This is a genomic window from Streptomyces sp. NPDC093109 (genome assembly GCF_040701725.1).
GTDB lineage: Bacteria > Actinomycetota > Actinomycetes > Streptomycetales > Streptomycetaceae > Streptomyces.
The window spans coordinates 1-57,671 of record NZ_JBFBEZ010000001.1 but is presented as its reverse complement, the minus strand read 5'-3'; the positions used below and the strand labels follow the sequence as shown (position 1 = coordinate 57,671).

General features: G+C 68.5%; 48 protein-coding genes and 6 pseudogenes (1 of these 54 running past the window's edge). 23 read left to right on the top strand and 31 right to left on the bottom strand.

The features are described from left to right. Positions 1 to 1,625, top strand: the 3' portion of a protein-coding gene (locus tag AB0389_RS00270; RefSeq protein ID WP_366393036.1) for an NAD(P)/FAD-dependent oxidoreductase. Its footprint begins 187 nt before the window's first position; the window shows 1,625 of its 1,812 coding nt (coding positions 188–1,812); the start codon falls outside the window, past its left edge; it ends in the stop codon at positions 1,623 to 1,625. Positions 1,626 to 1,704: 79 nt separating this feature from the next. Here the strand turns inward: AB0389_RS00270 and AB0389_RS00265 are convergent, their stop codons facing one another. The 3 genes from AB0389_RS00265 to AB0389_RS00255 all read right to left on the bottom strand — a co-directional run bounded on the left by AB0389_RS00265 (position 1,705) and on the right by AB0389_RS00255 (position 7,790). Next, positions 1,705 to 3,198, bottom strand: coding sequence for a family 43 glycosylhydrolase (locus AB0389_RS00265; protein ID WP_366393035.1), 1,494 nt, complete (start codon positions 3,196 to 3,198; stop codon positions 1,705 to 1,707). A gap of 26 nt (positions 3,199 to 3,224) precedes the next feature. Further along, complete coding sequence (locus AB0389_RS00260; RefSeq protein WP_366393034.1) at positions 3,225 to 6,515, bottom strand: discoidin domain-containing protein; 3,291 nt, start codon at positions 6,513 to 6,515, stop codon at positions 3,225 to 3,227. A 246-nt stretch (positions 6,516 to 6,761) separates the two neighbouring features. After that, entirely contained in the window at positions 6,762 to 7,790 is a 1,029-nt protein-coding gene (locus AB0389_RS00255; RefSeq protein ID WP_366393033.1) for a LacI family DNA-binding transcriptional regulator, read from the bottom strand. A gap of 261 nt (positions 7,791 to 8,051) precedes the next feature. On the opposite strand from AB0389_RS00255, the gene AB0389_RS00250 reads away from it, so the two are divergent. The 6 genes from AB0389_RS00250 to AB0389_RS00225 all read left to right on the top strand — a co-directional run bounded on the left by AB0389_RS00250 (position 8,052) and on the right by AB0389_RS00225 (position 16,054). Next, entirely contained in the window at positions 8,052 to 9,386 is a 1,335-nt protein-coding gene (locus AB0389_RS00250; protein WP_366393032.1) for a sugar ABC transporter substrate-binding protein, read from the top strand. Positions 9,387 to 9,464: 78 nt separating this feature from the next. Beyond that, positions 9,465 to 10,379: a sugar ABC transporter permease gene (locus AB0389_RS00245; protein ID WP_366393031.1), complete on the top strand. Its 915-nt coding sequence runs from the start codon at positions 9,465 to 9,467 to the stop codon at positions 10,377 to 10,379. Positions 10,380 to 10,420: 41 nt separating this feature from the next. Continuing rightward, positions 10,421 to 11,242 carry a carbohydrate ABC transporter permease gene (locus AB0389_RS00240; RefSeq protein WP_366393030.1) on the top strand — a complete coding sequence of 274 codons (822 nt, stop codon included), beginning with the start codon at positions 10,421 to 10,423 and terminating at the stop codon, positions 11,240 to 11,242. A gap of 56 nt (positions 11,243 to 11,298) precedes the next feature. Beyond that, complete coding sequence (locus AB0389_RS00235; RefSeq protein WP_366393029.1) at positions 11,299 to 13,233, top strand: beta-L-arabinofuranosidase domain-containing protein; 1,935 nt, start codon at positions 11,299 to 11,301, stop codon at positions 13,231 to 13,233. A 106-nt stretch (positions 13,234 to 13,339) separates the two neighbouring features. Beyond that, positions 13,340 to 15,490, top strand: a complete 2,151-nt coding sequence (locus AB0389_RS00230; protein ID WP_366393028.1) for a helix-turn-helix transcriptional regulator — start codon at positions 13,340 to 13,342, stop codon at positions 15,488 to 15,490. Positions 15,491 to 15,496: 6 nt separating this feature from the next. Next, entirely contained in the window at positions 15,497 to 16,054 is a 558-nt protein-coding gene (locus AB0389_RS00225; RefSeq protein WP_366393027.1) for an XRE family transcriptional regulator, read from the top strand. Positions 16,055 to 16,372: 318 nt separating this feature from the next. Here the strand turns inward: AB0389_RS00225 and AB0389_RS00220 are convergent, their stop codons facing one another. Then, positions 16,373 to 16,840, bottom strand: a complete 468-nt coding sequence (locus AB0389_RS00220; RefSeq protein ID WP_366393026.1) for a MarR family winged helix-turn-helix transcriptional regulator — start codon at positions 16,838 to 16,840, stop codon at positions 16,373 to 16,375. 104 nt (positions 16,841 to 16,944) lie between these two features. On the opposite strand from AB0389_RS00220, the gene AB0389_RS00215 reads away from it, so the two are divergent. After that, positions 16,945 to 18,159 (top strand): amidohydrolase family protein, encoded by a 1,215-nt coding sequence (locus AB0389_RS00215; RefSeq protein ID WP_366393025.1) that lies wholly within the window; start codon positions 16,945 to 16,947, stop codon positions 18,157 to 18,159. Between the two features lie 183 nt (positions 18,160 to 18,342). Here the strand turns inward: AB0389_RS00215 and AB0389_RS00210 are convergent, their stop codons facing one another. Then, on the bottom strand, positions 18,343 to 19,593 hold the full coding sequence (locus tag AB0389_RS00210) for an MFS transporter (RefSeq protein WP_366393024.1): 1,251 nt from the start codon (positions 19,591 to 19,593) through the stop codon (positions 18,343 to 18,345). 84 nt (positions 19,594 to 19,677) lie between these two features. On the opposite strand from AB0389_RS00210, the gene AB0389_RS00205 reads away from it, so the two are divergent. Next, positions 19,678 to 20,004, top strand: a complete 327-nt coding sequence (locus AB0389_RS00205) for a helix-turn-helix transcriptional regulator (RefSeq protein WP_366393023.1) — start codon at positions 19,678 to 19,680, stop codon at positions 20,002 to 20,004. A gap of 67 nt (positions 20,005 to 20,071) precedes the next feature. Here AB0389_RS00205 and AB0389_RS00200 read toward each other — a convergent pair whose 3' ends face one another. The 7 genes and pseudogenes from AB0389_RS00200 to AB0389_RS00170 all read right to left on the bottom strand — a co-directional run bounded on the left by AB0389_RS00200 (position 20,072) and on the right by AB0389_RS00170 (position 28,558). After that, positions 20,072 to 20,494, bottom strand: coding sequence for a UDP-N-acetylglucosamine 2-epimerase (locus AB0389_RS00200; protein WP_366393022.1), 423 nt, complete (start codon positions 20,492 to 20,494; stop codon positions 20,072 to 20,074). Between the two features lie 150 nt (positions 20,495 to 20,644). After that, on the bottom strand, positions 20,645 to 21,127 hold the full coding sequence (locus AB0389_RS00195) for a hypothetical protein (protein ID WP_366393021.1): 483 nt from the start codon (positions 21,125 to 21,127) through the stop codon (positions 20,645 to 20,647). Positions 21,128 to 21,665: 538 nt separating this feature from the next. After that, positions 21,666 to 22,307 carry a class I SAM-dependent methyltransferase gene (locus tag AB0389_RS00190; protein WP_366393020.1) on the bottom strand — a complete coding sequence of 214 codons (642 nt, stop codon included), beginning with the start codon at positions 22,305 to 22,307 and terminating at the stop codon, positions 21,666 to 21,668. Positions 22,308 to 22,356: 49 nt separating this feature from the next. After that, on the bottom strand, positions 22,357 to 24,900 hold the full coding sequence (locus AB0389_RS00185) for a RiPP maturation radical SAM C-methyltransferase (protein ID WP_366393019.1): 2,544 nt from the start codon (positions 24,898 to 24,900) through the stop codon (positions 22,357 to 22,359). Between the two features lie 36 nt (positions 24,901 to 24,936). Next, complete coding sequence (locus AB0389_RS00180) at positions 24,937 to 26,859, bottom strand: radical SAM protein (RefSeq protein ID WP_366393018.1); 1,923 nt, start codon at positions 26,857 to 26,859, stop codon at positions 24,937 to 24,939. A gap of 351 nt (positions 26,860 to 27,210) precedes the next feature. Then, on the bottom strand, positions 27,211 to 27,360 hold the full coding sequence (locus tag AB0389_RS00175) for a hypothetical protein (RefSeq protein ID WP_366393017.1): 150 nt from the start codon (positions 27,358 to 27,360) through the stop codon (positions 27,211 to 27,213). Between the two features lie 630 nt (positions 27,361 to 27,990). Then, positions 27,991 to 28,558, bottom strand: a pseudogene (locus tag AB0389_RS00170) (lipase family protein). Positions 28,559 to 28,795: 237 nt separating this feature from the next. Here AB0389_RS00170 and AB0389_RS00165 point away from each other — a divergent pair. The 3 genes and pseudogenes from AB0389_RS00165 (at position 28,796) to AB0389_RS00155 (ending at position 30,528) form a co-directional block, all read left to right on the top strand. Beyond that, positions 28,796 to 29,440, top strand: coding sequence for an LLM class F420-dependent oxidoreductase (locus AB0389_RS00165; RefSeq protein WP_366393016.1), 645 nt, complete (start codon positions 28,796 to 28,798; stop codon positions 29,438 to 29,440). Further along, positions 29,428 to 29,890, top strand: a pseudogene (locus AB0389_RS00160) (IS5 family transposase); the annotation flags it as partial. The gene AB0389_RS00165 and the pseudogene AB0389_RS00160, both read left to right, overlap by 13 nt. Before the next feature lie 182 nt (positions 29,891 to 30,072). Next, on the top strand, positions 30,073 to 30,528 hold the full coding sequence (locus AB0389_RS00155; RefSeq protein ID WP_366393015.1) for a hypothetical protein: 456 nt from the start codon (positions 30,073 to 30,075) through the stop codon (positions 30,526 to 30,528). A 565-nt stretch (positions 30,529 to 31,093) separates the two neighbouring features. On the opposite strand, the gene AB0389_RS00150 is transcribed toward AB0389_RS00155, so the two are convergent. The 4 genes from AB0389_RS00150 to AB0389_RS00135 all read right to left on the bottom strand — a co-directional run bounded on the left by AB0389_RS00150 (position 31,094) and on the right by AB0389_RS00135 (position 34,359). Beyond that, positions 31,094 to 31,240 (bottom strand): hypothetical protein, encoded by a 147-nt coding sequence (locus tag AB0389_RS00150; protein ID WP_366393014.1) that lies wholly within the window; start codon positions 31,238 to 31,240, stop codon positions 31,094 to 31,096. 117 nt (positions 31,241 to 31,357) lie between these two features. After that, positions 31,358 to 31,999: an AAA family ATPase gene (locus AB0389_RS00145; protein WP_366393013.1), complete on the bottom strand. Its 642-nt coding sequence runs from the start codon at positions 31,997 to 31,999 to the stop codon at positions 31,358 to 31,360. A gap of 424 nt (positions 32,000 to 32,423) precedes the next feature. Continuing rightward, a complete protein-coding gene (locus AB0389_RS00140) occupies positions 32,424 to 32,888 on the bottom strand; it encodes a hypothetical protein (protein ID WP_366393012.1) in 465 nt (154 codons plus the stop codon). A gap of 652 nt (positions 32,889 to 33,540) precedes the next feature. After that, on the bottom strand, positions 33,541 to 34,359 hold the full coding sequence (locus tag AB0389_RS00135; protein ID WP_366393011.1) for an AAC(3) family N-acetyltransferase: 819 nt from the start codon (positions 34,357 to 34,359) through the stop codon (positions 33,541 to 33,543). A gap of 35 nt (positions 34,360 to 34,394) precedes the next feature. On the opposite strand from AB0389_RS00135, the pseudogene AB0389_RS00130 reads away from it, so the two are divergent. The 4 genes and pseudogenes from AB0389_RS00130 to AB0389_RS00115 all read left to right on the top strand — a co-directional run. Then, a pseudogene (locus tag AB0389_RS00130) lies at positions 34,395 to 34,610 on the top strand (RHS repeat domain-containing protein); the annotation flags it as partial. 72 nt (positions 34,611 to 34,682) lie between these two features. Continuing rightward, a complete protein-coding gene (locus AB0389_RS00125; RefSeq protein WP_366393010.1) occupies positions 34,683 to 36,599 on the top strand; it encodes a hypothetical protein in 1,917 nt (638 codons plus the stop codon). Between the two features lie 193 nt (positions 36,600 to 36,792). Further along, entirely contained in the window at positions 36,793 to 37,008 is a 216-nt protein-coding gene (locus AB0389_RS00120; protein WP_366393009.1) for a hypothetical protein, read from the top strand. Positions 37,009 to 37,542: 534 nt separating this feature from the next. After that, positions 37,543 to 37,971 carry an SMI1/KNR4 family protein gene (locus AB0389_RS00115; RefSeq protein WP_366393008.1) on the top strand — a complete coding sequence of 143 codons (429 nt, stop codon included), beginning with the start codon at positions 37,543 to 37,545 and terminating at the stop codon, positions 37,969 to 37,971. A gap of 143 nt (positions 37,972 to 38,114) precedes the next feature. On the opposite strand, the gene AB0389_RS00110 is transcribed toward AB0389_RS00115, so the two are convergent. From AB0389_RS00110 to AB0389_RS00100, 3 genes are all read right to left on the bottom strand, one after another. Then, complete coding sequence (locus tag AB0389_RS00110) at positions 38,115 to 38,951, bottom strand: alpha/beta hydrolase (RefSeq protein WP_366393413.1); 837 nt, start codon at positions 38,949 to 38,951, stop codon at positions 38,115 to 38,117. Between the two features lie 412 nt (positions 38,952 to 39,363). Beyond that, the gene (locus AB0389_RS00105; RefSeq protein ID WP_366393007.1) at positions 39,364 to 39,582 is read right to left on the bottom strand and encodes a hypothetical protein; all 219 of its coding nucleotides are present in this window, start codon (positions 39,580 to 39,582) and stop codon (positions 39,364 to 39,366) included. 59 nt (positions 39,583 to 39,641) lie between these two features. Then, positions 39,642 to 39,848, bottom strand: coding sequence for a hypothetical protein (locus AB0389_RS00100; protein ID WP_366393006.1), 207 nt, complete (start codon positions 39,846 to 39,848; stop codon positions 39,642 to 39,644). A 594-nt stretch (positions 39,849 to 40,442) separates the two neighbouring features. Here AB0389_RS00100 and AB0389_RS00095 point away from each other — a divergent pair. Continuing rightward, the gene (locus tag AB0389_RS00095) at positions 40,443 to 41,180 is read left to right on the top strand and encodes a DUF4232 domain-containing protein (protein ID WP_366393005.1); all 738 of its coding nucleotides are present in this window, start codon (positions 40,443 to 40,445) and stop codon (positions 41,178 to 41,180) included. A gap of 18 nt (positions 41,181 to 41,198) precedes the next feature. On the opposite strand, the pseudogene AB0389_RS00090 reads toward AB0389_RS00095, so the two are convergent. The 3 genes and pseudogenes from AB0389_RS00090 to AB0389_RS00080 all read right to left on the bottom strand — a co-directional run bounded on the left by AB0389_RS00090 (position 41,199) and on the right by AB0389_RS00080 (position 43,011). Then, positions 41,199 to 41,710: pseudogene (locus tag AB0389_RS00090) on the bottom strand (hypothetical protein). Positions 41,711 to 42,045: 335 nt separating this feature from the next. Continuing rightward, positions 42,046 to 42,538: pseudogene (locus tag AB0389_RS00085) on the bottom strand (peptidase E); the annotation flags it as partial. A gap of 80 nt (positions 42,539 to 42,618) precedes the next feature. Then, positions 42,619 to 43,011: a helix-turn-helix domain-containing protein gene (locus AB0389_RS00080; RefSeq protein ID WP_366393004.1), complete on the bottom strand. Its 393-nt coding sequence runs from the start codon at positions 43,009 to 43,011 to the stop codon at positions 42,619 to 42,621. 106 nt (positions 43,012 to 43,117) lie between these two features. On the opposite strand from AB0389_RS00080, the gene AB0389_RS00075 reads away from it, so the two are divergent. Continuing rightward, positions 43,118 to 43,981, top strand: coding sequence for an enoyl-CoA hydratase/isomerase family protein (locus AB0389_RS00075; protein WP_366393003.1), 864 nt, complete (start codon positions 43,118 to 43,120; stop codon positions 43,979 to 43,981). A 105-nt stretch (positions 43,982 to 44,086) separates the two neighbouring features. Here AB0389_RS00075 and AB0389_RS00070 read toward each other — a convergent pair whose 3' ends face one another. After that, the gene (locus tag AB0389_RS00070; protein WP_366393002.1) at positions 44,087 to 44,299 is read right to left on the bottom strand and encodes a hypothetical protein; all 213 of its coding nucleotides are present in this window, start codon (positions 44,297 to 44,299) and stop codon (positions 44,087 to 44,089) included. A gap of 118 nt (positions 44,300 to 44,417) precedes the next feature. Between AB0389_RS00070 and AB0389_RS00065 the strand changes: the two genes are divergently transcribed. After that, a complete protein-coding gene (locus AB0389_RS00065) occupies positions 44,418 to 44,705 on the top strand; it encodes a hypothetical protein (protein ID WP_366393001.1) in 288 nt (95 codons plus the stop codon). Between the two features lie 256 nt (positions 44,706 to 44,961). Continuing rightward, positions 44,962 to 45,341, top strand: a pseudogene (locus AB0389_RS00060) (transposase); the annotation flags it as partial. A gap of 381 nt (positions 45,342 to 45,722) precedes the next feature. On the opposite strand, the gene AB0389_RS00055 reads toward AB0389_RS00060, so the two are convergent. The 8 genes from AB0389_RS00055 to AB0389_RS00020 form a co-directional block, all read right to left on the bottom strand. Then, positions 45,723 to 46,706 (bottom strand): SDR family NAD(P)-dependent oxidoreductase, encoded by a 984-nt coding sequence (locus AB0389_RS00055; protein WP_366393000.1) that lies wholly within the window; start codon positions 46,704 to 46,706, stop codon positions 45,723 to 45,725. Further along, on the bottom strand, positions 46,703 to 47,896 hold the full coding sequence (locus AB0389_RS00050) for a cytochrome P450 (RefSeq protein WP_366392999.1): 1,194 nt from the start codon (positions 47,894 to 47,896) through the stop codon (positions 46,703 to 46,705). Before AB0389_RS00050 ends, AB0389_RS00055 begins: the two co-directional genes overlap by 4 nt. Positions 47,897 to 47,921: 25 nt before the next feature. Beyond that, on the bottom strand, positions 47,922 to 49,136 hold the full coding sequence (locus AB0389_RS00045) for a cytochrome P450 (protein WP_366392998.1): 1,215 nt from the start codon (positions 49,134 to 49,136) through the stop codon (positions 47,922 to 47,924). A gap of 17 nt (positions 49,137 to 49,153) precedes the next feature. Then, positions 49,154 to 49,699, bottom strand: a complete 546-nt coding sequence (locus AB0389_RS00040; protein ID WP_366392997.1) for an oxidoreductase C-terminal domain-containing protein — start codon at positions 49,697 to 49,699, stop codon at positions 49,154 to 49,156. 219 nt (positions 49,700 to 49,918) lie between these two features. Continuing rightward, the gene (locus AB0389_RS00035; RefSeq protein ID WP_366393412.1) at positions 49,919 to 50,920 is read right to left on the bottom strand and encodes an ATP-binding protein; all 1,002 of its coding nucleotides are present in this window, start codon (positions 50,918 to 50,920) and stop codon (positions 49,919 to 49,921) included. A gap of 86 nt (positions 50,921 to 51,006) precedes the next feature. Next, entirely contained in the window at positions 51,007 to 53,040 is a 2,034-nt protein-coding gene (locus AB0389_RS00030; protein WP_366392996.1) for a Mu transposase C-terminal domain-containing protein, read from the bottom strand. A gap of 59 nt (positions 53,041 to 53,099) precedes the next feature. Continuing rightward, positions 53,100 to 53,855 carry a TnsA-like heteromeric transposase endonuclease subunit gene (locus AB0389_RS00025; protein WP_366392995.1) on the bottom strand — a complete coding sequence of 252 codons (756 nt, stop codon included), beginning with the start codon at positions 53,853 to 53,855 and terminating at the stop codon, positions 53,100 to 53,102. Between the two features lie 161 nt (positions 53,856 to 54,016). After that, entirely contained in the window at positions 54,017 to 55,411 is a 1,395-nt protein-coding gene (locus AB0389_RS00020) for a DNA-binding protein (RefSeq protein WP_366392994.1), read from the bottom strand. A gap of 346 nt (positions 55,412 to 55,757) precedes the next feature. Here AB0389_RS00020 and AB0389_RS00015 point away from each other — a divergent pair, with 346 nt between their 5' ends. Genes AB0389_RS00015 through AB0389_RS00005 form a run of 3 tightly spaced genes read left to right on the top strand, consistent with a single transcriptional unit; the run spans position 55,758 to position 57,207 of the window. Continuing rightward, positions 55,758 to 56,039, top strand: coding sequence for a hypothetical protein (locus tag AB0389_RS00015; RefSeq protein WP_366392993.1), 282 nt, complete (start codon positions 55,758 to 55,760; stop codon positions 56,037 to 56,039). Beyond that, complete coding sequence (locus tag AB0389_RS00010; RefSeq protein ID WP_366392992.1) at positions 56,036 to 56,566, top strand: RNA polymerase sigma factor; 531 nt, start codon at positions 56,036 to 56,038, stop codon at positions 56,564 to 56,566. The genes AB0389_RS00015 and AB0389_RS00010 overlap by 4 nt, the downstream gene beginning before the upstream one ends. Next, positions 56,563 to 57,207 carry a hypothetical protein gene (locus AB0389_RS00005; RefSeq protein ID WP_366392991.1) on the top strand — a complete coding sequence of 215 codons (645 nt, stop codon included), beginning with the start codon at positions 56,563 to 56,565 and terminating at the stop codon, positions 57,205 to 57,207. Before AB0389_RS00010 ends, AB0389_RS00005 begins: the two co-directional genes overlap by 4 nt. Positions 57,208 to 57,671 lie beyond the last annotated feature (464 nt).

Sequence of the window (57,671 nt, the reverse complement as noted above, 5' to 3'; positions counted from 1 at the left end):
CCGTCGACGTCGCCGTGGTCGGTGGCGGATTCGGCGGCATCCTCGCCGGGGCGCGGCTGCGGCAGCAGGGCGTGCGGCGTGTCCGGATCGTCGAGAAGGGCAGCGACTTCGGCGGCACCTGGTACTGGAACCGGTACCCGGGCATCCACTGCGACATCGAGGCACACGTCTATCTGCCGATGCTCGACGAGACCGGATACGTGCCGGAGTGGAAGTACGCTCCCGGCGAGGAGATCCGCCGTCACGCGGTACGTATCGCGGAGAAGTTCGACCTCTACCCCGATGCCCTGTTCTCCACCGCGGTCACCTCGCTGACCTGGGACGACGCATCCGAGACCTGGATCGTGGCGACCGACAGGGGCGACTCGTTCCGGGCCACGTACGTCGTCACCTCCACCGGCACCCTCTCCGAGCCGAAGCTCCCCGGGATACCCGGCATCCAGGACTTCGAGGGACACACCTTCCACACGTCGCGGTGGGACTACGCCTACACCGGCGGCACCCCGGACGGCGGCATGACGGGCCTCTCGCAGAAGCGGGTGGGCGTCGTCGGCACCGGCGCCACCGGCATCCAGGTCATTCCGATGCTGGCCGAGGACGCCGCACACGTCTACGTCTTCCAGCGCACCCCCTCCACCGTGGACATACGCGCCAACCGCCGTACCACCGCCGAGGACGTCGGCGCCGACCACGACGGCTGGGCACGCGAGCGCCGCGACAACTATCTCCGCATCGTCTCCGGCGAGCCCGCCGAGCAGGACCTCGTGGCGGACCAGTGGACCGCGGCGGCCGGCCTCCTGGAGAAGCTTCTGCCGAGCTTCCGCCGCCAGGGCGACCGGAAGGCCTTCGAGATCGCCTACGAAGCCGCCGACGCCGCCAAGATGAACGAACTCCGCGCCCGCGTCGAGGAGACGGTCACCGACGCGGACACGGCGGAGAGGCTCAAGCCCTGGTACCGGTACGCCTGCAAGCGTCCGACGTTCTCCGACAAGTACTACCCGGCGTTCAACCGCGCCAACGTCACCCTGGTCGACACCGCCGACACCCACGGCATCGAGCGCATCACCGAGAACGGCGTCGTGGTCGGCGGCACCGCGTACGAACTCGACTGCCTGATCTTCGCCACGGGATTCTCCGTCGGGACGTCCGGCATTCTCTCCGGCAACCTCCCCGTGCACGGCCGCGACGGCGTCCAACTGCTGCACACCTGGGCGCAGCGGGGCCCGCGCTCGCTGCACGGCTTCACCTGCGACCGCTTCCCGAACCTGATCCAGATGGGATCGCTGCAGAACGCCAGCAGCGTCAACTTCACTCACATCCTGGACGAACAGGCCGTCCACGGCGCCGCCCTCGTCGCCGCCGCCGAGGCCAAGGGCGCCCTTCTCGAACCGTCCGGCGAAGCCGAGGACGCCTGGCTCGCCACCCTGGCCGAGGGCGCCCCCGACCACGAGTGGTTCCACGCCGAGTGCACCCCCGGCTACTACAACGCCGAGGGCCGCGGCCGCCCGAACGGCCCGTCGGGCTACCCGCACGGCGCGTTCGCCTTCCACGAGCTGCTGAAGCGGTGGCGCGAGGAGTCCATGGGCGACGTCCTCAGGGCGAGGAAGACGCCTCAGCCCTCGTAACACCGCCGGGAGTACGGGCCCACCGGGCCCACCGGGACGCCGCCCCCGCCGCGTCGCAGTGCGGCGGGGGCGGCGCCGGCTACTCGCCCGACGGTGCGGGGAGGGTCGTTCCGAGGGCCACGGGTGTGCCGAAGTTCGGTGTGCCGTCGGCGTTCCAGGTGAATTTCTGGGCGCGGGTGGAGCGGTTCATGTCGCAGCCGCCGGTCGCGCTGCTGTTGGCGTGGTAGACGATCCAGTCCTCGGTTCCGTCGGGCGACGTGAAGAAGCCGTTGTGCCCGGGTCCGTACACGCCGTTGGCGTTGGACCTCTGGAAGACCGGGTTCGGCGACTTGGTCCAGGACGAGGAGTTGAGCGGGTCACCGCCGTTGTAGGTGAGCATGCCCAGTTTGTAGTCGGGTGTGGAACAGTGGCTGGCGGAGTAGACGATGAAGGTCTTCCCGTCGCGCTGGAGGACTTCGCCGCCTTCGTTGACGGCTCCGCCCACGGTCTCCCAGCTGTACGTCGGTGTGGAGAGCACACGACGGGTGCCGCTCGCCGTCCACGGGTTCGACAGGGGCCGGATGAACATCGGCTGGGAGCCGTTGTAGAAGGTGCCCAGCAGGTAGAGCTGCCCGTTCAGCTGAAGGATGCCGGGGTCCAGTTCCCAGGTGTTGTCCTGGGTCGGGTCGAGCAGGTCGGCCTTGAAGCTGTAGGGCCCCATGGGGTCGAGTCCGGCGCTTTCGAGGACATGGATCCGCTGGGTGCCCAGGTTGTACGGCTCCTGCCCGGCCGTGTAGTAGAAGTACCACCGCTTGCCGTTGGGGCCGTCGAGCAGATGGAACTCCGGGGCCCACATGGTGCCGGCGCCGTTGGGCCGGGTGAGGTTGAAGATCACCTGCTCGGTGGCGGTGGCGAGGCCCGCGAGCGTGCCGGCCTTGCGCATGGTGACGGTCGAGTTCCAGGTCGTGGTGGCCAGGTAGTAGAACCCGTCGTAGTACGTGAGCCACGGGTCGGGGCCGCGCTGGGCGATCGGGTTGGTGAAGGTGCCTGTCCCCGTACCGTCGGCGGGGAAGCCGGGCAGCCGCCACACCCGGCCGTTCGCGGTGGCACAGGGCAGCTGCACCAGGCTGGTGCCTGAGGCGGACGCGCCGCCGCTCGGGGTGACGCACTTGCCCGAGCCGACGGAGACCAGGTTGAAGGTACGGTCCGTGCCGCTCACCGCCACCGGGACGAGGCGCCACTGCTGGTTCGTCGCGCTGTGGCAGGGCCACTGGATGATCGCGGCGTTGTCCGCCGCGGACGCGCCGGACACATCGGCGCACTGGCCGGACGGGGTGCTGATCGTGTACGTGTCGGCCGTGCCCGCCACCGGGGTGAAGCCGAGGTTCTGGTTCGCGGCGGTCCCGCAGGTGAACGCGCGCAGTTGTGTGCCGACGGCTGTCGAACCACTGGGCAGATCAAGGCAGTTGCCGCCGTTCTGGTTCACCGCCGTGGACGTGAACGCCGTGGCGGCGGAGGCGGGTGGCGCCACCAGGAAGGCGGCCACCCCGGTGAGCAGGGCGACGAGTACGGAGAGACATCGGGAGCGGGTCACTGGTGCACATCCCTTCATCGGTCGGGTCAGGGCCCGTACGCCTTCACTTCGAGGAGTCCGACGGAGCTGGTGCCGTTGCCGGTGAGCAGCACACGGAGGCGTGTGGTGTCCGTGGCGGTGAAGGTGACGGCGTTGTACCGGTCCTTGGCGAGCGGATAGGAGCCGGCGCCGGGCATGTCCACGTAGGCGCTGCCGTTCCAGTACTGGAGCTTCCAGGAGGCGGGCAGGGTGACGCCCTGGGCGTCGTCGAAGAAGTACACCTCGGCTCTGTCGACGGTCCTGGCCGACGGCCAGGTCAGCTCCGCCCACTGCTGTCCGGTCTGGGGCCACGTTCCCCAGCGCGGGTTGACGGTGTCGTTGGACGACGGCGGGTCGATGCCGTCGTTGATCGCCGCGACGCTCTCCCAGGGGGAGGTGTACGACGCGGACGGCGTCGCGGCCCTCGCCACGTTGGCCGGTGGCTGGACACCGCCCCGGTTGTGGACCTTGATCTCGGTGAGCCCGGTCCTGGCCCCGGAGGCGTGGGTGGCGAGGACCCGTACGCGCTGGGCGCTGATCGCGGGGAACCGCACCAGGTTGTAGTTGGCCCGGGGCGCGGCGGGGCTCTTGGTCTGGTCGGGCACCGTCACCCAGGAACTGCCGTCGTGGTACTGGACGGTGTAGGCGGAGGGCGCCCGGTAGGTGGCGGAGGCCGGGCGGCTGTCCTTGAAGTACAGGCGCATCTCGTCGAGGGTGCGCGCGGTGCCGAAGTTCAGCTCGTACCAGTCCTGGCTGTTGGGAGATCCGCCGGCGCCCCAGAACGGTTCGTTGGTGGGATACCCGTCGACTGCGCCGGAGACGTTGCTGCCGGACCCGGTGTAGGAGGCGGACACGGTCGCTCCCGAGGCCAGGTTGGCCGGATCCCCGGTCAGGTCGACACCGGCCTTGGCGAGCATGTCGACCATCTGGGGGCTGCTCTGCACGACCTGGTTGGGGGCCTTGAGGCCGGGGACGGCCGTGCGGTACGTGACGGTGCCGTTCGTGGTGACGTCACCGGTGGCCGGGTCCCAGGTGAAGGGGGTGAGCGAGCCGACGGTGGCGACCCGGCTTCCGTTGATGAAGATCGAGTAGCCCTTGGGGATGCCGGGGTAGTGCACCGTGCTGTCGGCCGGGTCGTCCCAGACGACGGACAGGTCGGCGCCCCGGTAACGGAGGTTGTTGACCGTGAAGTGGCTCCAGCCGATGTCGATCGGGGACAGCTCGACCTTGGCGTCGCTGCGCGGGCGCAGCCCCGCGACATCCTCGATCACGGTCCAGTTGCTGCTGCCGAGGATGTTGTGGTGGATCCAGGAGCGGTAGTCGATCCCGGTGCCGTTCCAGTCCGCCCAGAACTCGTTGGCGTCGGGCCACTGGGTGTCGCCGCCGACGTACTGCGCCCAGGTGTTCCAGTAGAGCAGCTTCTTGTAGTCGGTCGCGCTCATCCAGGAGTTGGGATAGTTGCGCAGCACCGAGGAGTACAGCCGGAACTGCACGGTGGAGTTGATGGTCGAGAAGTTGTTGGAGCCCGGGTTGCCGGCGGCGGCCGCGGCCTTCTTGTCGGCCTGGTTGGCCGTGTAGAAGGGGAAGACGGGGTACTGGGCCGCGTCGTCGTACAGCCGCAGGGCCTGCTTGTAGGCCGCGGTGTCGGGGACGGCTCCGACCGAGAACGGGTAGTAGTTGTTGATCTCCTTCCAGGGCACCCATTCGTTGGTCGACTTGAGCCGGTGCTCGAACAGCTGCCGGTTCGGGTTCCACAGTACGTTGACGATGGCGTCCTTGATCTGCGTCGCCAGCGTGCGCAGCTCGGCGGCCTTGGCCGTGTTGCCGGTCGCCTCGTACGCCTGGGCGGCGGCGAGCGCGCCGCTGTACTGGTAGGCGGACTCCGTGCGGTCCATGTTCCCGGGCTTCCAGTGGAAGGAGACCGCGTCGGCGTCGTTGCCGGTCAGCGCACCCCAGTCGTACTCGATGAGCTTGTTGTTGTCGTGGTCGTAGTAGTCGAGCTGGCCCTTGACGTCGCCCTCCGCGTAGTGCGCGAGCTGACCCGCGATCGCGGGCTGGCCACCGTGGATCTGGTAGCTCTTCCACGCGGCCTCGGCGATGTACTGGGTGTAGCTGTTGGACCAGTTCTCCGGGTCGCCCGGGTTGTCGAGGAAGCGGCCGCCCTTGGACGTCTGGCCGACGCTGAGCCAGTCCCCGTACGCGTAGGCCGGGTTGCGCAGGTACTTGAGATCGTCGATGTGCATGGGCTGGGTGAGCGCGATCGCGTTGTTGTAGCCGAGGACGCCTTCCATGGAGGTGGGGAACTGGAAGGTCTGCCCCGGGATGTCGGCGTCGAGATTGTTGAAGCGCATCAGCCACCAGCGGTAGTAGATGTTCTTCTTGATCGCGCCTTCCGGTACGTCGATGTACGGCACGTTCTGCGCCCACCACAGGTTGTAGGCCCTGACGTGGGTGGCGAACGCGGTGGCGTTGGAGTAGGCCGCGTAGGCGTTGTACTCGGTGAGCGACTCGGGGATCTCGTCGGTGACGAAGCCCATCACCACCTTGGCGGTCACACTCGCTCCGGCCGCGATCGTCACGGACCGGTTGAGGCCGCCGCCGGTCGCGGTGAAGCCGTCGCCGGTGAGCCGCGGGCGGACCGTGGTGAGGTTGTTGTACGCGTTGATCTGGCCGGTCAGCTCGCCGCCGCTGCCCGTGGTGGCGTACGGGGAGACCGCCCGCAGCTGCAGTGTGGTGGCGGCGGTGCCGTTGTTCCTGATCGACAGGTTGGTCACGGCGACGTTGTTGTCGGTGATGAACTTCGTCTGGTCGACCGTGACCGAGCCGCTGGTGTGCACGCTCTTCCAGTGGCTGGGCGTCTGCCGGCGCTGGGCGACCTGTTCGGTGAAGGTGCCCGGGGTGATCGCGACGCTGTAGGCGTTCTGGTTGCTGAGCGACTCCCAGTAGGCGACGTTGCCGCCGAAACCGAGCACGGCGGGGTTGTGGGTCTTCATGAAGACCGCGCGCCCCCGGCTCATCAGCCAGGGTCCTGCCGGGTCGTTGCCGGAGCGGGCCAGCAGACGGTCCATCCAGAAGTCGGTCCCCGAACTCTCCGCGTCGTACATGGCCCGCATCATGTCGCCCGGTGTGTGGGCGACGGGCGGGGCCGGGATCGCCGGTCCGGAGAAGGAGGGGAACCCGATCGTCTGCGCCGCGGAGGCAGGGGGCGCGACGACGACGGAACAGACGCTGAGCACCAGCGCGACGAGGAGACTCCTCGTCCGCAGGCGTCGTAACAGGTGGACGTGCGGTCTTCTCATCGGATGCTCCCTGTCCGGTTGACAACAAGCGCGTGCTCGTGAGGGCGCCGGAGTGCGTGACCCGTGCGTGACCCGTGCATGACCCGAGGCGTGCCGAAACAGACCTGAAAGGTTTTCGCAACGTAGGAGCGGGCCGGTGAGGTGTCAAGGGATGCGGACGGGACGGGCCGGGCGGACCGCGGTGTTCAGGACAACGGGGTTGAGGACAACCGAATTCAGGACAGCGGAGGTTCAGGACAACGGGGCTCAGGACAGCGGCGCTGTCGACTCCCTGATCACCACGCGGCAGGGCAGGGTCTCGATCCCCGAGCGCCGGTTCCCGGAGATCGCGGTGAACAGGGCGTGCGCCGCCGCCCGGCCGACCTGTTCGAGGTTCATGTCGACACTGGTCAGCGGAGGGCGCGAGGAGGCGGTGAGGACCTGCCAGTTGTCGAAGCCCATCACCGCCACGTCCTCCGGCACCCGGTGACCGCGCTCGCGCAGCACGTCCATCACACCGCGGGCGATCTGGTCGCTGCCGCACAGCACGGCGTCGACGTCGGGGTGCCGGTCGAGCAGCAGCGCGGTGGCCGCCCGCCCCCACCCCTCCGTCCAGGCACCGAAACGCGGTGCGCCGACCGGCGCGAGGCCGGCGTCGGCGAGCGCGGCCCCGGCCCCCTCGGCCCGGTCCCGCGCCGCGAGATAGCCGGGGTCCCCGGTGATGTGCGCGATCCGGGTACGGCCGCAGGCGAGCAGGTGTTCCACCGCGATCCGGCCGGCGTCGACGTTGTCGGGGACGATGGACAGATCCGCGGGATCGTCCGACGGCGCGTACGCGTGGACGACGGGGACGGGCAGGTCACGCCCGAGCGACGGACGCGGATCGGTCCGGCTGCCCACCACGATGAGCCCGTCGACCCGGCGCCCGAGCAGCGCCCGGACGTGGTGCTGCTCACGGATCGCGTCGCCGCGGGCGTCGCAGAGGAAGACAGCGACCTCGCCCGCGCCGAAGGCGTCCTCGGCGCCCATGAGGATCGGGATGCTGAACCGGCCCTCCAGATCGCTGGTGAGCAGACCGACGGTGCCCGTACGCCCGGCGAGCAGGCCGCGGGCCAGCTGATTGGGCCGGAACGAGAGCCGCTCGGCGGCCTCGATCACCCGCTGCCTCGTCTCGGCCCGCACCTGGCTTCGGCCGTTGAGGGCCTTGGACGCGGTGGCGACGGACACGCCCGCCAGCCGGGCGACATCGCTGAGTGTGGCCGGACGCGAACGAGCGGGGCCGGTCGCCTGTGACATGGGAGTTCTCCTGTTCCGCTGCGCGTGGGGGAAACCGTACGCGAGAAGTTTCGGCCCGGGTGGGACAAGAACGTTTTCACAGGTTTCGGCAGGACCCTCGCAGGCGTTCCGTGCAAGGGGATTGACGGGCCGTACACCGGGTTATAGCTTTCTGAAAGCCTTTTCGGTTCATTTTCGCTCGACGAGTTCAGTGCCACCACATCCATCGTCCCGGCCGGCCGGCCCGCCCACGGGCCCCGCCGCCGCACAAGGGGGATCGTCATGGGGAGCACGACCGGACCGCGTGGACCACTGCGCCGCCTCGCCACCGGCGCCGTCGCCCTGCTCGCCGCCGCGGGCCTGATCACGGCATGCGGGACGGGCGACGGCGGTTCGGGTGGCGGGGGAGGCGGCACGGGCGGGGGAGGAGGCGCGGCGGCGGACGCCAGAGGCGTCGACGACGGCACCACACTGACGATGTGGACGCGCGCGGCGACCCGGCCGCAGAGCGAGGCTCTGGTCAAGGCGTACAACGCGCACCACAGGAACAGGATCGAGCTCACCGTCATCCCGACCGACGACTACCAGGCCAAGGTCGGCGCGGCGGCCGGGAACCGCGACCTCCCCGACCTCTTCGCCTCCGACGTGGTGTTCGTACCGAACTACACCTCGAACCGCCTCTTCACCGACCTCACCCGACGCATCGACGCCCTGCCCTTCGCCGCGCACCTGGCCCCGTCGCACATCAAGGCCGGTACGTACGAGGACAAGAAGTACGTCGTGCCGCACACCCTCGACCTGTCGGTGCTCTTCTACAACAAGGAGCTCTACCGCCGGGCGAAACTCGACCCCGCGAAACCGCCCGCCACACTGGCCGAGTGGGACCGGCAGGCACGGGCCGTGGACGCGCTGGGCGACGGTGTCGACGGCACCTTCTTCGGCGGCAACTGCGGCGGATGCGGTGTCTTCACCTGGTGGCCGTCCATCTGGGCCGGGGGAGAGGACGTACTGAACAAGGAGGGCACGGAGGCGAACCTCGACTCCGGCACCGCGAAGAAGGTCTACGAGACCTACCGGGGATGGGTGCGCGACGGCATCGTGGCACCCGGCGCGCGCGACGAGACGGGCGCGACCTGGACCGGGGTCTTCCCGAAGGGCAAGGTCGGTGTGATGCCCATGCCGTCGACCACCCTGGGGCTGATGCCCAAGGACCTCGACCTCGGGGTGGCGCCCATTCCCGGACCCGACGGGGGCAGGTCCACGTTCGTCGGCGGCGACGCCATCGGTATCTCCGCCACCAGCCGCTCTGCCGACCAGGCATGGAACTTCCTCGCCTGGTCACTGGGTGACGAGGCACAGGTCGACGTCGTCGCCGCGCACAAGGACGTGGTGGCACGTACCGACCTGGCGTCCAACAAACACTCCGACGCGGACCCGCGCCTGGTCCTGATCAACCAGCTCGTGGCGGACGGCCGTACCCCGTACGCGCTGAAGTTCGGCCAGACGTTCAACGACCCCAACGGGCCCTGGCTGAGCCTGATGCGCAACGCGGTCTTCGGCGACGGCGCGTCCGTGGAGAAGGACAACAAGGCGGTCACCACCTCGCTGACGAACTGAACCGCACACTGACCCGCACACCGACCGGCACACGGATTGTGCGAGCACCCCTCCCACGTCACCCGGCAGAGGAGAACCATGCAGGTGAAGGCGCCCGACCGAGCGGCCGCCACGCCCCGGTGGCGGTCCCGCAGGCTCCAGGGCCTCGGCTACGCGGCCCCCACGGCCCTGTTCGTCGTGGTCTTCTTCCTGCTGCCGCTCCTCCTCGTCGGACAGATGTCGCTCAGCGACTGGCCGCTGCTCGCGGGAGACCAGGGCACCAACGCCCCCAAGAACTACACCGACGCCACCGGCGGCACCCTCCTGTGGCCCGCCATCCGCTTCACCCTCCTCTACACCGTGATCGTCACGGTGGTCCTCCTCGCCCTGGCCCTCCTGCTGGCCCTGCTGGTACAGCGCTCCCGCCCCGGGACGGGCCTATTCCGTACGGTCTACTTCCTGCCCGGCGCTCTGGGGCTGGCCTCCGCCTCCCTGCTGTTCTGGGGCCTGTACAGCCCCACCACCGGCCCCCTCAGCCACCTCCTGGAGCGAACCGGCCTCACCGACGAGCCGGTGTCCTTCCTCGGCACTCCCACCTCCGCCCTCCTCTCGACGGTGTTCCTCGTCGTGTGGAAGTTCGCCGGGTTCTACATGCTGATCCTCCTCGTGGGACTCCAGAACATCCCCCAGGAGGTGTACGAGGCGGCGCGGACGGACGGGGCGAGCCGCGGCCAGATCCTCCGCTCCATCACCCTCCCGCTGCTCAGGCCCTCCCTCGCCCTGTCCCTGCTCCTGTGCGTGACCGGATCCCTGCTCGCCTTCGACCAGTTCTACGTACTCACCAAGGGCGGACCCGACAACAGCACCGTGACCGTGGTGCAGTTGATCTACCGCGAGGCGTTCCAGCGGCTGAACCTCGGCACCGCCGCGGCTCTGTCGGTCATCGTGCTGGCCGCTCTGCTCCTCCTCAACTTCCTCCAGTTCCGCGGCCTGCGCCGCACCGACGCGCCATGACCCGCACCCGTACTCGTACCGCGAGGAGAAGGGACCCCGCCGTGCTCACCCGCGCCCTCGGCCGCACACCGCACTACGTCGTCGCCGGCGGCCTCGCCGTCCTCTTCCTCTTTCCCCTGCTGTGGAGCGCCTGGGCATCCGTCAGCGCCCAGCCGGGCACCGCGCAGGAGTCCGGCTACGGCCTCGGCAACTACCGGACCCTGCTCGACTACGACGCGGGCCTGTGGCGCTACCTCCTCAACAGCACCGTCGTCTCCGCGCTCACCGTCGCCCTGACCCTCGGGGTGTCACTGCTGGGCGGCTACGCCTTCGCCCGCTTCGACTTCCCGGGCAGAAACCTGCTCTTCCTGCTGACACTGGCCATCCTCATGGTCCCGTACGCCACCCTCCTCATCCCCCTCTACGTACTGCTCGGCCGGCTCCACCTGCAGAACTCGCTGGTCGGACTGAGCCTGGTCCTCACCATGTTCCAACTGCCGTTCGCCACCTTCATGATGCGGATCTCCTTCGAGGCGGTGCCGCGTGAACTGGAGGAGTCGGCACTCGTCGACGGCTGCGGCACGGCGGGAGCGCTGCGCCGGATCCTCCTTCCGGCGGTGCGCCCCGGGCTGATCACGGTGGGGCTCTTCGCGTTCCTCGCGGCCTGGAACGACTTCATCGCACCCCTGATCCTCATCTCGGACAGCGCGCGGGCACCCCTGCCGCTGGCTGTCGCGAACCTGCGGCAGCAGAGCATGGGCGCCGTCGACTACGGCGCCACCGAGGCGGGCGTGGTGGTCCTCGCCGTACCCTGCCTGCTCCTCTTCCTGCTGCTGCAACGGCACTACGTACAGGGCTTCATGTCGGGGGCCCTCAAGGGCTGAAACACCCCGCGTCCCGTGAACGGACAACCGGAAGGACGTACCGAAGGCATGAACTGGTGAGGGAGAACAGCACGGCGCGCCCGCACGTCCTGCCGGTGGCGCCGACCAGCGGCCGGCTCCGGCCGCTCGGTCTCGACGAGGTCAGGATCACCGGCGGCTTCTGGGCCCGGCGCCGGCAGGTCAACGCGAGCGCCACACTCGACCACTGCCGGCACTGGATGGAACGCGCCGGCTGGATCGGGAACTTCCGGGCCGCCACCGAGGGCCGCGTCCACCGGGACCGGCGCGGCCGCGAGTTCGCCGACTCCGACGTCTACAAACTCCTCGAAGCCATGGCCTGGCAAGCAGGCCCGCACACCGGCGCCGCGCCCGACGCCGGAATCGCCGCACTCACCGAAACGATCGCGGCCGCCCAGGAGCCGGACGGCTACCTGAGCACCGCCTTCGGCCGCCCCGGACAGCTGCCCCGCTACAGCGACCTGGAGTGGGGCCACGAACTGTACTGCTACGGGCACCTGATCCAGGCGGGCGTCGCCGAGATACGGACCAGGGGCGAGGGCGAACTCGCGAAGACCGCCCGGCGGGCGGCCGACCATGTCTGCGCCGTCTTCGGTCCCGGCGGCATCGAGGGTGTGTGCGGACACCCCGAGATCGAGACGGCGCTGGTCGAACTGGCCAGGGCGACCGGAGAGCAGCGCTACCTCGACCAGGCGGCGCTCTTCATCGACCGGCGCGGACACGGCACACTCCCCGACACCGAGTTCGGCCGCGCCTACTTCCAGGACGACCTGCCCGTCCGCGAGGCCACGGTGCTGCGCGGACACGCCGTACGCGCCCTGTACCTCGCGGCCGGCGCCGTCGACGTTGCCGTGGAGACCCGGGACGACGCCCTGCTCGCGGCGGTCGTACGGCAGTGGGAGACCACCGTGGCCCGGCGCACCTATCTGACCGGCGGCATGGGCGCGCACCACCGGGACGAGTCCTTCGGCGACGACTTCGTCCTGCCGCCCGACCGCGCCTACGCGGAGACCTGTGCCGGAGTCGCCTCCGTGATGCTCGGCTGGCGGCTGCTGCTCGCCACCGGCGACCCGCGCTACGCCGACCTCGCCGAGCGGACCCTGTTCAACGTGGTCGCGGCCTCCCCGTCCGAGGACGGCCGGGCCTTCTTCTACACCAACACCCTGCACCGGCGTTCGAGGGGCACCGCACCCGACGCGCACGCGGAGAGCCCGCGCGCGGAGTCGGGCCTGCGGGCCCCCTGGTTCGCGGTGTCCTGCTGCCCGACCAACGTGGCGCGGACGCTCGCGCTGCTGCCGGGCTACCTGGCGACGGCGGACGACCGGGGCGTTCAGCTGCACCAGTACGCCGACGCGGACATCGCCACCACCCTCACCGGCGGCCACGCCGTCGCGCTGCGGATCCGTACCGACTACCCGCACGGCGGACGGGTGACGGTACGGATCACGCGGACCCCGGACCACCCGTGGACCCTCTCGCTGCGCGTCCCCGCGTGGACGGCGGGTGCCACCGCGTGGCTGGTGCACCCGGACGGCACCCGCGAGGCCGTCGCGCCAGGCACGGCCGCGGTCACCCACGTCTTCCGGCCGGGCGACGAGATACGCCTCGACCTGCCCGTAACACCCCGCTGGGTGGGCGCCGACCCGCGTATCGACGCGGTACGCGGCACACTGGCCGTCCAGCGCGGCCCGGTGGTGTACTGCGCGGAGTCCGTGGACCTGCCCGACGGCCAGGACGTCGACGCCGTACGGGTGGACCCGTCGACGAGCCCGCAGGACGGCCCGGCCGGCACCGTCCTCGCCCCCGGCGCACTCACCGTCCGCAACCGCCGACCCGATCCCTCCTGGCCGTACACCCCGCCGGAAGAGGCCCCGGCCCCCGCGGAACGCCGCTCGGAGATCGTCCTGGTCCCCTACCACTCCTGGGCGAACCGCGGCCCCTCGACCATGCGGGTGTGGCTGCCGACGGTGTGACGTCGGTGAACACGTCGTACGCGATGCGTACGCGAGAGGCGCGTAGCGCGTACGCGACGCGTACGTTTCGCGGGGTAGGGTGCGGTGCTGGATCAGGAGGTGTTCCGTGTCCGAACTGTTCGACGCGGTCGACGCGCTGCTCGCGTCCCGCGCCACGCTGCCGGTGCCGGCCGAGCGCAAGCGGCTGCGTGCCGCGCACGGGCTGACGATCGATGAGGTGGCGACCGCGCTGAAGGTGCGCCGGGCCACCGTGTCCGCCTGGGAGTCCGGCAAGACCGAGCCCCGGCCGCCGGAACGGGACGCGTACGCGCGGCTGCTGGACAAGCTCGCGGAGCTCTACCCCGCCCCGGCCGACGCGACCGTACCCGTCCAGGACGCCGCGGTGCCGGACATGCTCACCGGCACGCCGACGCGGGCGGAAGCGCAGACCCCGCAGTCGCCGTCGCCGTCGCTGTCGCCGCCGTCGGCGGCGCGTCGTTCCGGCACGAAGAAGGCGGCTCCGGCCGCCACCCCGGCGGCGGCCACCGATCCGCGTTTCGAGAACGGCCCGCTCGCGGTCGTCGACGTCGACGCCGAAGGGAACGCGCTGGCGTACTGCGTCGGCGGCCTGGTCCTGGACACGCCCGCGAAGTCGGTTCCGGCCCTGGTGGACTGGACGCTACGAGAGGCGAAGCTCGGGCAGCCGAAGCTGTCGGGGCCGGGCAAACCGGCCGATCCGCTGCTTGTGCTCACCGAGGCCGCGCTGGAACGCTACGGCCTCCCCGTCGCCCTCACGGAGGAGGAGCGGCTCGCCGGGCGGCTCCCGGAGAGCCACAAGGTCATCAGGCAACTGGCCCGCGCTGAGTGGCAGTTGACGAAGCGTGGGTTCGGGCCGTGGGCGCGGATCTACCGCCCGGCCAAGGGCTCGGACCGGCAGTGTGTCCAGCTGTGCGTCCCGTCGTGGAACGCGCTGGACCCCCGGCACTGGGGCGTGGCCGGGCGGCTGCCGGCGGCGGAACTGGCCCGGCTGCTCGGCACGTACGCGGCCCGGGTGATGACGCCGCGCGGCTCCACCGCGGTGACCGGTCTGGAGCTGATGACCGCGTTGCACCCGCCGACCCGCGCCTCCGAGCCGGACGCCGACGGCAAGCGGCACTCCGAGCACAACTCCGGCTCGCTGGGCGTGGACCCGGTGGACTGCGCGCCGTGCGAGGCCCCGGACGGGCACCCGCTCCTGAAGGATCTGCCGCGCTTCCACGTCCGGGGCCCGGCGGAGAAGCTGGTCGAGGAGGCGTACGACTGGGCGCGGCCCCTTACCGACGCCGAATGCCTGCGCCGCAACCTCGTGGGCGTCGACGTCAACATGGCCTTCGCCGCCGGAGCGAACGGCCTCACGGTCGGCCTGGGCGCGCCGACGCACGTCGAGAGCCCGGTGTTCGACCCGAAGCTGCCGGGAAGCTGGCTGGTGGACCTGTCGCACGTCGACCTGGACCGCGTGAAGGTCGGCAAGGAGTGGGTGGAGCTGGACGGTTCGCTGCTGCCCGGCCCGTTCACGCCGAAGGGCGAACGCCCGGAGGGCCCGGCCTGGTACGCGACACCCACCGTCGCCTACGCAGTGGAGCTCGGATACGACGTCGCGCCGCTGGAGGCGTACGTCCGGTACGAGAACGGCCGCTACCTGGACGGCTGGTACCAGCGGCTGCGCGACGCCTACCTCGCCACGATGGCGGACCTCGGTGTCGGTGTGGAACTGTCACCGGAGGACTTCCTGGCGGCGATGGACGGTTACCGCGGCCGTGACCCGGAGCTGGCGATCGTGGTGTCCGCGGTCAAGGCGACGGTGAAGGGCGGGCTGGGGAAACTGCGCGAGCGGCCCCGCGGCGAGGGCTGGCGCCCCGGCGAGCCGTGGCGGGCGCTGTCCCGGCCGACGTGGCGGCCGGACATCCGCGCGGCGGTCATCTCCCGTACCCGGATCAACCTCCACCGCAAGATCGTCAAGCACGCGGCGTTCACCGGGCAGTACCCGGTCGCGATCCTCTCCGACTGCGTCGTCTACGCGGCCGACGGCGAGAGCCCGCTCGGCTTTCTTCCGTACCGGGAGGGCAAGGCGCTGCCGGGCGGCTTCAAGCTCGGGGTCAACCCGGGCCTGGTGAAACACGAGGGCACGCAGAGCGTGCTGTGGGGCGAAGGCGTCCGCGAGAAGTTCAACGCCCCGGAGCTCAACCTCGCCCGGTACATCAAGGACGGCACCGTCACCGACCAGGACAGCGGGGAGTAGCAGGCCATGAGCACGTTCGGGGACGGTCTCGACAAGGCGGTGCAGAAGGCGTTCACCCGCCCCGTACCCAAATCGGCCGGCGCACAGATGCGATACCTGGTCAAGCAGCACAAGGGCACCAGGCAGGTGGCCCAGATGCTGCGGGTCTCCCAGCGCACGGTCGAGCGCTACGTGAAGGACCAGATCAAGAAACCCCGCCCGGACCTCGCCACACGCCTGGAGACCGAGGTCAGGAAACGCTGGCAGCCACAGATCCGGGCCAGAGCCCGCCAGAACGCGGCCACCACCGGCGGCATCGTCATCGACACCCGCGCCCGCCTCGGCTACCTCGCACCGATCGGCTCCACCGACGAGGACCGGATCCGGCACCTCACCGTAGCCCTCCCACCCCGCCACGCCGCCCGCCTCTTCGAAGCCCAGGAACAGGGCGCCGCCGACGACCGCCTCCGCGAAATCGCCGCCGAAGCCCTCAAGGAGACCTACTTCCAGGACGGCGGCCGCCGCGCCGGCTCACTGGAAGAGGTCCGCTTCACCGACATCGAACACCTGGAATTCGACCTCTGATCACAGGCGTTCAACGCGGGCCGAGCTCAACATCTCTGGTCGGGCAGCCGGAACACACTCCCGTGCCCCGGCTCCCCGACCACAACACCTGTGACCATCCCCGTACCCGGGCGCTCCCGGCTCACACAAGGTCCTCCCACGTCCACCGTTCGGCGGCATCGCACCGACTGCGGGACAGCTGCCGAAGTCGGGGCGGCGCATCGCCGCATCCCGTGATGATTGCTGTCGGGCGAGGAGCCGGACCGCCGACGATGCCACGGCCCATCCTCATCGATGCCTGGGCTCCTTGCGGTGATGGGGCGTCGGGGTGCAGCTCGTTCAGTCGCGGCTTGTGGTCTGTTGTCTGGACCATGCGGTGGCGTCAGCTCCGTATCGGGCCAGGAGGCGTGCGAACTGGATCCGTTCCTCCGGCGGCCAGGCGGCGGTGATCTCCTCGAACGCTCTTCGCTGTTCGGTGGCGAAGCGGTTGCGTTCGGCCTCGCCGTGTTCGGTGAGTTCGAGTACGGTGCGGCGTCCGTCGGACTGGGACACCGCACGGCGCAGTAGTCCGTCGTCGATGCAGGCGGCGGCGGTGCGGCTGGCCACCGGTTGGGCGACGCCCATTTCGGCGGCGAGGCCGCCGACCGTCATCTCGCCCGGGGCGTCGGCGATCACGTTGAGTACGAGGTTGCGGGAAAGGTCCTTGCTCGAAGCGGGTGCGCGTCGTCGCAGACGGGAAAGTGCCGGGCCGATCTGGTCCAACGCCGGGTCGTCGGAGGGGTGCCCGGAGAAGGACGCGCTGCTCATGAGCCTGATTGTAGGCCCCCACCCAGGCATTTGCATACCATCCAGCAAGTGCATAGCATTCGGTATGTAAATCTGAATGAGTGAAGGAAGCGAGGCGGATTGCTATGGCACTCACCGCGATCACCAACGCGCAGGTCTTCGACGGGGAGAAGGCGGTCGGCGTGCGGACCGTGGTCATCGACGGCGGGACGATCGCCCGTGTCGGGGGCGACGCTCCCCGGGGCAGCGAGATCGTCGACGGCAGCGGCGCCACACTGCTGCCGGGACTCATCGACGCCCATGTCCACTCCGCTCCGGGGTCCCTGGCGCTCGCCCTGCGGTTCGGGGTGACGACCGAACTGGAGATGCAGGGGATGAACACGCGGGAGAACCGGGGGCTCATCACGGACGACGACACCCTGGCCGACGTGCGCTCTTCCGGCTTCGCCATCACCCCGCCCGGCGGTCACCCGAGCGAGCTGATGCCCGAAGGCTTCCGGCCGAAGTGGGACCTCCCTCCGGTGATGCCGCTGATGCCGTTCTCCACCACTCCCGAGGAAGCGGTCGCCTTCGTGCCCCAGCTCCTCGCCCGGGGATCCGACTTCATCAAGTTCATGATCGACGACGGCAGCGTGGAGGGACACCCCGGGCTGCCCGCGCTCGACCGGGCCACCGTGAACGCCGGCGTAGCGGAAGCCAAGAAGTACGGTGCGCTTACCGTGGCCCACGCGCTGACCTTGGACGCCACCAGGATGGCCGCCGAAGCCGGTATCGACGGCGTCACCCACGTGTTCATGGACCAGCCGCACACCGCCGAGATCATCAGCCTCATCAAGGACGCGGGTATGTTCGTCATCCCTTGCGTCACTCTCAATGCCTCGATGATGGGGATCACCGGCAGCGAACTCGCCGACGACCCCAGGGTCGCCGCACGTCTCGACAGCGCGTGGGAGCAGACCCTGCGGTCCAGCTACAACCGTTACCCGCAGGGCAAGCTCGACGACGTGTACGACACCGTGCGCGCTCTGGATGCCGCAGGCGTCGACGTGCTGGCCGGTACCGACGTCTCCATGCCCGAGACGTTCTTCGGGGGCCTGGCACACGGAGCGAGCCTGCACCACGAACTGCGATACCTGGTGGCGGCCGGCCTCACGCCCGCGCGGGCCCTGCGCGCGGCCACAGCGACCACAGCCCGGCGCTTCCACCTCGGCGACCGGGGCCGCATCGCCGAGGGACTCCGCGCCGACCTTCTGCTGGTCGACGGCGACCCGGTCGGCAACATCAGCGACACCCTCAACACCCGCGCCGTCTGGCGCCGCGGCACCCGCCTGGCGGCATGACCGCCGTACCTCCCCGTGCGCAATCACTCACGGCGGGAAGGGCCACCGTGAGTGGTGTGGCGGACCCGGCCCTACTCGCTGAAGACCGGTCCCGCCCGCGCCCCCCAGTTCCTTTGTGCTCTGCTCGTCCTGACGACCTCGACCGCTGACGGTGCCCGTGCCGGCCCGCTCCGGGGCCGCTCGTCAGTCGGCGTCGCTCATCCGGGGGACCTCGGCCGTCGGCGCCCACGTAACCGCGGAGTGTCCCCCTCGGCGCCTCATTACCCGTTCGACGACAACGGCGGAGAGGCAGAGGAGGGCCGCGAGTACGGAGAAGACGGGGAAGATCGCGGTGTCGCTCCAGACGGTCGCGCCGATGCCCACGAGGAGTGTGGGCGTGATCAGCGCGCCGTACGCGAGCAGATAGAACATGGACATGACGGCCCCGCGCCGCTCGGCGGGGATGTGTGCGGTCAGGTGGCGCAGGGAGCCGCCGAAGGCGAGTCCGTAGGCGCCGCCCTGGAGTGCGACGGTGACGATGATGACGGCGGCGTTGCCGGTCGCGAAGCCGGCCACTCCGGCCAGCATGAGCACGGCGAGTGCCGTGTCGCCGGTGAGTGCGACCGTGCGGGCCGGGTAGCGGGCGCTGACGGCCTGTGTGGTGGCGGCGGTGAGGGTCACGGCCGCGATGACGACGCCGCCGAAGAAGGGTCCGTCGACGTGTGCGGCGTGGGCGGCGATCGAGGGTTCCAGCGAGAAGCAGACCCCGAGCACGGCCCAGGCGGCGCCTGCGCCGATCACGGCGAAGACGAATCGCCCGCGGATTTCCTTGGGTACCTGCGGGCGCGGGATCCCCAGGGGTGCGGCACCGGCCGAGGGGTGCGGCTCACGCATCACCAGAAGGAGGACGAACAGGACGAGGGCGATGAGCGCGTCGGCGAGGTAGGGCAGGAGCAGGGGGTGGAAGCCGGTCTGGGCGAGGGCCGCGGTGCCGAGCGCGGCGACGGCGATACCGACGTTGAAGGCGATGGCGGTGAGCGTCCCGCTCCGCGCCGCCCGCTCGGGGTCCACGTCCAGCAGGGCGGCCCCGCCGACGACAACGATCGCGCCGATCCCCAGCCCGTTGAGCATCCGTGCCACGACGAGATGTCCGGGTCCCGCGGCGAAGACGAAGACGACGAGGCCGGCGAGCAGCAGCAGGACGGCGACGAGGAGCACGGGCCGCCGGCCGTACCGGTCGGACAGGGCCCCGGAGACGAGGATCGCGACCACCGCAACGGCCCCGTAAGCGGCGAAGACGACGGTGGTGAGGAAGGGCGGATAGTCCCACTTCTCGGCGTACAGGGAGTACAGCGGTGAGGGGATGGCGGAGGTCGCTTGCCCGAGCATGAGGAGGGCGAGGAGGGCCGCGTAGCTCCACGGCTGGGGGCGGCGGCCCGGGGAGAGTGCCTTCACGGGGACTCCTGGTAAGTTTGATGTGGATCGTACTTCGGGGATGCTAGGGAGAAGTACGACGCTCGTCAAACTTGGAGTTGTCCGATGCCGCCCTGGGAGACCCCGCCCGACCAGTTGCCGCCCGTCGCCGCCGTCCAGAAACTGCTGCGTGCACTCGCGGACCCCGCACGCCTGGAAATGGTCCGCCGCCTGGCAACGCACCCCGCCGCCGAAGCCCCCTGCTCGGACCTTTACGAGGGCTTGAAGAAATCCACCGCGACCCACCACTTCAAGATCCTGGTCGAGGCAGGTGTCCTCCACCCGGTCATGGTCGGCCCCTCTCGCGGACACCGCCTCCGCCGCACCGCCCTTCAAGAGGCGGTGCCGGGCCTGCTGGACGCGCTCATGGATGCCCTGGCGCGAGAGGGCTGACGGCCTTGAGGCCTGGCACTGCGGTACGGCGGGCGAACCCGCACGGCAGCGGCGCTGCGGGTTGTGTTCACCGCGATGCGCGACGCCCGCCCCCGAACGGCTCTTCGGGCACGGCCGGGCCACCACCCCGCGCGTACCGGTCACGGGACGCGGGCCGGCTTCGCGGTATTGGCAGGGCGGGCCGGGACCGGTTACGTGCGGCGGTGCCCCCGGTTTGAGCCGCTCCGGTTCGCCGCGGGTGTGTTGAGTCCGAGGCGCCATGTGTGCATGCCTGGGCTGCTCGTCCGGCGGCTTTCCCGTCGCCGTAGGGGGTGGCCCGCACAGTGGCCGGGTTGGTGAGGGTGCTGTCGGCTTCTTTGGCGATGCGGTCGGTGTCGGTTCCCACCAGGCGGGCGCAGCCGGCGTGGAGTCCTTCGGTGTGTTCGGTTCTGTCGAGGGTGACCAGGGCGGGGATGCGGAAGGCGGGGGCTTCTACTGCCGACTCGGACACCGCCCGGGCTCTGACCGCCTTCACCCGCCGCCCAGGACCCCCTGGTGACCGCAGGGGCACACCGCCGCGAATCCTGGGGGCCTACCGCTGGAACGGATCCGCGCGCCGCCGCCCGCCTCGCCGCCCTCCACCCCTCGGCCAACTACCTCGTCACCACCTCGCGGCTGACTGGGCAGCGGTCACTTCGCTGACCTGCGCATCGGCCCCCCAAGTGCTCGTGCAGCCGCGCGCAGCGGGCCACGTCCGCGGGGAACATCCGGCGGGCATGGACCAGCCGGTGCGGGAGCGTGCCGGTGGAGCGCCGGCTGGGCAGCGCCTCGAACAGGTCGAGGGCCTCGGACACGCCGAGTTCCCCCAGCCGGCCTCGGCTGCGCTCGGGTGGCGGTACTCGTCGGCCCTGCGCGGGTCGTCGGTGGCGAACCAGCCGTCGTCCAGGAAGAGCTTGTAACCGGTGAAGAAGACCGTGTCATCCATGATGTGACGAATCGTCAGTTTCTCGTGCTCGTCGACACGGCGGAGCGAGGGGCGGCAGCCGACGCGCAGGGCCGGCTCGCCGCGCTCGCACAGTTCGTCGATCAGCCGCAGAACGGTGTGGCTGCGCTCGACGTTGACGGCGCCGGCGGTTCCGACCACCTGGGGTACGAGGTGATGTCGTGCGCCTCCGTGATGCCCCGGGCCGCCATATCGGCGAGCAGAGCGCGGAGTTCGGCGCGCAGCCGGAGGGCGTCGCGCGGCGGAACGACACCGGCCGCCAGCCGTCCCAACACCGCCGGCCCGTGGGCTCGCCGTCGGCGTCACGCTCGATCCACTCCTCCTCCCCATGCCGGTTGTCCCGGTCGATCCGGCAGCGGCGCAGCGCCTCGGAGTTGAGGACGGCGGTGGAGTGGTCGCGGCTGCGCAGAAAGCGGGCGGTCGCCGGTGAGAGTGTCCAGCTCCGGCAGGGTGGGGAGTTGGGCGTCGGGGAGGGTTCCGGACAGCCAGTGACCCCAGGCCCCGGCCCCGGACCCGGCCATCCGCCGCGCGACGGTGGCCAGCACCTCCCGGGCCCCGGCCCGGTCCCGCACCGCGCCCCAGGCCACCGTCCAGTAGTCCGCGGCGGCCCAGCCAGGGTTCACGATCTCGGCCCTCGGGCGCATTCGCCAAGCGTGCGAATGAACCTTCCGGTGGTGGTTCAGCTATCCCGTCGCCGAAGCACGGCGTACCGGGCCGGCCAGTCAGTGACACCCGCCTGTCGGCCAAAATCAGCGATCCGAAGGTCGAGTACGGTGAACCACGGAGTCACCGCATTGAGGAATGTCTCCTCAGTGGTCCAGGACGGTCCGCTGGACTGGTCCAGGGCGTCCTCTCGGGTGAGAGCGGCGGCCCCAACATGTACCCATAATCCGCCGGGCCGGCACATCCGTGCTATCGCCGCAGCGAACGTCCGACGCTCACGATCAGTGGGGCGAGTGTGCAGCACACCACGCTCAAGGACCACCGGGAACGGGTCCCGCGGCACTGGGCCGGTGACGTCCAGCACCTCAAACCGTACCGCCATGCCGGCCGGCGTGCGGCGCTGTGCCTCTTCAATCGCCCGGACGGAGAAATCGCAGGCGGTCACGGTATAGGAGCGGTTGGCGAGCCACCGCGCAGTGGTGCCGAGCCCGCAGCCAACATCCATTATGTGGGCTGGGGGTGGAGCGTACGTGGCGAGGAGTTCGCCGAGTGCCGGTGGCGGCTCCTCGTCCCATCCAGCGATCGCGGAATCGTAAGTCTGGTCCCATTCAGCCGAGTCGAGGGAGCGCAGTGGCCTGGCGGCTTCGCCGTCAATCATCACTGGGTCTCTTTCTGTGCTGTCGTCCGGTGCGCGGTCATCGCTTCGGTCAACCCACGACCGGCCAGCGGGTGATACGGGAGGGCAGCCACCACAGAAGAGTGCCGGTCCGGTGAACGAGGCCCGACTTCATGAACGCTGATATTTCCTGTTGCCCGAAATCTGAGCCAGGGGCACCGTGCAGCAGTGACGCCAACTTCCCTTCGTGCACCTTACGCATGACGATGCGCCGTTGACTTCCATGGCGCAGGTCAGTGATTTCGATGAACCCTTTGCCGCGCCGGTAGCCGCATTTGTTCATATGGAATGTGGCGCGCCATTGATCGAGGACAGCATCGCCATTGGGGCCGGCCACCGAACGTGGGGGGTACAGGTGACTGAACAGATGCCATTGTTCGATCTCGGTGCCAAGATCCAGATCCCAGTCAACGGAGACACCGTGTCCTGTCAACTCCCTCACATGCGTGAGTCCGCGGACCGCCAGTCGCTCGCTTTCGCGATCTCCCTCGGCGAGGATCACGGGCGCGGGGAGGGCAACATGCCGGACGCCCCGTGCAATCAGGTCCGAGATGGTTTGTGCGGGAGTGTCCTCGTACTGGGCCTCTCCCAGATACATGCCGTGCTTCTCGCGGGTCTCTTCGTCGCGTTCCCGCCAGCACCGGAGCGTCGTCGTCGCGCCTGTGCCCGGTGTTCGGCCCATTGGGCTGTGGAGCAGCGCTGGTACCAGAGCCGGACTGCTGTCACGGGTCACCCAACGCATGAGATCCTGGTTGGCGGCATAAGGCACGACGTGCACGGTCTGGCCACCGTCTTCGAAGAGCAGTCCCAGCGTGCGCCAGAGGCCAAGCAAGTTTGACACGTCCTCCGCGGTGATGTGGTGACCGCCCGCTCGGAGTTTGTCCCTCAGCGCATCTCGCGTGTGCGGCTGCTCCAGTAGACGGAACGCGGCCATCTCCCAGGGGTCCTGGATTTCCAGTGTGCGCCAGGCGAATCCGGGCCGGGTGTTGGTGAGGACGATGGAGCTGGTCAGGTCGCACTGTGTCAGCCGTCCATGAGCGAACTCGTGGCGCCAGGTCTCCACTGCCTTGTCCAACCGCTCTGCTTGCGTGGTGGAGATTCCTCGGTGCTTGGCATCGAAGACATAGGCCATGTCGCGGAGTTCGGATGCTGGAAGGTCGTAGATCACCGCGTAGTGAGCGGCAGGCTGCAGGTCACCGAAACCAAGTTCTGGACGGTTGAAGTAGGGACTGAAGCGTTCGATGGCTATGCGGGTGACACCGTTCGGCGGAGCGAGATGGTGGATGGCCGGGAACTGGTCGATCACCGCGTCGTAGTCCTCCTCGGTCTCGCCCGGGAAGCCGAAGAGGTAGTTCCACACAACACCGAGGCTCACTGATTCCGCGTCGCGCAGCATGCGGACGTTCTGGCAGCCGGTCACCCCTTTGTCCATCAGCTTCAGGACGTGACTACTGAGGCTTTCGACGCCGGGCTGGACATAGTGAATGCCGGCGGCGACGAGGGAGGCGAGCTGTTCGCGGCGCATGTTGGATTTGATCTCATAACTGATGCGCAGGTCGCATCCGGCCTCCGCGAGCCTCGGTACCGCCGACCGCAGATATGCCATATCGAGGATGTTGTCGGCCACGGCGACGTTGAGTACCTGGTACTGCTCTGTCATCGCGAGCAGTTCGTCGACGAACCGGTCCGGGCTCTTGCTGCGGAATTCCATGAACGAACCGTTGAGCCCGCAGAAGGTGCAGTGGTGTTTCTGCCCCCACCAGCAGCCGCGGGAGCTCTCCACCACCAGATGGGGCTCGGCCAGAGCCCGGGCACGGGACGCCGCGTGCTGCTCGAAGTAGTCCGTGTAATCCGGTGTGACCAGTGCCGATGCCGGCAGTGGGGCCGCGCTCATGACATTGGCGTGCGAGGTGCCATCTGCGTCGCGCCAGCAAAGGCCAGGGATGTCCGTGGGATCCGACTTGTCGCGCAGACAGGCGAGGAGTCGCGTGAGGGACACCTCACCCTCACCGCGATTGACATAGTCGACAAACGGGAAGCCGCGATGAAGTGCGGCGCCCTGTGGACCGTCGCAGTTGCCGCCGCCCAGCACCACAACCACTTCGGGTGCGGTCTTCTTGATGAGCCTGGCGGCGGCAAGAACGGCACTGTTCTGGGCGAAGGTCGTCGAGAAACCGACGACGTCGGGCCGGTCGGCAAGGATGCGGCCGACAAGGTCCGCGATGTACTCGGGAGCGAGCGCATGCAACTGTCGCCCTTTGGCGAGCATGGCGCCCGGCACTGCTCCCGCCACGAGGTCCGCGAATTCGGAGTTGCGCCAGTGCGGGTCGTCGTACAGAGCGGAGGAGAAGATCCACTCACTGTAGCCGGTGAAGTACGAGTTCCAGCAGAAGTTGTACTCCTCACGCGTCAAGCCCGCTCGCTCGGTGATCCAGTCGAGGTAGTCCAGATTGGCATTCACGACGTCGACTCGGCTGTTCGGGAACTCGTCCGCGACGCGGCGCTTGAGGATTCCCAAGGCCAGGGAGGGGAAGTCAATTGAGGCCCAGGGCATGTTGACGAAGGTGATGTGCACCGTGTGGCTCCTTCAGTGTGACGGACGAATGGCTGATCACGGTTCGTCGTGAATGACACCGACATCTGCGGCGAGAAGTTTGCCGAGCAGTGACTGACCATGCGCACTGGTTGCGATCAAGAGCCCACCAGACGCGGCGCTCCGGGCCACATGGTTCTTCGGCAATGAGTACACCTGTTCCCGTACCGGATCGGCCAGCAGGGATGAACCATCGCCCGGACCATGTGGAGCGAACCGCGCTGGGGCACACCGGATCCACGGATGCGGGCGCAGCGCTATGCGCTGCGCCGGGGACTGCGCTGCGACTTCGGCGGGCCCGGTCGCAGCCGCGGAGATCCGGCGCATGCCGCGCTTCAGCCGCTGCAGAGCGTCAGGGCGCTCGGGTCCGCCGATCACGGCATGCCGCCGCCCCACCCTGCCGCCCAAGTAGTTGAGTTCACGGTTGTCGGCGAACAAGCCGGAGCTGTCAAGGACCACCCCGAAACGTTGGGGATCGGCAACGAGACGGGTGCCGGGCTCGGCCACCATGAGTTCGAACGCGTCAATGGCGAACTTTTCGCGGTTGCGTTCGAGAAAGCGCAGGGACTCCTCGGACTCCTCTTCGGTCTCGTCCAAGAGGCCGCCCATCACTGAAAGGTTGACCCGGATTTCCGCTGCCGCGAGGTTGTCAAGGATGACCTGGAAATCCGCGGCGCGGACACCCTTGTCCAGTCTGTCGAGTAGTCGCTGCGTGACACCCTCATAGCCGACAGCCATTCCCTCGCAGCCGAGTTCGGCCAGTTCCTGGCAGAAGGCCCGATCGAGCAGGATCGGTTCCAGTCGGTTGCGGGTGTTGAAACGGACGTGCACACCGCTCTCTCGCACCAGCCGCATGGCTCGGGCAAGCAGCCGCAGGTTCGTGTTCTCATCGACGATGGTGACGAAGTCGATTCCCGTACTTTCCACGATCCGGCATACGGTGTCTGCGAGTTGCCCCGGGGAAGCCTGCTGGTAGGCACCACGTTCCAGGGACCGGTTGCCGTAGGAACAGAAAATGCAGCGTCCCCAGTAACAGCCCACGCAGGACACCATGGAGAGAACGACGGTGTCGTTGAGATAGGAGTGCACTTTCAGCCCGTCGTAGTCAGGCGCGCCTACATCCTTGAAACGGAGAGCAGGCGGTCGGCTGGAGGCTGTCACCCCTCCGGGGCTCAGCCACTTCATCCCCGGCACATCGGAACGTGGTGCGGTTCCCGTGAGATGAGCCAGCCAGCGCTCCAGGGGCTCTTCCCCCGCCGTGGTGCAGAGCGCATCCACCGCCGTGCGCACTGAGGTCATCGCGGCCAGTTCGTCATGCCGCAGCATGACCTGCTGTCCCCCAAGGCAGATGCGCGTGCCCGGATGGAGCAGGCGGATCCACCGGGCAATCAGCAGAGCCGGTGCCAACTGACTGAAAAAGGCGACGGATATGCCAACCGCCCGCGGAGCAGACTGATCAAGAGCCTCTGTCAACAAGCTGTGCAGCTCCCGGGTGGCGAAGTCGAGGGAACCGACCTGCGATTCGGACAATCGAAGCACTGCTTCATCAAGTGAGTTGAAGTCGTCCCAAACCTGCGACAAAGCCGAACCGCGCAGCATCAGTTGGGTGGCGCGTCGGGCCAGACGTACCGCACGCACGGGACCGAGGTGAGGGCCTGGCCGCTTCGTCAGGACGAAGTCGCGTATCTCACCGAGATGCTCCAGGGCGGCATCAGCCACCGCCGCCCTGTACCAGGTAGGCAGATCCTTCGCCTCGTCGAGGGCGTGGGCCTCATGCGCGAGCGCGGGGCCGTCGAGGAGTCGATGGATCAATTCGATGCCTAGATCCACCTGATGTGCGCTATATCCGAACCGGCGGACATGACCGGACAGATAAGGCAGACTGAGATAGGGAAAGAGGGTGGCTTCGGTCAGTGGCGGAAAGAGCAGCAGAAGATCCATGCCATCCGTCCCGATCCGGACGGTGGAGCCGACCGGGGTGCGCGAGGTGTCGGAAGCCGGTATCGGCCTACGCTGCGGACTCAAGAGCTGCGGAGGCTATGGCGTCGTCATAGCGTCCAGCGAAGGAGAACCTGCATGAGAGAGGCCCGGACGACCCCCCGCGGTTGCTGAGGCAGAACCTGGAGGAGCTCACAGGTGGGCAGCGCTCCGGCCTTGCGATGTGAGGGCGCCATGGTTTTACCACAAGACCGCAGCAGCGTCCTTACCTGTCTGGCACTCCGGCACCGTGCGGGGTGCCGGAGAGCGCAGGGGATCTTGTGAGCTCCTCGTGCAAGGTCAGTCAGCGGACAGTCAGTCCGCCGACACGGTGGAGGAACGGTCTACGTTCTTGGCGATGTAGTTGTAGGCCGTGGACGAACCACTGACTTGGAGTTCGTCCATCTCGAGCATCTGCAGCTCGCCGAGGTTGCTGTCGGCCTCAGTGTTGATCTGGATCTCCATGGAGCCTCCATTCGCGAGTGGAACCCGAATCGAAAACATTTACGGGTTTCCTGTCTATGAATAGGATCTTCATGAGGCCTCGTGATGGTCAAGGGCTCCTTTGAGCCATGGTCATTTACGGGGCAACTCCTCATGGCGTCGCCGGCTCACGGGCAGGAGATGTCGGCGCCTGCGGTGAGGGCGTCGCCAAGGGGCGTGCGGTGGTAGGGGACCGATCGGCCCGATCGGGCGCGGCGGAGGAGACCGGCCTTACGCATGACGGCGAGGTGGTTGCCGACCGCGCCGGGGGCGCCACGCGGTCAGCTGTTCCTCGGCGTTGAGCACCCGCGCCCGCCACGACCGGCACCGCGGGGGCAAGCAGGTGCTGTGCACGATGTCCTCGCTCGTCGCCCGCCTGCATCTGCTGGTCACCTTCATACTGGTGACGTACGCGACGACCTGCGGGGCCTGCCTCGGTCTTCTCCCGGGCGGCTGGACGACGGCCGTGGCTGTCCGCTCGGTTGTGCCGTGCCCTGCTGGGCTGCCCGGGGCGGTTCACGACCGTCGGTCCCGGCCGTGAGGTCGGCCCTTGAGCGAGGCACGCCTGGCGGCCGGGCGTGGCCTGGGCGGGTAGGCAGCGGTGGTGGAGGTTCAGCTCTGTGCGCCGGTCCTGGCGAGGTTCTTTTCGAACGCGGCCAGGTAGTTGTGCAGATGGTGGTCCTTGATGCCGACGGTCTCGGGGGCGAACATGTCCCGGCTGAAGCCCTTGGCCCGGTCCTTCAGTGCCGCGATGAGCGGCATGGTCTCGTGGAGCTTTCTGTCGGCGTCGAAGTAGTGCAGGGCGCTGACGTGGGTGAAGACCGGCTCGGGCGGGAGCTGGGGGACGATGTCGTTGTTGTTGACGAAGCGGTGGCAGCGGTTCCTGAATGCGGTGTTGTACAGGCCCGTGAGCAGGCGCTCGCAGGTGCGGGGCTGGCCGTAGGTGTAGACCCCGTAGGGCAGTTGGCGGTTCCTCGAAGTAGTAGTGGGCGCCGGCCAGCATGGCCAGGGCACCGCCGAGGCTGTGGCCGGTGAACCAGACGCTCTGTCCGCTGGTGCGCAGTTCCTTGATGGTGTCCCGGATCTGGGGGTATACGGACCGCAGGGCCTGGTTCTTGGCCGAGCTGTGAGGCGGATGCGCGGGCCTCCACGGCTCGGGGGACTGACCAGGTGGGGCCATCCTCTCGGCACGCCAGGGACTGCCGCTGTCCGGCCCCGCGCTGTCGGTGGTGACTGGAAGGCTGGTCGGTTGAACGAAGACGAGTAGTTGCTGCGGGGCCGAAGCAGCGGCCGGTCGAAAGCCGGCGCGACGGAAGTGGCCGGTCAAGAGTGGCCTCTCGGACGAATGCCCTTGCTGTTCCGGCCGCAGAAACTCGCCCGCCCTCTGGCCACAACCACCAGGCGGTACACACAGGCCATGGACGTGGACCTGGGACGCATCGGCATCTGGAGCTTGGCGTTCACTCACGGGGACCGCGGCGCGGCACGTGAGGCGGCCGCCGAGCTGGAGGAACTGGGCTGCGGCACGCTCTGGCTCGGCGGCAACCCGGGAGGCAATCCCCGCGGTGACCTCGTCGCAGCGGCCGAGCTGCTCGCGGCGACGAACCACACCGTGGTCGCTCCCGCCTGCGTATCCATCTGGCATCAGCACTCCCGCGCCCTCGCGGCGGCGTATGACGCGCTGCCGGCGCACATGCGGAACCGTCTGCTCCTCGGCCTGGGCGTGGGCCACCCGAAGACCGGCCAGTACCATCTCCGCCCGTACACGTCTCTCCGTGACTACCTCGACGAGTTGGACGGCTTGCCCGCGATTCCCCGGCCGGCGCGGATTCTGTGCGCACACGGCCCGAGGCTGACGGGCCTGGCCGCCACCCGTGCCACAGGTGTCCAGCCGCATCTCACTACCGTCGGCCACACCGCGCTCACGCGTGAGCTGCTCGGCGACGGCCCGCTGCTGGCCCCCTCGGTGTCGGTGGTACTGGAGACAAGCCCTGGAACGGCCCGGGCAGTGGCCCGCACGGCGCTCGCTCCCTACCTCGCCCAGGCAAACAGGGGGAGTTGACAGGTCCGAATCCTGTGGATCGCGGCAAGTACGGGTCGAAGATCCACTTGATCACCGAGCGGACCGGTCTGCCACTGTCGGTCGGTATAGCGGGTGCGAACATGCACGGACAGTCAGGGCCTGGAGCCGCTCGTGCGGGGGATCCCGCCGATCCGCTCGCGACGCGGACCGCGCCGCCGCAAGCCCGGCAAGCTGCACGGCGACAAACGGTACGACTACCGCCACCTGCGGCAATGGCTCCGTGCGCGGGGTATCACGCACCGCCTGGCCCGAAGCGGCGTTGAGTCCTCCACCCGCCTGGGCCGTCAACGCTGGGTCGTAGAACGGTCCGTGGCCTGGCTCGCCGGCTGCCGCAGACTCCACCGATGCTACGAACGCAAAGCCGAACACTTCCTCGCCTTCGACGCCATCGCCTGCACCCTAATCTGCCACCGCCGACTCACCAAATGAGATGACTTCTTAACCCGTTTGGATGGTCGCGATGCCTCGTACGCATGCACATTGATGGATACGGGGAGCCACCGCTCTGCACGCAAATGGTGTGCAAGAACAGAGAGGTCAATCGTGGCAGCAACCGTCTGGGGTGTGGTCAGCTCATCCGGGAACATGATCTCCGGTGAGGGAGCCAGGGCATGAAGCGATCTCCTCTCATCATCGCAGTAGCAACCGCCGCTCTGATGTTGGGCGCGGCACCCTCAATGGCGTCCCCCGACGGGCACTTCCAGCTTCTGGTCAGTTCACGTTGGTGCATCCAAGCCAATGGCCACGACCGCCTTGTCGACATGGATGACTGCGAGGAGTACATCGCCCCCTGGCAACTGTGGAGGGCGCAGGGCGACGACCTGTCAAAAATGCGGCTGCAGAGTGCCCTGGACGATACGTGCCTTGAGGAGGACAGCGTGGGCGCCGTAATCACCGACACCTGCAGCGACAGCACCACTCAGCAGTGGAACGTCACCACGCGGGACGTGGACGGGAAGCAGCAGGTGAGACTCCAGAACGTGGCGACCAATAACTGCGTCAGGCAAGGTGACGGTGGCTGCGAATTCGACTCCGCCTGGCTTACGGTCAACGGGGCCCGCTTCTGAAGGGGCTGCCGGGGATCGGCTTCCTGCGGGGTGAGCGAGTCGTCCGGCCGCCCGATACGCCCCTGACCGACCGCCTATGAGGCGGCCGGGTCAGTACGGGACGGGCGTCAACGTGTCTCCGTGGTTGATCGGTCGGCGGCGTCCGCCGGAGTGCGGGGACTTCGATGCACCAGCAGCGAACTATTCCCCATGCCGTTTTGCTGTACGGATCACAAACAGCCACGCCCCCATGATGCACGTGACTCCAATGAGCCCAGCAACGAACATGGTCAGCGCCAGGACAAGGATAGTGGGAATAATGACCATTAAGCCGATTGGCCTACTCGTAAATCTGTCGACAAGGAGTGCCGCCCGGACTGCTTTTGATTTACCTTCAAGTTTTTTATTGACCATGATTCCATCAGTCCTTGATCCGTAATCCATTTTCATACAGGTGACGGAGGGCCCTCTCTGAAGAGTGTGGACCTCCGCCAAATTGCACTGGCGGTTAACTTATCCAGCGCGTCCCAAATCCCCAGTGCTGATTAACCTTACCGCGACGGCTTCCGTAACTTGATTCGGCGCCTCACATGCCGAGCGAGGCGTTGTGCGCGGCCCGGGTGGCGATGGCGCGCCGGTCGCGGTCGGCCTGGTCGGGGGCTTCGTGCAAGTGGAAGGTGAGGCCGACGATCCGGTCGGCGAGCGCCAGGACCCGCAGGTCCTGGGTGAGCAACTGGATTTCGGTCAGGGCCTCGCCTGCGGCCGTGCGGGCTTCGGGCGCGGCCTGCTTCGCGCCCGCCTGCTCGACGGGCGCACCGGCCTTCTGTAACGGGCGGCGGGCCGCCGCCCGTCATCGCGGCGGCCCGCCGTCGACATGCCCCGCTGCTACAGCCGGCGAGTGAGCCCGAAGAACCTTGCGTGCCAGCTCTTGCGCGGGGACCTCCCTGGTATCGACCTTGAGGTCGTACCTGGCCTCATGGGCATGAACCGTCCGCAGGTGCCCCCTCGCCAGGCCCGCCGGATTGCCCCGTGCCGCCTCCCGCTCCTCCAGCACATCGACCGGGCAGTACACCCCAACGAGATAGACCTCTACGCCGGAGAGCGCCTGGAGCCAGTCCTCCAGCAGATCGGGATCCAGCAGCATCTCGTCGACCACGACGTTGCAGCCCTTGAGCGCCAGCTCGGCGACCGACGCGCGGGCGGCGGCAAGCATCCGGCGGCCGACGTCGCCGTACCGGATGCTGATCAGCTGACGGCCGTCCTCGTCATGCTCCGACCGGTCGTAGCGGAACCCTTCGAAGCTCAAGTGCCCGCCGCGGGCACCGGCCCACTTCTCCGGCACCATCGAGAACAGCGTATCGATGCCCCAATACAGGTACGGCTCATCGCTTGCTTCCTGGATCGCGCGGGCCAAGGTGGTCTTACCAGCACTTGATGTGCCGTTGAGGAAGATCACGTGACCAGGGCGGTCATACTGCACAGAGGTTCCCATCCGACCAACGTATCGGGCCCGATCAGCGACGGTGCGGCCCCCCGACGCAGGAACCCGGACGAGCCCGCCCCGGCGCCGCGGTCACCGTTGGAGTAGGTCCATCGTTGAGTTCTCCCAGCTCGGGATTCGAACATGGGGGAGGACGGCGGTATGAGTGAGCTGGTGGAGTGCCCGCAGTGTGGCCGGAGGACGCGGACAAGCCGCATGGTGGCCGCGCCTTCGCCGACGGCATCAGCGGATCACCGCACCCCCGGCACAACCTCGGTCCGCCCGACGCTGGCTAGACGACGGTCAGCCGCAGCCGAGGCACCCCGTCCCTGTCCATGACAGCACCGTACGACCGCCAACCCCGTACGCCCGGCCCACGTTTCGGGCCGACCGGCCCGAAACATCAAGTCGCCGACCTGCGAAAAATGCCTTCGGGTCAGGTCCGCTTGCGGCTCGCGATCTCGTCAGAGAGCTGCTGCACGTGGGCGGGGTCCGCGTCCCGGGCAAGGGCGACGTAGTGGTCCATGACGGCCGGTCGGTAGCGCACGGGCAACGTCTGTCCTGGGGCGAGTCGTGTGAGCTCGGTGATCGTGAGGCCTTCGTCTGCGATACCGCGGAACGAGCGGCCGTCGGCGGTCTCCACGTCGAACATCAGGACCACGCGTGGATTGCTGTTGACCTCTCGCCAGTCGACGAGAACACCGAGCGCAAGCGCCCCCGTACGCAGTTCCGCACTGCGCTTCCGTGCATCACTGCTCATGACCGGGTTCGGGGCGACGCCCGGGAAGTCGGGCCCGACGCCGAGCGATTCCCGACTCAGGTCGGGCCTGAGCTGCGCCGTCAGATCGTTGAACTGGTCCGAACCGAACAGAACCTTGAGCTTCTTCTTCCAGCGGAACATCCTGGCCCCTCCCTCACACCGGTGCCGGAATCTCGGCCCGGCGCTTCGCCCTCACTGCGATTGTAGGGCGCGGCCATTCCCGACCTCCGTCGCATCGCTCCGTCCCGATGGGGTCGCCGTCTGCGACATACCCCACGGCAACCACCTGAGAACCCCTCACCTGCCGTTCGGTTCGGCGTCCACAGGACGCCGAACCGAACGGCAACCCCGATCACCCTCCACCCTCATACGTCATGACCTGCGGAAAGAGGATGTGACACAGGAACTGAGCTGCGCGTTGCCCAGCTCCGGGTTCGAAGGTGCTGGGAGCGCGAAGCCGCTGTCTGGCTTCGGCTGCGGTGGGAGAGTGGTTCTCGGGGCCGCAGTCCGGGCCCGGTGACCTCTTGGTGGGACTGCTGACCGTCAGTGCCGGGACGATCAGTCGCGTTGAACGTCGCGGGAGGCCGTCTGTCCGCTCCTGCGGGAGCTTCGGCGGGTGATGCACCTGGTCATAAGGGTGATCGCGGCCCAGGTGATGAGCGATTCCGATTCCCACCTGAACTGGTCACTCATCACCCTCATGACCCGGTGCCTCACCCGTAAAGGCCCCCGAAGCGACGGCTGGACGAAGAAGTCGGATTCACCAGCTGAGCCACAGAATCGTCAGAAAATGTCAGGTTGAGGCTGCTGTACACGGTCGCGGTCGCTGCTCAGCCAGCCATGCCACGGCGTATGCGACGGCGTCGGTCAGAGAGAAGAACCGGGCCTCGGCCGCGCCTACCTTGCCCAGTACCACTGGGCACTCCTTTTCAAAGGCCATGCCCAGATCGCCGAAGCGGTCTGTGGTGATTGAGGTGTCGCGCACCGTGATCCAGCTGCGGCCTTGCGGGGTCATGACCGCAAAGGAGTTGTTGACCTGTGGCGCGGGAATCCGGTACTCGGCCAGGTGGAATGCAGTGCAGGATTCGAAGCCGGCGCCCAGAAGTAGGATCCGCGCTCCGACTTCTTCCAGCCGGGCGAGCGGGCTGCGCTCGCCGAGCCGGCAGTCCAGTGCGTGGCTGTCCACGATTGCAGCAGCGTGGGGACCCACGGCAGCGAAGGACGTCTGCGGGTGAGCACTGCGGACAGCTCCGGGCCAGTTGCGGACGGTCTCCGGGATGACACCGACACTGCGGGTGGGCGCGGTGTGCGGGTCGTAGGGCGGCATCGACGCGCGAATGTCCGCCCACCATGCCTCGGGCACGGGCGGATTCTGCCAGCCCTCTGGATCTGAGTTGTCGCCCGAGTGCGTCGGCACCACCAACGTCCCGTCATCGCCGAGGACATCCAGCAGAGCGAGGACGACAGCGACCGGACCACCGCAGACCCACCCGAGCGAGCTGAGGGAGGAGTGTACGAGGATGGTCTCACCAGAGCGGAGGCCCAGGTCACGCAGCTCGGCGGCAAGTGAATCACGCGTACACATCGGGCCGGCCGGAGACGTGACTGACATGACGGCGAGTATGTACGACCCGGGATCCCGACGCCATTCAATTTTCGACGGTCCCTCAACCGCGCGCCCCAGGGCACCGATGCCTGCCCGCGGGCTGTCCAGTCACACAGCGAGCCAAAACCGCCTATATCGCCACGATCGCAGCCGTCTCGCACACCGAGTACGACGCACTGGGCAATGTCGAAGCAACCGTCGACCCGCTGGGAAGGACCACCCGTTACGGCCACGACCAACTCGGCCGGCTCATCCAGAAGACGGACCCGGTAGCAGGAACCCCGGCCCTGCTCGGCACCTCGCCGGGTACGCTCAACGGCTCGGGAACATTGAACGGCTCGCCCGACGGCACGCTGCGCGACCTCGACGGCGCCGGCATCACCCGCTACACCTGGACACCGACCGGCCTCCAGCTGCCGCAGACCGACCCGACCGGAGCCCGGATCGAGGCCACGTACGACGAGCTGGGACGACAGTTGACCGCGACAACAATCGATCGCTACCCGTCGCTCCGCAACCTGACCACCCGATTCGCCTGCGACGACGCGGGCAACCAGCTCTCCTCGACAACACCGGGCAACCACACCACCTCCGCCACCTACAACACGGCAGGAGACATCGGGACCATCACCGACCCGATGGGCGGGGTCACCAGGCTCCGTTACGACGGACTCGGCCGACAGCACGAAATCACCGACCCCACCGGACGCAGGAGCACCACGAGTTACGACGCTTTCGGCAACGTCCTGGGCCAGACCGATTTCGGCACCGGCACCACCGCACTGCGCTCGCTCTCCGCGGAGTTCGACGCGGACGGCAACCGCACCTCCGCGACAGCCGCGGACGGAGCACGCACCACGTACACCTACGACACGCTGGGGCGGCTCACGCGTCAGGTCGAACCGGTCAGCGCCGGCAAATCCATCACCACGGGCTTCGGTCACGACGCGGCGGGCAACCAGACCCGGCTGACCGATGGCCGCGGCAAGGACACGGTCTACACCTTCACCCCCTGGAACCAACCCGAATCGACCATCGAACCAGCCACCAACGACCACCCGGCGCCGGCCGACCGCACCTGGACCACCGTCTACGACGCGGCGGGCCGAAGCGTCTCCGAGTCACTGCCCGGAGGAGTCCGGCGCACGCAGACATATGACGGACTCGGCAGAATGACAGCGGAGACCGGCGCCGGCGCCGAGGCCGCCACGGTGAACCGCACGCTGGAGTACGACCTTGCGGGATGTCTCACCGCGGCCGGCACGGACGGACTCCTCGGCCGCGACACCTACACGTACAACGACCGGGGCCAGCTCCTCACCGCCGCCGGACCGGGCGGGAAGTCGTCCTACGCGTACGACACCGAGGGCAATATGACCTCGCGTACCAACGCGGACGTCACCACCGAATACGGCTACGACGCCGCCGGACGGCTCGACTGGACCTGGGACGAGATTACCGGCAACGACATCTGGTACGGATTCGACGCCGCAGGCCGCCCCACCACCGAGCGCTACGCCGAACAGAAGGCCGGCTCGACGACCTGGCAGGAATCCGCGCGCCGCACCTACGGCTACGACAGCCTGGGCCGGCTCACCAGCGACCGCATCACCAACCCCGCAGGAACCACCGAAACTGCGTCGACGCGGTACGAGTACGACGTCGACGACCGGCTGACCAAGAAGTCCACCAAGGGCACAGCCGGAGCCGCCGATCACACCTACGGCTACGACCTCGCGGGCAGGATGACCTCCTGGACCACCGGAGCCACCACCACCGAATACGGATGGGACGACGCGGGCAACCGCGTCAAGGCGGGCAGCGCGACCTCGACGTACGACACGCGCAACCGTCTGCTCACCGACGGCACGTCCACATACTCCTACTCGGCGCGCGGCACCGTCGCATCGGTGAAGTCTCCGGGCAAGGAAACCCGTTCACTCACCTTCGACGCCTTCGAGCGAAAGATCACCGACGGCGGCACGACCTACACGTACGACTCCCTCGACCGCGTACGGGGCAACGGAAAGGCATCCTTCAGCTACGACGGCGGCTCGAACAACCTCGCCGACGACGGCACCAGCCGCTACACCAGAACCCCGGACGGCTCACTCCTCGCCGTCGGCACGGGCACGACCAAACAGTGGGCCGTCACCGACCAGCACACCGATCTCACCGCCACCCTGGTCGCGCCGTTGTGCGCTGGTGACGGCGAGCACGGCTGCGCTGAGCGCCACACCGCGTAGACGGTCCAGGCTCCGCCGGTCGTCCACGGGAAGTCGGGCCGGCGGGGGCCGACCTCCACGAGCCGCAACCACGCCTGATAGAGCGTGGCGTGCCCGGCGACCGCCGACCAGTGGCGGCCTTCGGTGAAGACGATGGGCAGCACGAGGATGACCGCTACCGCGGCGATCACGGTGGCCGAGGTATGCCGAGCCTTTGCTCACCTACGAGAAGGACGGCAGCACCCTGCCGACCAAGCGGGCCGAGGTCCTGTGCTTCGTGTACCGCGACAGCCCCGTGGCCCGCGAAGCCACCGAGCGCGATGACGGTAGGGGACCGTCCCTCATCCACGACGCCCTGGCCCGCGTGATCGTAGCCACCCGTACCAGCCTGCAGAAGTTCAAGCACGAAGACGCCGGCCCCCAGGAGTAGAAGGAACAACTGCTCTCGCTTACGGGCCTTGAAGGAGCTTTGCTGCTCGGTCTGTCTCTCAGCCAGATCGACAGCACACGGGACCGTGCGCCCGCCGAACTCGACGCCTGACCAGACCGCAGCGGGGCCAAAGAGGAACTTCGTGCCAGCCCCAACCTTCGGCTGCTCGCTGGCCGGGGCGATGGCGCGCTCTCCACGCGAAGGTCAGATCCTCCAGCGCGTCCTGCCGGCCGTCCGTTTGAAGCGGGGCGCTCTCTGGCCGCTGGCAGATGACAAAGGCTCTCGGGCCAGGCAGCCCAAGCCGTAGCGGCCGGGTCCGGCGGGAGTACTCCCCGGTCTGTAGGCGCAGCGGTGCCGATCCCACGTAGCCGTCCCGCTCGTCCCTTGATGGACTTGGGGCCAGTACGGTGTCTGCCAGATTTCGCGGCCATGAGGAGTGAGCTGTGCGTATGAGAGAGCTCGTCGGTCAGGTGGTGTCCGAACGGGTGCGGGAGTATTTCTCGGAGTCACCGGTGGGGGTAACCCCCCCAGCCCGTGATCCATCCACCCGCCGAGGCGGAAGCGTTGGCCGCGCTGGAGCGTCGCTCCGCGCAATCGTTCGAAGCGGGCTACCGGGAATTTCTCTCGCTGACCGACGGCCTGGAGGGCTTCTCCGTTGTCCTGCTCGGTTGTCACGACTGGGCGCCGGGCGGATTGGCGGAAGCTGCGGAGGGATTCCGGCGCGCGGTAGTGGAGAGTGGCACTCCCGAAGACGTGGGCATTCCCTCGGGGACGCCGCTCTTCCCGGTGGCGGTCAACCGTGACCGCAGCCAGGGAATCTTCCTGATCGACACCGGTGGATTCGCCGAGGAACGCCTCTGGTGGACCGGCGAAGGCGACAGTCTGTTCTTCGAGGGGTTCGCCGAGGTCCTCGGCTACCTCGTCGATGTGGATTCCTGTGATCCCAGAGAGACGCTCGAATGAGCTGATCCGGACAGCCGAACGGCCCCGGGCGTTCCCGGGGGCCAGCCGCTGTGAGAGCCGTCTCGCCGACACTACCGACGTTCGCGGCGTCTGCCCGCCCATGGCGGCGGACCGGGCCGCCCACGTGCCTGCGCCGCGGCGAGCTATGGGGTGAGGAAGGTCTTCACCATGGGGAGGATCAGTTTCGTGCGGCGCATGACGTCCATGTGTAGGCAGCCTGGGAGGATCGCCAGGCGCGCGTCGGGGATGGGACGGTGCATCTGCGCGGCGTGCTCGATGCGAACGAAGTCGGTGTCGCCGACGACCAGCAGAGCAGGCGCGGCCAGCCTCCGCAAGTCGTCCTCCGACCGCCCTTCATAGCCCGCCGCGACCGTGCACCTGGCCATGAAGTCCTGGAAGTGCTCCGGGTGGGGGGCGACTGCGGTGTAGGCGTTCACCATCTCCTGGAAGTCGGCCGGGGCCGGCAACCGCTTCGATCCCGCCTGTAGAGCTGGATCGCGGATCTTGTCCAGGTAGCCGCCGGGCTGGAAGGGAACGGACGCGAGGACTACGCGGCCCACTCGCTCGGGATACCGAAGCGCCGTCTCCAGCGCCGTCATCCCGCCCAGGCTGAACCCGAAAAGGTCGGCCCGTTCGATACCGAGCACGTCGAGCAGCGCCACGACATCCTCGGCGAACCTCGGCACGGTCATCTCGCGGTCGATGTCGGAAGTGTGGCAGTGCCCTGCAGTTCGACAGCGATCACTTGATGTGTTGCGGCCAGCGCGGGCACGATGGCCCCGAACGTCAGCCCGATGGTGTGCCCGCCGCCGTGCAGCAGCACCAGCGGGCGGCCTGCGCCGTGGCTCTCGTAATACATTTCCAGGCCGTTGACGTGCGCGTAAGCACCCTTTGGCGGTGTGGTCACGGCAGGGTCGTCGGTGGAAGTCGGCTGGATCGTCATCGCGTCCATCCCGTTTCGGTTCAGTGCTGTTGACGATCTGTCGGACTGTCGGATCGCCGGAAACTCATCGCCGCCAGGCCGTCACGTGACTCGCCTTACGCACGGCCCCATCGCCTGTCCCCGAGGCGCCGCCTCACCGAGCTTTGGTAGACCAGCCGCTTGGGCAACAGTGCCGAGAAATGGTCCCACGGCGGCTCGGTCAGTCATGCTGGGCAGCACAGGCACAGGTCTCCCCGGTGATCACAGAGCGTCGCAACTCCATGATCACCAAGACCGGTGTCTGCTTTGTCGACGGGGGGCGTCTCCGCGCCTATCCGCGCGAGCTCTTACTCACGGCACCTGGCCCGATTATGACGACGTCGCACTGACGGCCGGGCCTGTTCGACCCGGGTTCGGTGTCCTTTGCCGGTGGCAGGCAGGGGAGAGACGCCGTGGGCGCCGGGAAGGCTTTACCGCTGGGCTGTTGCTTCGCCGCCGAGTGCGATGGCGGCCAGGACGGCCGCGTGATAGTCCTCCAGGTTCCCGGCAGCGACGGTGGCGGGACTGCCGGTGAGGGCGTACCACTCCTCCGCGTCGGTGTACTGGACGGTGACGGCGACGAGGTGTTCGGTGAGGCGGGTGGTGCGGATGGTGAGGTTGCCGGTGATGACGCCCACCTCGTCGGTCATGGCCCCGCCGGGCCCTGCGTTCACCTGGCCCTGGCACACGGCGGGTTCGGGAAGCGGCATCAGCTCTCGCAGGTGTCGAGCATTTCGCCCAGCGCGGTCTTCTCCGGCGCGGTGATGTTCAGTTCGTAGACGTGCTTCACGTCGATCCTGGCCCTGGCATACGTACTCCAGTAGGCGCGGTCCGGCGGGCTCCACTGGTCCGGTGACTGGTCGCCCTTGCCCCTGTTCGAGGCCGCTGAGACGGCGATGAGCTGAGAGTGTTCCAAATGGCAGAGCGCACCTCGTTCGCTAACGACGTCACGATCACGTGGTTCGCTCGGCGTTAACGCGTTCAGGGTGTTCCAGCGATCCGATCGCCGGAGCGTTGACGCATCGGCCAGTGCTCACCGGTCGGTTCCTACAAACGACCCGTTTGTGAGAATCACTCGGCAATCGGGGTCGGTGTCGCTCGGGTGTCGTTCTTCGACGCGATCACCTCCACGTTCCGCTTCGCGGAGTGAAAAGGTCATGTCACCCGTGCGCGTCAAGTGCCGCAGCGTCACAGGTCCGTTACGGCCGACGCTGACCGCCAGCAGGTAGGCGCCGGCGCCGGAACCTCCGTACCGGCCGACCGGTGGGCGCTCCGGGGTCGTACCGGTGGCCGTTTTCGGATCTAACCTCCCGCACTGTCTGCGGGCGGGGAGGGGGTGCCCGGTAGTGATCCCAGGGGGCCCCTGAATGTGCCTGTAACGGGTAGGTATCAGGGGGAAGTTGTGTGGAACGGTGGCGGGCCCGGACGGATCTTGGTGATCGGAAGCGGCGGCTCATGCAGAGCAGCCGGACGCTGACAGATACCGATTCCGATTTCCGAGGACGAACCGATGCGCGTTCACAAGCTCACCTTCGCCGCCCTTGCTGTAGCCGCGAGCCTCTCACTCACGGCTTGCCAGGACGAGGACGTCACGGGGCAGGGCGACACACCGTCCGCCTCGGTGTCGGCTCCCTCGACCGACTCCACGCCGTCGCCCTCGGGCAGCACCCCGGACTCGAGCAGCACCCCGGACTCGGGCAGCTCGGACAACGCGGCCGGGACGGGCTCCAGCGGCCAGGGCACCGGGACCGGTTCCAGCACGGGCGGCTCCAGCTCCGGTGGCTCCAGCACGGGCGGTTCCGGCACGGGCGGTTCCGGCTCCGGCGGTGGCACCGCCAACTGCCGTACCGACAACCTGTCGATCACGGCGGATGACGTCTCCATCGGCGGCGACCCCTACGGCACGGTCGCGGTAACGCTGAAGAACCGCGGCGGCCAGGACTGCCAGCTGGCGGCCTTCGCGGGCGTCGACCTGAAGACGAACTCGGGGACGTTGTCGGCGAAGCGCGCCGGCCAGGGGCAGCCGAGCACCCTCAAGGCGGGCGCGGAGATCTACTTCCCCATCAACTATCCGCTGAACGAAACGGGCGGCTCCGGCGTCCGGATCACCGGCCTGGTGGTGACCCCGCCCAACGAGACCAAGTCGGTCACCCTCAACTGGCCGGGCGCCGCCTCCCTGCCCGTCACGGAGGGCGGCGGCTCCTCGGTCGAGGTCGGCTCGATGGGCAGCGTGGGCCAGGGCGGCTGACCCACCCGGCCCGGAAGCTCAGCCGGCCGGGGCGTTCCGGCCGGCGGACGCACCCCGGGAAGATGATCCCGGAGCCCCGTCTCGCCGGGCGTGATCCCGCCCGGCGATGGCCGCGGCCACTTCCTGCACGGCGGTACGCAGGAGGTCACCGCAGAGATCCTGAGCGAGGTGGGGAACGTACGCCTTGGCCGCCTCGACGTGCTCGCCGGCAGCCTCGAAAGAGCCGAGCCGGCGGCAGTCGTCGGCGAGGTTGAGATGCGGGGAAGGATAAAGGCGTCGACGCGCAGACCGGCGTGGTGTTCCCGGACACGCTGCTCGGTCACGGTGTCGGCGGCGTCCAGCGCCCGGACGTCCCAGGTCAGGGCCTCGGCGGGATCGTCGTACGGATCCGCCAGGTAGTGCGCGAGAGAGCAGCGGTGCTGCGGGTCGCCGCTGACGCCGATCGGGGACCAAAGATCCAGAAGTCTTCGGTGAGCGGCGTCGAGGTCACCGGTTCGGCCTTCGGTGACAGCCTCGCCGATGGCTTCCATGATCGGGCCGGTGCTCTGGCTGGCGGGTGCGGCGGGGCATGGGAGGCGGCTCCTCCTCGTCAGTCTCGGGCAGACAGATCGGGTCCGACCGGCATGGCCAGGGTGGTGAGAGCAGCATCTTGCCCCGGATCATGCACGGCCCTCGGACGCCGCCATGGGTCAGAGGCAGGCTCTCAGGCCACAGGCCCGCGTGCCCGACGACGCGGGGCGACCATTGCGACGCGCGACGGGTCGGACCAGGGTGATCCGTACTGGCTGGGGGACAGCACCACCACGCCACGCTCGGCGTCGGTCTCGACGCGGGAGTCTGTCAGCTGAACAACTTTTCGTGTCGGACCGAGGGCGTTCGTGAGTGGCTGAAGTGCAGGTCCGAAGGAGGCAGTAGCGCCGCCCGGGAACCAGCAGATCGAACCTGCGCTGACCCCGCTGAGTACGACGCCGGCCTCCCACGCTCGACGCATGACACGGTCCAGACCGTGGACTCGCCACACGGCCAGCAGGTTCGCCACCGAGCCACCCATTACCCAGACGACGTCCTGATCGAGTACGCCGTCCTCGATGTCCTCGATGTCCTCGATGTTGGGCATAGGAAAGAGGTGAAGTGGCGTCAGGTCGAGCCCGGCAACCCGGGCGGCTTCGGTCATACGTGCCGTGAAGTGCTCGGCATCACCAATGGCCGTACCGACGTACATGATTCGGGGACGCCGCCCCGTGTACTCCTGACAGATCGACCGCGTGGTGCACCAACGGGTCGAACATCACCATGGTGCGACCGCCCGCACGATGTCCACCCGACGTCGCGACGATGGTGGGCTCCGAAGCAGTCATGGAACATGATCCAATCGACTGGCGAACAACTCGCTTCGGCTGAGGTCTCCAGCGGACCCGCCACCTTCAAAGACATGCGCTTAAGCGTCAGCCCTGGTGTCGTACGCCCGCTGGCAGTTCTGGATCTCTCCGCTGTGCTCGACGGTCCAGTCGTAGAGCAGGCCGAACGGCTCGCGCAGGGACTCGCCCAGGGGTGTGAGCGAGTACTCGACGCCGACCGGTGAGGTCGGCAGCACCGTGCGCTGAATCATGCCGTTGCGCTCGAGACGGCGCAGTGTCTGGGTCAGGACACGTTGCGTGATGCCCTCCAGGCTTCGCTTCAGTTCATTGAACCGGGTGGGCCGCTCCAGCAGGGCCATCACCATCATCGACCACTTGTCCGCTATCTGGTCGAGGATCGGTCGGCTGGGGCAGTCCGCCCGGAAAACCGTCCGTGTTTCGGCGTCAACGCCGTGCAGATCGGTGTCCTTCATGATCCTAGGTGCTCCCAAAGTGCGTTCTTGACCATCTGGGCGCCGTCGTCGACGGTAGGTATGCATTGCAAACCTACATGCCCAGCGGTAACCAACGGAGAACCTCATGACGAACGATGCCTACTCGACCCTGCGCGTGAGCAGCGAACACGGCGTCGCCCGGATCGTCCTCGACAATCCCCCGGTGAACGCGCTCGGAACGACGATGATGCGTGAGCTGTGGACGGTACTGACGGGCATCAAGGACGATCCTTCCGTCCGCGTGATCGTCTTCTCGAGCGCCGACCCGGAGTTTTTCATCGCTCACGTGGACATGCACGTCGGCGAGGAGATGGACGTCCTCCAGGAACTCGCCGCATCCGCGCCGGCGGACGTCAACGTGTTCCAGGCGATCGGTGAGCTGATCCGCCACCAGCCCCAGGTGACCATCGTGAAGCTCGCCGGGAAGGCCCGCGGAGGCGGGGCGGAATTCGTGGCCGCAGCGGACATGACGTTCGCCGCCGTCGAGACCGCTGGACTCGGTCAGATCGAAGCGCTGATGGGGATCATCCCCGGCGGAGGCGGAACGCAGTACCTCCGGGACCGCGTGGGTCGCAACCGCGCACTGGAGGTGATCCTCACCGCCGACTTGTTCGATGCCGAGACCGCAGCGTCCTACGGCTGGATCAACCGGGCCCTGCCGGCCGACGAGCTCGACGAGTACGTTGACCGTGTCGCCCGTAACATCGCCGCGCTGCCCGACGGTGTTATCGAAGCAGCCAAGCACTCGCTGCCCGCCGATGACTTCAAGGAAGGACTCCTGCGTGAGAACCATGCCTGGGCTTCTACGTTCAGTCTGCCGACCGCTCAGCATCTGATCAACAAGGGCCTGCAGGAGGGGGCACAGACACCGGCTGGCGAACGCGACCTTGAGGGACTGATGCGCAGCGTCGCGCGCTCATTGCCGGACGGGCACATGACACATCACTGAACGGCCCCACAGCCGTCCTGTTCGTCCATCAAGCCATTGAGCTTCCGGTTCGGGTTCGGGTTCGGGTTCGGGAACACGCTCTCATCCGTAATGCCCGCCGTTCCCTCAGGCGTCGGCCGGGTCCGTCTGGTGTTCGGCGATCAGGGCGCCCGCCGTGCGATGGGCCACGCGGTACAGCGCCCATCCGCCGTTCTCCGCCCGCATCCACTCGCCCGGCCACGGCGGCCGGGCCGCCGTCCGCAGCGTCCGGCCTGCCAGCGGCCCCCCGACGAACCGCACCGCCACCTCCTCCGCGCTTGCCGCGGTGTTCATCGCCACGGTGCTCTCCTCCTCTTCTCTTCTTTCCGTACGGAGGAGGATGTCCCCCTCTCCGCCCCTTGCGGACGTTCGGACGGGGGCGGACAGCATGTGCCCCTACTGGTCAAGGGAAGCGTGGTTGGCGCTGAGACTGCTCTTGGCCGTATGCCACAGCTCTGTTACCAGGCTGGCGGCAGGAGGAGTCCGGTCGGTAGAAGCGCGCACCGCCGACGAGGACCTGACCGAACTCCAGCCGCTCACTGACGACCCGCGCGTCCTGGCGCTCGCCGACCACGTCGTCGACATCACGTTCAACCTGCACAAGGCCCCCGACCGGGCCGACCGCGACCGGCGCGCCAGCGTGGCCCGGCCCGTGCCGTGCACAACACCTTCGCCGCCGCCCGCCGGGGTTCTCGTACGGGCCTGACCGGTGAGCGTTGAAGGAATGCAGAGACGATCGGCCGGCGGGATTCGGGGTGGACCTCGCGGAACGCCATCGTGGCCGCGGGGCTGGGCTGGGTCGGGCCGCCGGCGGCTGGCTGGACGGGGCGGCCTGATCGGAGGGCTGGTCCAGTTGCTGCTGCCGACGGCGCTGCTCGTTGCGGTGGTCTTCGACGCACTGGGTGAACACCCTTCAGAGCCTCGAGTTCGCGGTCCTGACCGAACTCGCTTTCGCGGCGGAGATGTTCGAGCCGTTCGCGCGGGCGGATCAGCGGCGGTGAGGTGGGGTCTGTCTGCGGGGCCTGCTGCTGGACGGCGGGCGCAAGCCGGTGGAGCCGATGGCCGCCCGCCTGGGCGAGGACGGTAACCGGCAGGCCCTGGCCCACTTCGTGACATCCAGCCCGTGGGACGCGGCGCATGTACGGGCCCGTCCGGCCTGGCGTATGCAGCCGGTCGTCAAGCCCACCGCGCTGGTCCTCGATGACACCGGGTTCCTCAAGGACGCAGACGCGTCGGCGTGCGTGACCCGGCAGTACACCGGCACCGCGGGCAAGGTCACCAACTGCCAGGCGCCGGAGTCTCGCTGCACCTGGCTTCCGACGGCGCCTCGGCGGCGGTCAACAATGACACATCCACACTCGCCTCATCCGCCCGTCGCCGCGCCTGGCGGGCCTCTCGTCCGGCCACCCAGGCGTAGTACGTGGAGCGGGCGGCCTTTATCACCGTGCACAGCAGCACGATCGTGTAGTTCGCCTTCTCCGCGTGGATGAACCGGCATATCGTGCTCACCGGTCGCTCTCCTCCGCGAAGAAGGCGGTCGCTTTTTCAAGATCTCGATTGTCTCGAGTTCCCGGGCGACATCGGTCACCGTCCGGCCCGACGACGACCGCACGAGCTCGATCGCGTCCCGCTTGTACTCGTCCGAGTACCGCTTCGTGTACTTGCTTCCCACCTGGCACTACTTTCTCTGGAACCTCAGATCCCAGTCTTCAGGTGTCCACGATCAAGGGGACGCTTCAGTGTTACTCGTCCGCGGTTTTCGGACTTGGGTGATGGCCCGTAGGATTCCGGCGATTTCCTCGCCGGGATCGGTGGGCGTGGTGTGGCCGGTCTCGTCGCGGATCTCGGACAGATGGTCCCGCACGTCCTCGATGGACAGTGCGGAGTTGCAGTAGCCGCGGGTTCTGCCGGTGAAGAACCTGGCGACCTGCCCGGCGCCAGCGGTGTAGGTGTCGCCGGTGACCGGACAGTCCTCATGGGCGAGGAACGCGATGACCGGGGACACCAGCGCGGGGTGGAGCTTGTCGGTGACGGCCTGCATCATGGCCTGCGCGGCGGGCTCGAGTTGCCGGCCATCGGATCCGCCCATGGAGTGGGTGAGCATACGGGTGGCTGCGATCGGAGCGAGGGCGTTGACCTTGATGCCGTGCGGGGCGCCTTCCTGTGCGAGGACCTGGGTGAGGCCGACCAGGCCGGCCTTGGCCGCGCCGTAGTTGCTCTTCCCCACGGTACCCAGTACTCCGGCGGCCGAGGTCGTGTTGATCACGCGTCCGTAGCCCTGCTCCCGCATGGCGAGCCACGCCGGCCGGGTCACGTGGAACGCTCCTCGCAGGTGCACGTCGATGACCGGATCGAGCAGTTCCGGCGTCAGGGCGTGGAAGGGAGCGTCGCGCAGGATGCCCGCGTTGTTGATGAGGATGTCGACACGGCCATACGTACCGAGCGCGGTACGGACGATCGCCTCACCGCCGTCGGGGGTAGTGACGCTGTGGGTGTCCGCGACCGCCTCGCCGCCCCGCTCGCGGATCTCGCGGGCGACGGCCTCGGCGGGCCCGGTGTCGGGGCCGTCACCGGTCACCGATCCTCCGATGTCGTTGACCACGACCTTCGCGCCACGGGATGCCAGCAGCAGCGCGTGGTGGCGGCCGAGCCCGCCGCCGGCGCCGGTGACGACGGCTACTCTGCCGTCGAACCTGAGGTCCGTCATGACGCCTCCCAGGTGATCGGCATCCGCTCCGGCCCCCGGGTGGCCACCCCTGTTTTCCATACGATGTCACCGGCAAGACGCAACCCTGGCAGCCTTACCAGCAGGGTGCGGAGTGAGATCTGCAGCTCCATCCGGGCGAGGGAGGCGCCGAGACAGTGATGCGGCCCGTGTCCGAAGCCCACATGAGACGCCTCGCGCCGGCCCAGATCCAGTTCGTCGGGGCTCGTGTAAATGGTCTCGTCCCGGTTCGCGGACTGCGCGGCGACGATCACGGGCTCGCCGGCGCGTACCGTCTCCCCGCCCAGCTCGACGTCCTCAAGCGCGTATCTCGGTTGCGAGCCCCCGACGCCGAGCGGTACGAAGCGGAGGAGTTCCTCGACGGCCTGCGGCACGAGGCCGAGGTCGGCGTGCAGGGCCGCGAGCTGGTCGGGATGGGTGAGCAGGGTGTAGAGGAAGTTCGGGATCTGGGAGGCGGTGGTCTCGTGCCCGGCGACGAGGATCGTCTCCACCATCGACAGAAGTTCCTCCTCGGACAGCCGGTCCTCGTCGTCACGCGCCGCCACGAGCGCGTTGATCAGATCGTCGTGCGGATTCTTCCGTCGCTGTGCGATCAGGCCGGCGATGTAGGTCCGCAGCCGGGTCCGGTGCGCTGTCACCTCGTCGAGGGTGAACTTGGTGGTGGACAGGAACGCGTCGGACCAGAGCCGGAAATCGGACCGGTCCTCGAACGGTACGCCGAGCAGTTCACAGATCACCGTGATCGGAAGCGGCAGGGAGAAGTCCTCGACCAGTTCGGCGGGCGTGCCCTTGGCTCGCATCGCGTCGACGAGTTCGTCGGCGATCTGCTGGGTGCGGGGCCGGAGGGCCTCGATCCGGCGGGCGGTGAACGCCTTGGTCGCCAGCCTGCGGAGCCGGGTGTGGTCCGGTGGGTCGAGGCTGATCATGGTGCCGGCGCCGGACGGGTAGGGCCGGGAGCGGGGCTGGTCGCGGCCGATGGCGGCCTCGCGGCTGAACCGCGGATCGCTGAGCACGACCTTGATGTCGTCGTAGCGGGTGGCGAGCCACGCGGGTTCACCGTAGGGCAGTTGGACCCGGCAGAGCGGCTCCGCACGGCGCAGTAACGCGTAGCGGGGGTCGACGTCCAGCTTCCGGCACGCGAACGGGTAGGTCCTGGGCTGATCGGTGGTCATGGTCGTATCCCCTTCGGCCGTCGGTTCACCAGGTGACGGGCAGCTCGTGGACGCCGTAGATGCTCATGTCGTTCCTGAACCGGATCTCCTCGAACGGGGTTGTGAGCCGCAGCCCGGGAAGCCGGCGCAGCAGGGTGGGCAGCGCGATCTGGAGTTCGGCGCGGGCGAGGGTCTGGCCGATGCACTGGTGCACGCCGTAGCCGAACGCGATGTGCCCGCGCGCGGGACGGTCGATGTCGAGCGTGTCGGGTCGGTCGGTGAAGTGCGGGTCCCAGTTACCGGCGGGCAGATTCATGACCAGCCCTTCACCGGCCCTGACGAGCTGCCCGCCGATTTCGACGTCCTCTTTGGCCACGCGGGCGACGAGGCTGTGCACGATCGTGAGATAGCGCAGCAGTTCCTCGATGGCGTTCGCGATCGCCTTCGGATCGTCCGTGTCACGGAGCGCGGCGGCCGTGTCCGGGTTCTCCAGCAGCGCGACCGTGGCCAGGGAGATCATGTTGGCCGTCGTCTCATGGCCGGCGTTGAGCAGGATGACACCGTTCATCGCGGCGGACTCGCGGCGCAGTTCTCCGGTCTGGACATGCTCGCGGACGAGGCGGCTCATCAGGTCGTCGCCGGGCTCGCGTTCCTTGCGCGCCACCAGCTCCAGCATGTAGCCGAAGAACTCCCGGGAGGCCTTGGCCTTCTCCTCCCGCGAGACGTTCATGTTCATCACGGTGGAGGTGATCGTCTGGAAGAAGCCGTGGTCGGTGTACGGGACGCCGAGCAGGAGGGAGATCACCAGCGACGGGATCGGCAGTGCGTAGTCGGGAACGAGGTCGGCCGGCGCGCCCTTGGCGACCATCTTGTCGATGAAGCCGTTCGCCATCTCCTCGATCCGGGGGCGCATCGCGTCGACCCGCCTGACGGTGAAGTCCTTGGTGAGCATGCGGCGCAGCCGGGCGTGCTCGGGGTCGTCCATGCGCGGGAAGATGTCCGGTGCGTTGGGGCCCTCGTGGGCGCCGTTGCTCTGCAGTGTGAGGGCTTCCGCGCTGATCCGCGGGTCGGTCATGGCGGTTTTGATGTCCTCGTACCGGCTGACCGCCCACACCGTGTGGCCGTTCCAGTTCACCTGGCGCAGGCCTTCCTCCTCGCGCCACCGCGTGTACTCGGCGGGAGGGTTGAACGGGCAGTGTGCGGCGCGTTCGCCCGGGAAGACCGGCAGACCGGTGCCGGCCTTGTTGGTTGTTGTGCCCATGGAAGTCCTCCTGTGGGTCATGCGGCGGTTGTCGCGGTGAGGGCGGCGGTCCATGGGGATCCGGCCGCGATGTGGGCGCGCCAGGCGCGCAGGGTCCTGGGTGACATGCCGATGGCGAGTACGCCGACGAGCCGGTCGTCCTTGCGGTAGGCGATCAGGAGTTGGCGCCCTGCGCGGTCGCTGTTCAGGACGAGCGCTTCGTCGTGGTCGCGGAGGTGGCCGTATGCCTGGAGTTTCGTGTCGTACTGGTCGGACCAGAAGTACGGCACCTCGGCGAACGGCCGCCGTCGGCTCGGGTCGGTCAGGTCGCGTGCGACGGCCACGCCCTGTCCGGCGGCGTTGGTGCGGTGTTCGACGCGCATGGACACGTCGAACAGCGGGTTGTACCAGCGGGCCACGTCGCCGACCCCGTACACACCGGGCGCGGCGGCGCCGTATTCGTCACATACCAGTCCGTTGTGGACGGTGAGACCGCTGTCGGCCAGCCACTGTGTGTTGGGCAGCGAGCCGATGGCTACCAGCACGTCATCGGCCGGTATCACGGTGCCGTCGGCCAGCCGCACGCCGGTCGCCCGGCCGCCGGTAACGCTCGGAGGGGGGCTTGTTGGTGTATCGCGGGCTTGCTGGCCTGGTGTGTTGTGGGTTCGTTGAGAGAGGCCGGGTGCGCGGTTCCAGCGGGCAGTTAGGGGTGTGAGCTGGGGTTGTGTCGCGTGCGCTGAGTGGGGGCCGGGCTCGTTGTGGGTTTCGCCAGCGCGTAAAGGCTCGGTTGGTGTTTGTACTGGTCAGCGCTGTTTTGCCTGTTCGGTGGGCGGGGGTTGGCGGCTGCGGGTGGGGCGTCTGTGTTGTTCGGCGAGGTGGTCGAGCTGTACCGCTTCGAGGGCAGCTTTGGTGATGCGTTCGGTGCCGTCGTGGATGGCGGTGATGGCTGCTTGGCGGATAAGCCTTGTGAGAGATCCGATGCGGCCGGCGGTGCGCTGGTGGAGGTAGGGGGCGTGGCGGGGGAGGACGCCGGGTTTGTGGTGGGTGAGGTCGAGGGCGTTCTCGATGTCGGTGATGACGTCGCGGAAGGGTTCGCGGGTGCCGTGGCGGGCGGGGAGGGGGCCGCAGGTGATGAGGGTGGCGCGGCCGGCGAGCTGGGCGCCGCGGGTGCCGCTGAACAGGGGTGTGTCGGTGACGTTGATGCCGGCGTAGACGAACGTGGCGGCCAGGCGTTCGGTGAGATCTTTGAGCAGGTCGGCGGCCTGGGCGCCGGTGGTGGTGCGGGGGTTGAGGCGGTGGATCTCGTCGATGAGGACGAGTTGGACGCCAGCTTGGGTGTAGGTGTGGCAGACGGCGTCGGTGATCTGGGCCTGGGTCATGCGGGTGGTGGTGGGGATGCCGAGGTAGCGGGCGAACTCGGTGATGAGGGTTTTCGCGGTGGCGCCGGGCGGGACGAGGACGTACGCCACGGGTGCCGTGGAGTGGGCTAATCCGGGCGGTGCGGGGTTTTTGCGGGTGTGGGCGAGGTGGCAGGCGCGGCCGACGTTCAGCAGGGCGGTGGTTTTCCCGGCTGCGGCGGGTCCGGTGACGATCAGCGAGGGCCGTGCGGTGGTCTGCTGGTGGCGGCCGAGGATCATAAGGGTGCGGACCTGGGTGGCGAGCTGGCTGATGGCGGGGGTGCGGATGGTGACGAACGCGGAGTGGTAGGCGAGGCGTTCGTCGCGGCTGCGGGGCGGGTCGCCGGGCTGGGGCGGGGCGGGCGGCTCGGTGGTGGCGAAACGCTGCCAGCCCTGCCAGGTGGTCAGGGGCCAGGACGGCTCGGCCGTGTTGCCGCTGCCCGCGTCGGCGGGTGCGCTGCGCGGTTGGTGCGCTGCGGGGTGGGGGCGGGTGTTCACCACTTGTCGGCTTCCTCGTATGCGTCGTAGAGCCCGAATCCGGCGGCCGCGGTGGGGCGGGTGTCGTCCTCGGGGAGGTCGTCGATGCTGTCGTCCTCGCCGTGCTGCGCCGACTCGCCGGTTATGGGGCCGGTGCCGTATTGCGGGTGCCGTGCGGCGGGAACCGGCAGCGTGGTGGCGCGGGCCAGGAGAGCTTGTTCGGTGGTGGTGGCGTGGCCGCTGTGGACACGGCGCATGAGCTGGTCGAGAGCGTCGGCGAGGCCGGCCTCATGCTGCTGGCTGTCGTCGTGGTTGTTGCGGTGGGCGTGGTTGCGAATGTGCTGCCAGGTGTGGTCGTTGAACGGCTGGTGGACGTGGTCGCGGTGGATCCAGGGGATTTCGGTGAGGTCACCGTCGAGGAGGCGGATCCAGATCTGGCGCACGTCGTGGGGGTTGTAGTGGATCTCCCATTTCCCGCCCCGGGCCGCGACGGGGGAGGCCTGGCCGCGGTACGGGGCGAGGAGATCGTGGTCGTAGGTGCGGTGGTGGATGGTGATGCCGGCGGGGGTGATGGCCTGCCAGCGCACGGGCAGCAGTTCGAGGTAGTCGTGGCCGGTGAGCGGGACGGGCACGTACCCGGCGACGGCGACGAGCGCGGCCCACATCTGGTTGGGGGTGAGGGCCTTCTTCGGCATCATCGGGTGGCGCAGGCCTTCGTGGGGCCGGTGGTGGTAGTGCACCAGCCACTCGTCGAGGAGGTCCTGCAGCTGGGCGACGCTGTAGCAGGCGTCTTTCTCGGTGTCGGGGCCGCGGCGGGTGACGTCGGATCCGGTGTAGCCGGGCAGGTGCTGGCAGAAGAGGGCGTTGATGGTGCCGAAGGTTCGCTCGACAATTCCTTTGGCGGTAGGGGCGCGGGGCGGGGCGGGCTGGACGCTGATGCCGAGGTGTTCGCAGGCGGCGGTGAACGCGGCGGAGACGAAGACCTTGCCTCGGTCGACGACGATCGTCTCGGGCAGGACGAAGGGCCGGGCCGCAGCCCCGGCCAGGCGCTCGTCCAGCGAGGCCAGCCGCTGGTGGGGGAGTGCGGGAGCGTGGTTCATGCGCAGGATGTCCGGCCAGGTGGGGCGGGCGGCGTGTGGGACGGCCATCTCCGCCAGCAGCAGGGCTGCGTCGACGGCCTTGGTCGCGCTGGGGCACAGCACGGCGGCGAGGATGGCGCGGGTGGCGACGTCGACGGCGATGGTCAGTTCGGGCCGGGCCAGACGCCCGTCGTCGAAGAGGGCCAGGACGTCCAGGCGGGTGGTGTCGACCTGGACCTGCTCGCCGGGCCGCAGCGCCGTAGCTGGGGTGAACGCCCGCCCGTCGACGCTCGCCGGTACTTGCCGGACAGGCCCGGAGGGCAGTTCGCCGGGCCGGGCGAGGTTGGTGACGAGCCGGTACAGCGTGGCCTGGGACGGCGCGGGCACCGTGCCGGGCCCGTGCCGGTCCTGAAGGATCTGGTTGATCAGCGGGAACAGGCCGTTGATGGTGCCCTTGGAGCGGCCGCGGCGGCGGCGCATCGCCTCGCGGACGGCGGCGACGACCCGTTCGTCGGCCCGGCCGGTGGGGCTGGAGGCGCGGGTGGTGCGGTGGTCGAGCAGCCCCCACAGGCCTTGCTTGCGGTAGGCCAGGCGCATGCGCTGCACCGTGGTGCGCGAGACCCGGCCGAACCCGAGCGCGGTCAGCTCCTGAGCCTTGGCCTGCTCCCGTTCGGCCAGCGTGTACCGCTCGGAGTCGTACTGCTCGCGCACTGCTCCTTCGCTGCCGGGCCCGCCAGGCAGGCCGCATTCGACTTCCCTGACGTGCCGTTGCCAGGCCAGCGCCTTCTCACGCGCCGTGGCAGGGGCGGTCTCGAACAGCCCCCACTGCGGTGCCGCCTGAGGCGCATCGGCCCCGATGACGGTGAAGCCGGGGTCGGCGAACAGGTGCCCGGCGAGCACAGCCTCCCCGCCGCCGTCCGGGCCGACGAGGTGGATGTCCTGTCCCGACAGGGCGACCACTTGCCACTTCATGCCACGGAAGCGGATGTGAGCACCGACCTTCACGGCCGGCCGGGCAATGCGCCGCGCGGTCACCCGGCATCTCCCGTCTGGGGGCCGCTCCAGCCCCGCGGGCCGACGGGGACGTGTTCGTGCAGCGGCGTGTCCAGGCCGGCCGTCAGCTGTCCGTGCCACAGGGCGTGAAAGACGGCGGGCAGGACCTCGATGGGGTCGCCAGCCGCGCTGGCGCCTTCGATCAACGGCCGCGGCCGCGTGAACGCCTCCAAGACAGCGGGCATCAGGCCGGGCTGGCCGGCGTTGCGGGGGTGGCGGTAACCGGCCAGCCATTTCAGGTTGGCGGCCAGGATGTCGTCGAGCGGTGGGAGGCGCCGGTAGCTCCAGCCGATGTGCGCGCACGCTTCCGCGACGGCCTTGGCGGCGCCCCGGGCGCGTTCGCCGCCGGCGCCCGCGTGGCTGGGACAGTCGGCGAGCAGCGCGGTGCCGTCGGCACGACGGGCGAAAAGCTGCGGCACCCAGGAACGCACCTGCCCGCGGGGATTACGCCACAGCAGCCGCACCGGCCGCCCCGCGAGCCCGGTCACGTGCGGGTCGCGATCCAGGACCATCAGCTGGACACGCATCGCGTTGGACCCGGCGGCCACGTGCCGCCCGGTGGTCGCCGACCACCACAGGCCCGGCCCCCAGCGGCGCCCCGGGACCACCGGGAACGCCGACACCGGCGGCACGTCCTCGAACGCCACGGTCATGGCGGCATCGGCCCACCGCTGCTGCACGGCCTGCCCCACCGGGTCGAGGAACACCGCCTCGAACCCGCCGCCCTGGTCCACGCCCGCTTGCCCTGCCCGGCTTTGGTGCCGGGCCGCTCTTGTGCTGATCACCCGCGCCAGCCAAGCCGCTCCCGCCGGCACAGGCCCCCGTTTTCAGTATTTCTGCCACGAGCGAGCGCCGTATCAGCTAACAGTTGACCCGTCCCTCGGCGCATCGGCTGTCAGCTGCCGTCCTGCCTGCCGGCCGTCAGCATCTGGCTGAGCACCTCAACAGGCATGTCCACCCACCGGGCCACCTCCTCAAGGGGCACCCCGCCGTTCACCGCCGCCACCGCGGTCCGTTTCCAGGCGTTCTCGATCAGACCGGCACTGTGTCCGAGCCCGCGCAGCAGCCGCCGGGCGACCTCGGCGGTCGGCCCGGTCTGCACCCCGCGCAGCTGCAGCAGCTGCTCCTCGGCGCTGTCGATAGCGCTGGTGATCAGCCTGCGCTGCTCGGCGGGCACCGCAGCCCGCCACATCGTCCCCGAACCGGGCGCCTTCTTCTCCTTGCCCAGCACCCGCAGCTGGCCGGCCATGGTCACGCTCTGGTGTTCCTGCCGCAGCCACCACGGGTCGTTGTCGTACCCGTGCGGCCCGCCGGTGCCGCGGCGAAGGCGGATGACGCTGCCCATCCACGCGATGAGCGGCCCGCCGTGGTCCGTCGCGGCCAGCGGCCCCAGCCATCCCCGCCCCAGCCGCTCACCGAGCCTGCGGCAGAACTTCCCGTCGGCAGGCAGCGCCCGCGGCCGCCCGGCACCGCTGTCGGCCCACACCAGCTCGGCCATGGTTGGGTCCAGCAGTGCGTCGGCCACCGCAACCACCTCCGGAAAGACGACCGTGTCCCGCCCCACGATCCGCCACCGCTCCAGATCACCACCTGCATCCCCGCCCGCGACCTGGTGCAGGCGCTGCGGCCAGATCGTCTCCTGCTCCCACTGCAGGGCCTGTCCCCACCACCGGGCCACCACCGCGTGCGCCAGAGCGAACGCCCTCTCCGGCTTTACTCCGGCCCGCACCGCCCGCCGAGCCACCCCGGTCCACCGCCGCTGCGCCGCGGCCACTTCCGGCACACCCCGCACGTCCAGATGCTCAAGAGGCTGGTCGGCGTCCGCGTCCAGCAGCCACCGCCCATGCCGGACACACACCCGCTCCCAGCGCGGCGCGTACCGCACCACCCGCACGGCCGTCCCCGTGCGGCGGGCCGCGCACAGACGGCAGCCGAAGGCGACCGGCCCGGCGACCGCGCCGCCGGTCCGCCACGCCGCCGCCGGCACCCCGTTCTTTCCGGCCGACAGCTTGGCGTCCTCCTGTCCCCAGGACGGCAACGCCCGCGCCAGCACGTCTTCGGTGACGCCGCACAGGTCTGCCAGGAGCTGCCGTCCGGGCGCGTTCAGCAGCACCTCGGCGTCGGCCCGCGTGCCCCCGCCGTCGTGCCCCGGCGGGTAGTTGCGCCACTGCCAGCACGACCGCAACACCTTCGCCTCCATCCCGTAACGGCCTGCGATGCGGCAGATCAGCGACGAGGTCGTCTCCCCCTGCAGGGGAGCGGTACGCAGGAGGCCGGGATGTTGGGTCACTCCACCACGGTCTCGTGCTCGCCGTGCCGGGCGGGCGCTTTCGCAACGGATGCCCGGCGGATCGGGCAGAGCGGCGGTCGTGGTGCCGGTTCGTCCCGACTCCGCCTCCTTCCCGGGGCCGCGCTCCCAATCGACGGGACCTTTTCGGACTCCAGGCCCGACCGATTTTCCTGTCCGCCTGCTACCCATGTGACCTGCGAAGACGATGCGACAGGCGGGGAAGCGGGGGGAGTTGGGAAAAGATCTTGGCCTGCGGCATCCGGATCCGGCCTCCCGGCGGCGTGTAAGGGAATGAAGGCCCCCGGGCCTTCACCAACGAGTTCGTCTCTACTGGGAGGCCTGGTCGATGACTTGGTCGTACTGGGCAGGAGCGGGCGGGGTCCCCCTGCTGTTCCTGCTGTTCTCCGTGATGCGCCGCACCCGCGGCATCACGGAGATGCTTGTGAAGGCGCATGTCGAGACCCGTGCGGAGCGCGAGCAGCGCGCCACCATGGTCGCGATGGCGCAGGCCCTGCCCGACGGCGGCGCTGCCGCCCGTTTCGAGGAGGGCCGGCCTGCCTGGCTGTTCCGCAAGGACACGGCCGACCCGGCGGGCCACCGGGCCATCACCACGCGGGAGGCCGCGTGAGTGAGGCCGCTCCGGGAGCGGACTTCGAGTCCTTCGTCCTCGAGACCATCGAGGCGTTCTCCCGACTGGCCCGTGCCCAGGCCGGCGACCTGCACAGCGCGGAAGATGCTGTGCAGGACGCCTACCTGAAGATGTACCGGCGATGGGATCAACTCGTCACCGGCCACGGTTCGCTGACCGCCTACGGCCGCACCGTGGTGAAGCGGGCGGTCATCGACCAGTTCCGCCGCAACAAGCGGATGGTCACGGTCCCGGTCCCGGTCCGTGAACTGCCCGAGACTGAATCCGGCATCGGCATCCCCGAGGCCGCCTACGAAATGATTAAGGAAGGAATCGACGAACTCGTCGCCAGCCTTCCTGAACGGCAGCGCGAGGTCATCACCCTGTGTGTTCTGCAGGACCTCAGCCCTGCCGTGGTTGCACAGCGCCTCCAGATAAAGGAGGAGTCGGTGAAGCGCTACATCAAAGCCGCCGCCAACAACCTGAAGAAGTCCATCAACGAACACAGCGAGGAGGCCACCGCATGACATACCTGTCCGCTTGGACGCACCAGCCCGAGGAGCGGGGAGCCATCCGGCTCCTCGCCCTGTGGCTCCTGCTCGAAGGCTCTGAGCAGGTGTTTTCCAAGGGTTCCCGGATCGGCGAGGACTCTGTCCAGGCGGAGGGGGGCCAGCCTTCGGGCTGGCCCCCGGCCCCCGCCCCCTGCCTGGAAATCGTGGACGGAAACCATCGAATCGGTGCGGTCCGTGAACTACGCACTCTCCTGAAAAAGGAAATCGATGATACCGCGACACCACAGGAAACACGACGCGTAGCAGAAATCCTTGAGTTCCTGGACAGGGATGATGTGGCGCGAAGCTGGTGGGAAAAAGCAGCACTCAAGGGTGACGAGGACGCGCGGGACTACCTTCATATCCTTGATGCCGAGAGGGAAGAAAACCTATCGGCGTGCTGCGGACACGGGAAAGAACACGCTGAGGAGTCTTTCAGATCATTCGTGAGTGGCTTTGTGTGCCGGTCAGCCGGTACTCGCGTTGCTGCAGACAGGGTCGACTGGGCATTGGGGGAAGCCGGAGTCGACCTGTCTGAAGCAACACAAGCTCTCGTGCGTGAGATTGAGGACTTCCTGGCGCACTTGGACCACACCACCGGTGGGCCACGGTGCTGACACGACAGCGCGTCACGCGCCCGCAGATGGGAGAGTCTTTGTAGACCAGCCTCCATGAGGCCTTCACGTGAGAAGGCCGGACGACTCGTTGAAGCAACGGCCTATCCCCGTGTCCGCGGGGATAGGCCGTTGCTGCATCATCATCTGCATTGTCTAAAAGCTCCGAAAGTCGACTGACGGTCCTACCGCCAGCCATGCCCCGCCACCGCATGCGACGAGTTCGGGGTCTCCTCTCGACTCGCGCTGGAAGGTCCGGTCCTGCTGTTCACGCTGTCCTCTGCGGCGGCATGTCCCGACACTCTTCGCGCGCTGCGGCCTTCTCCGGCGAGAGGCGCCGGCGGGGAGCCTCTCGCCGCTGAGGCAGATCTGGGGTCATGTCCCGTCGAGTGGTGTAGCCGATCAAGTGGCGGTCGTGTTGGTGGTGTTGGGTAGTGCGGGGGCGCTTTCTGGGCGCTCGGTGGGGT

Excerpts from the sequence above, each read along its gene's own strand:
- AB0389_RS00260 (WP_366393034.1), bottom strand. The coding sequence starts at position 6,515 with ATGAGAAGACCGCACGTCCACCTGTTACGACGCCTGCGGACGAGGAGT.
- AB0389_RS00255 (WP_366393033.1), bottom strand. The coding sequence starts at position 7,790 with ATGTCACAGGCGACCGGCCCCGCTCGTTCGCGTCCGGCCACACTCAGC.
- AB0389_RS00250 (WP_366393032.1), top strand. The coding sequence starts at position 8,052 with ATGGGGAGCACGACCGGACCGCGTGGACCACTGCGCCGCCTCGCCACC.
- AB0389_RS00245 (WP_366393031.1), top strand. The coding sequence starts at position 9,465 with ATGCAGGTGAAGGCGCCCGACCGAGCGGCCGCCACGCCCCGGTGGCGG.
- AB0389_RS00225 (WP_366393027.1), top strand. The coding sequence starts at position 15,497 with ATGAGCACGTTCGGGGACGGTCTCGACAAGGCGGTGCAGAAGGCGTTC.
- AB0389_RS00220 (WP_366393026.1), bottom strand. The coding sequence starts at position 16,840 with ATGAGCAGCGCGTCCTTCTCCGGGCACCCCTCCGACGACCCGGCGTTG.
- AB0389_RS00215 (WP_366393025.1), top strand. The coding sequence starts at position 16,945 with ATGGCACTCACCGCGATCACCAACGCGCAGGTCTTCGACGGGGAGAAG.
- AB0389_RS00205 (WP_366393023.1), top strand. The coding sequence starts at position 19,678 with ATGCCGCCCTGGGAGACCCCGCCCGACCAGTTGCCGCCCGTCGCCGCC.
- AB0389_RS00190 (WP_366393020.1), bottom strand. The coding sequence starts at position 22,307 with ATGATTGACGGCGAAGCCGCCAGGCCACTGCGCTCCCTCGACTCGGCT.
- AB0389_RS00180 (WP_366393018.1), bottom strand. The coding sequence starts at position 26,859 with ATGGATCTTCTGCTGCTCTTTCCGCCACTGACCGAAGCCACCCTCTTT.
- AB0389_RS00175 (WP_366393017.1), bottom strand. The coding sequence starts at position 27,360 with ATGGAGATCCAGATCAACACTGAGGCCGACAGCAACCTCGGCGAGCTG.
- AB0389_RS00165 (WP_366393016.1), top strand. The coding sequence starts at position 28,796 with ATGGACGTGGACCTGGGACGCATCGGCATCTGGAGCTTGGCGTTCACT.
- AB0389_RS00155 (WP_366393015.1), top strand. The coding sequence starts at position 30,073 with ATGAAGCGATCTCCTCTCATCATCGCAGTAGCAACCGCCGCTCTGATG.
- AB0389_RS00145 (WP_366393013.1), bottom strand. The coding sequence starts at position 31,999 with ATGGGAACCTCTGTGCAGTATGACCGCCCTGGTCACGTGATCTTCCTC.
- AB0389_RS00140 (WP_366393012.1), bottom strand. The coding sequence starts at position 32,888 with ATGTTCCGCTGGAAGAAGAAGCTCAAGGTTCTGTTCGGTTCGGACCAG.
- AB0389_RS00135 (WP_366393011.1), bottom strand. The coding sequence starts at position 34,359 with ATGTCAGTCACGTCTCCGGCCGGCCCGATGTGTACGCGTGATTCACTT.
- AB0389_RS00105 (WP_366393007.1), bottom strand. The coding sequence starts at position 39,582 with ATGACCGACGAGGTGGGCGTCATCACCGGCAACCTCACCATCCGCACC.
- AB0389_RS00095 (WP_366393005.1), top strand. The coding sequence starts at position 40,443 with ATGCGCGTTCACAAGCTCACCTTCGCCGCCCTTGCTGTAGCCGCGAGC.
- AB0389_RS00080 (WP_366393004.1), bottom strand. The coding sequence starts at position 43,011 with ATGAAGGACACCGATCTGCACGGCGTTGACGCCGAAACACGGACGGTT.
- AB0389_RS00075 (WP_366393003.1), top strand. The coding sequence starts at position 43,118 with ATGACGAACGATGCCTACTCGACCCTGCGCGTGAGCAGCGAACACGGC.
- AB0389_RS00055 (WP_366393000.1), bottom strand. The coding sequence starts at position 46,706 with ATGACGGACCTCAGGTTCGACGGCAGAGTAGCCGTCGTCACCGGCGCC.
- AB0389_RS00050 (WP_366392999.1), bottom strand. The coding sequence starts at position 47,896 with ATGACCACCGATCAGCCCAGGACCTACCCGTTCGCGTGCCGGAAGCTG.
- AB0389_RS00045 (WP_366392998.1), bottom strand. The coding sequence starts at position 49,136 with ATGGGCACAACAACCAACAAGGCCGGCACCGGTCTGCCGGTCTTCCCG.
- AB0389_RS00030 (WP_366392996.1), bottom strand. The coding sequence starts at position 53,040 with ATGAAGTGGCAAGTGGTCGCCCTGTCGGGACAGGACATCCACCTCGTC.
- AB0389_RS00015 (WP_366392993.1), top strand. The coding sequence starts at position 55,758 with ATGACTTGGTCGTACTGGGCAGGAGCGGGCGGGGTCCCCCTGCTGTTC.
- AB0389_RS00005 (WP_366392991.1), top strand. The coding sequence starts at position 56,563 with ATGACATACCTGTCCGCTTGGACGCACCAGCCCGAGGAGCGGGGAGCC.